Here is a 57,671-nt window from a genome sequence, read left to right as displayed (position 1 = left end):
GGTGTAGCCGGTGATACCCACAGCTCGCTCCGAGTCACGCGCGGAACTGGCTACCTCGGCAATGCGCTGGCGATCTTCCTGGTCGATTCGTGTATCGCCCGTCTCGAAATAGACCTTGGCGGAATCGGCGGCGGCAACCCGCAGGCGTCCGGAATCGGCAGGCACTTCGGCTACTTGCACCGCGCCCCCCGGCATCTCCTGGTACTCCGATGTCCGATTCACGAAGAACAGCGCCCCGAACACCGCGATGCCAGCCGCAATGGCCCAGGGCAGCCATGCCTTGTCGCGCGTCTCCCGGACAGGCGAGGCGACGGGCGGCACAGCAGCCCCCCTGGCGGGCAACGAGCGCAGCAATGCACCGAGACTGTCAAAGCCGAGCGCACCAGCGATGCGATCATCCAGACCGCTGCGTTCCAGCGAACTCTTCTGACGCGTGAGCAACGACGCCAGCGCCACTGCATCGAGATCGTTGCCGGCGACGAGCTTCTTCAGCATGCCGAGCAGCACCGGTGCACCAAGCGACAACAGGGTCATTGCAGAACTCGGCCGCATGCCACTGACTTCGGCGATCGCACTGCTGACCGCTGACGTCTGCGAACCGAACAGCATGCTGCTCAGGGAGTGGCCGCTGCCCAGCAGCGAACTCAACACGCCGCGATTCGCGAGCATACCTGCCAGCTTGCTGGCGATGCCGGGATCGACGGAGTCGCCGGTCACGAGTCGGAATACCTCGCTTACGCCGGCGGGTGATGCTGCACGTTGCACGAGTCCAGCCAGCAACGTTGGCGCCACGGCCCGGACGGCCGTGCGTGTGGTGTCCTCGGATTCGCCAAGATAGGCAGCGGCCTGACGAATCAGCGGACCGCCCAGGACGGAATGGAACATATCGAGAAGATCGGGATTCATGGCGTCCCCCTTGCGTCGATCGGCTCGCACGAGGCCCGGCGGAGAACCGGACAGGGGATTGTTCGATCAGCCCGGTTGTGGCGTCAACCGCGGAAAATTCCGATAACCCTGGCGAGCGGCGTACCGCCTCGGGGAGAACACCCCGCCGGCTGGGTGCGGCGCACATCTGCCGCCGGTCGGGACTACCAGAAGACCTCGTTGACGACCTGCAGCACGATGCCAGTGGCGATCGCCGCCAGCACGACGTCGTTGTCGACCCGCACCCAGTGATAGCCGTAGGGCGGCGGGCGCAGGCGATAGGCCGGATAGTCGTACACCACATAGCGCGGCGCGTAGTACGCCACGGGAAGGCGCGCGCCCGGATGCCAGCGATGTGAGTGATAGCCGTGAGGACGGTAGTAGGTGCCCGCATGGAAACGGTGGTCGTGACGTACTACCCGCGGATAGTCGCGTCTGGTGTCGTGTCGGGAGTACCGCGGTGCTTCACGATACACGGGGTGATGGTCGTCGTAATGACGGCGGTCGTGACGTCGGCCATCGTTACCATCACGACGACGATCGTTGTCGCGCCAACCGTCGTGACGCGCGTCGCGGCGATCCCACTGGCGCTGATCGCGCCGGGTGTCGGCGGAGCGCCGCTCACGATCGTGATCGCGCCGATTGGCCTGGCGTTGATCGTGACGTGGCTGGTGCCGTTGCTCCTGGCGAGAGCTGCCGTCGTGGCGACGCGCGTCGCGCTCGCCTGCGTTCGCCGTCATCGCGAATGCGATGAACATCGACATTGCAGCGGTCACCGTCAGCTTTCGCATCATCGAATTCTCCTCACAGCATCCGGCTGCGGGAGCACTATTACCCGCGAAGACTGATCGTTCGCTGAACAGCAGGCACGTCGCCGACCCGCGACATCAGGGATGCGCCGATGCAAGGAATTGCCGCAGCAGCGACTCGATGCGCAGCGACGCTGCCGCCGCGCGACCCGGCTCCCACGCGCCACGCGGCGACTCGTGCATGTAGGTGCGTTGCGCCAGTTCGAGCTGCACGGCCCAGACACGATCATCCGGACGGCCGTACGCCTGCGTTATGTAGCCGCCCTTGAAACGGCCGTTGAGTACGGCAGAGTAGCGACCCTCTTCCTCGAGCGAATGCAGCAGCGCCTGCGCCGCACTTTGCGGACACGAGGCATTGTCGCGAGTGCCCAGATTGAACTGCGGCAGTTCCCCCTCGAACAGCTCCGGCACCCTGCTGACGATGGAATGCGCATCCCACAACAATGCGTAGCCATGCTCGGAACGCATGCGCCACAGTTCTTCGGCGATGCACTGATGGTACGGCTGCCAGTAGCACTCCACGCGCGCGGCGATCTCCGCCTCGTCGGGCTCGGCGCCGCGAACGTAGATATCGTGTCTCGCGAATGTCTGCAGCGCGCACACCGGCGATGTCATCTGCGAGGCGTAGAGCGCCGCGGAATCGGCGGAGCGATTCAGATCGACCACGTACCTCGAATATGTCGCTGCCAGCACCGACGCCCCCAGCGCGCCAGCGAACTCATACAGCTTGTCGAGGTACCAGTCCGTGTCCGGCAGATCGCAACCTGTCTCCGTGAGACGGTTCGCGATCTCATCAGGGACCGCCGTGCCGGCGTGCGGGATGCTGATCAGCAATGGCCGCGCGCCGCGATGGAAGGTGTAGGGAAGCATGGGGTTGCGCTCAGATCCGGTTGCTCATGCGCGAGCCTGCTGCAGCTCTCTGAACAGAGGTTTTCGGTCGGATCATCGACCGACCATCGGCAGATTCAAGCCGTTGTCACGGGCGCAGGCGATGGCGTCGGCATAACCTGCGTCGGCGTGCCTGGCGACGCCCGTCGCGGGATCGTTCCAGAGCACCCGCTCGATCCGCCGCGCCGCGGCATCGCTACCGTCGCAGACGATCACCACGCCCGCGTGCTGCGAATAGCCCATACCGACGCCGCCGCCGTGGTGCAGGGACACCCAGGTTGCGCCGCTGGCCGTATTGAGCAGCGCATTGAGCAGCGGCCAGTCCGACACCGCGTCCGACCCATCCTGCATGCTTTCCGTCTCGCGATTCGGACTGGCGACCGACCCGGAGTCGAGATGATCGCGACCGATGACCACGGGGGCCCGCAACTCACCCGACGCCACCATTTCATTGAACGCCAGACCCAGTCGGTGCCGTTGGCCGAGACCGACCCAGCAGATGCGCGCAGGCAGACCCTGGAACTGGATGCGCTGGCGCGCGAGGTCGAGCCAGCGGTGCAGGTGCGGGTCGTCGGGGATCAGCTCCTTCACTTTCGCATCGGTGCGATAGATGTCCTCGGGATCGCCGGACAGCGCTACCCAACGAAACGGTCCTACTCCACGGCAGAACAGCGGGCGGATGTACGCGGGCACGAATCCTGGAAAGTCGAATGCGTTGGTCACGCCGGCATCGAGCGCGACCTGGCGGATGTTATTGCCGTAGTCGAACACCGGGATGCCCAGCTTGTGATAGCCCAGCATCGCTTTCACATGCTCGGCGGCCGAGGCGCGGGCCGCCGCGCTCACGGCGTTCGGATTGCGTGAGCGCATGTCGATCCACTGCTCGACGCTCCAGCCGAGCGGCAGGTAGCCATTCACCAGATCGTGCGCCGAAGTCTGGTCGGTCACTGCATGCGGCCGTACGCCACGGCGCAGAAGATCCGGAACGATTTCCGCGGCGTTGCCGAGCACGCCCACGGAAACCGGCTCTCCCGTCAGTTCGGTATTCGCAAGAATCTGCAGCGCCACCTCGACACTCGGCGCCTGCACGTCCAGATAACGCGTATCGAGACGTTTCTGGATGCGGCTCTGCTGGCACTCGATGCACAGCATGCCCGCACCCGCCATGGTCGCTGCCAGCGGCTGTGCGCCACCCATGCCGCCGAGACCCGCCGTGAGAATCCACTTGCCGCGCAGATTGCCGCCGAAATGACGACGCCCCATCTCGACGAATGTCTCGTGCGTGCCCTGCACGATGCCCTGGCTGCCGATGTAGATCCACGAACCCGCCGTCATCTGCCCGAACATCATCAGGCCACGACGATCGAGTTCGTTGAAGTGTTCCCACGTCGCCCACTTCGGCACCAGATTCGAATTGGCCAGCAGCACGCGCGGCGCATCTGCGTGCGTGCGAAACACGCCGACGGGTTTCCCGGACTGGATCAGCAGCGTCTCGTCGTCCTTGAGCGCGCGCAGCGACTCGACGATGCGATCGAAGCATTCCCAGTTACGGGCGGCCCGCCCGATGCCGCCATAGACGACGAGTTCGTCGGGATTCTCGGCCACCTCGGGATCGAGGTTGTTCATCAGCATGCGCAGCGGCGCTTCGGTCAGCCAGCTTCCTGCAGACCTGACCGTCCCGCGCGGCGCCTTCACCGGCCGCGCACCCGCGAACCGATCCGATGCAGACTGAGTCCGTGCATTCATGCGCCACTCCTCGACGATCAGACGTCAGTCGATGTTCCTGCCGACGGCGTTGTATGGCAAGCCCGGAAAAGCATCGAGTAACCGCAAAGAACGCAAAGAACACATAGACGGAGCGAAGATCAAAATAGCGGCAAAGAGACGTGACCCGAATCCCCGGGCGCAGAGAACGCAGGGAAGAGAGAAGGTGGATTAGCCCCAAAGAGGCGGCTGCGCAAATGACGCAAAGAATCCAAGAATCGTTCAATCCTACTTTGCAATTTCCGTCCCGTGAGAGCCCTTCCGTCACGTCTGTTGCGGCAATTTTCTTTCTTTGCGCTCTATGCGTTCTTTGCGGTTACTCCTCACTCTTGTAAAGCCCGCATCGCACGACGGTATCCAGCGGCAATGGGAATCTCGGCGAAATGTTGGCCGTCCTGTACGACCCAGCGGCCGCCGGCCATGACATCACGCACCGGGTTCGGTTGACCCGAGAAGATGAACGTGTCGAGGATCGAGTCGTTGCTGCGTCCGAGCAGCGCCGGGGATTCGAGATCGAGCACGACCACATCCGCACGCAGACCCACGCGTAGCGCACCGACACGACGACCGCTCGCTTGCGCGCCGCCTGTACATGCCAGACGCCAGAGATGGGCGCCGGTGGAACCTTCACCCGCCAGCACGTTGCGTTCGCGTCGCAGAAGGCGCGACTGGTACTCCAGCCAACGCAGCTCTTCCGGCGGCGAAATGGATATATGACTGTCAGAGCCGATGGCCATGACGCCGTTGGCAGCGATGAACGCTGGAAGATCGAAGATGCCATCGCCGAGATTGGCTTCGGTCGTCGGACACAACGCCACACTGGCGCCGCTGCGTGCAATGCCTGCCAGCTCAGTGTTCGTCGCATGGGTCGCATGCACCAGACACCAGTGCTGATCCACCGTGGCATGATCCAGCAGCCATTCGATCGGACGCTGGCCGTAGTGACGCAGGCATTCCGCGACTTCCCGTTCCTGTTCGGCAATGTGGATGTGAATCGGACCAGCGCTGCGTGCGTGCAATGACTCGAGGACTTCCCGCAGCTGCGGCTGTGGCACTGCGCGCAGGCTGTGTAACGCAGCGCCGACGCCGATCTGCTGCTGTCGCTGCGTTCTCGCACGGAGGTCATCGCACAGATCCATGAACTGCGGCACATCTGAAACGAACTGGCGTTGTCGCGCGGTCGGTGGCTGCGATCCGAAGTCGGACGTGCAGTACAGCGTGGGCAACAGTGTCAGGCCGATACCTGCAGCCACCGCGGCATCGACGACAGCGTGCGCCATGACGCCGTGTTCGCGGTACGGCGAGCCGTCGGGTTGATGATGCAGGTAGTGGAATTCGCAGACCGCTGTATACCCGGCCTTCAGCATCTCCACGTACAACTGCGCAGCAACGGCGTTGAGGAGTTCTGGCGTCGTGCGTCGCGCCAGCTCATACATGGTTTCGCGCCACGTCCAGAAGCTGTCGTGCTCGCCTGAGCGCCGCTCGGCCAGCCCCGCCATCGCACGTTGAAATGCGTGGCTGTGTACATTCGGCATCCCTGGAATTGCTGCGCCCGCCACGGCGATCGCGTCCGTTGTCGACTCGCCGGTCTGCACCGACGCGATGTTGCCGTCGTCGTCGATACCTATGACGACATTTTCGCGCCAGCCTTCGGGAAGCCACGCGGTGTCGAAGCGAAAGTGCCTTCGTAGCGACATGCGGAAAGTATATGCTCGGCGTCATGACCGCGCCCGCTGAGCGACAGACTTGGGATCGTTTGTGGATCGGCGCCGATCTGGCGACGATGGACGGCACGAACGACAGCATCGGCCCCATCGCCGACGGCGCACTTGCAGTTCGCGACGGCCGGATCGCCTGGCTGGGAACGCGCGATGAACTGCAACAGCTGCAGTGGTCCGCAACCAAGGTGACTCAGGCCGATGGACTATGGATCACTCCCGGCCTGATCGAGTGCCACACGCATCTCATCTATGCCGGCGATCGCGCACATGAATTCGAAACGCGATTACGCGGTGCTACGTATGAGGAGATTGCGCGGGCCGGCGGCGGCATCCTGTCGACCATGCGCACCACACGTGCAGCAAGCGCCGACCAGCTTCTCGCCTGCTCCCTGGCACGCGCGGCGGCCTTCGTTCGCGAGGGCGTGACGACGCTCGAAATCAAATCCGGCTACGGGCTCGACGTCGACAGCGAGCTGAAAATGCTGCGCGTCGGGCGTCTGCTGGGCGAACGCCTCGGCATTCCGGTCGTCAATACCTTCCTCGGCGCTCATGCGCTGCCTCCCGAATATTCCGGACGGCAGGAAGACTACGTGCGTCTTGTCATTGAAGAGATGCTGCCCGCGGTGGCCGAGAGCGGGCTCGCTGATGCCGTCGATGCGTATCACGAGCGCATTGCCTTCACGCGCGAGCAGATCGAGCGCATCTTCCAGCGCGCCGGGCAGTTGCCGTTACCGCTACGCCTGCACGCCGACCAGCTCAGCGATTGCGGCGGCGGCATGCTGGCCGCCGCACACGGCGCAATGTCTGCGGATCATCTGGAGTACAGCTCGATGGAGTCCATCGAACGCATGGCCGCGGCAGGTGTCGTCGCGGGCCTGCTGCCGGGAGCGTTCTATTTTCTGCGACAGAAGCAACTGCCGCCGATCGAACGCATGCGCTCGCTGGGTATGGCCATGGCCGTGTCGAGCGACTGCAATCCGGGAACATCGCCGATGGCGTCGCTGCTCATTGCCATGAACATGGCATGCGTGGTGTTTCGAATGACGCCGACGGAAGTGCTGCAAGGGGTCACCCGGCACGCGGCACGCGCGCTGGGGCTTGCACACGATCGCGGCATATTGCGCGTCGGCATGCGCGCGGACCTCGCGATCTGGCGGTTGCGGCATCCGCAGCAACTGTGTGCGGAGATTGGCGGGCATCGGCCGGTCGAAGTCCTCGTCGCAGGTGAAGGCGTCCGGCCGAGCTGAGCCTGGCGTCAGAATGTCACGGTGAAGCCAAGGCTCACCATGTCCACGTCTGCTTCGCCCCAGAGGTTCTTGTCACCCATGTCCAGCACGCGCAGATACTCCAGCCGCATGGCGTAGATCTCGGCGACCGTGAAGCTGGCGCCAACGCCCAGCAGGAAGTCCGTATCCGAATCGGTATTCGAGCCGATGCTGAAACTTCCAAATTCGTCCTCGATGGATCCGGAGATCTTGTTCGAGGACAACAGCAGGCCACCGCGCAGATAGAGCTCGGAACGATAGCTCAACGGCAGGATGCCAAGCGCGGACAGCATGATGCCCGCCTCTTTCACAGTCAGCTTCTGGCCGAGCATGACCCCGTCGATCTGATCGCCGTTCAGGTCGAAGTTGGAACCCGTGCTCTGGTCGCGATAGACGTATTTGCCCAGATCGACGTACCCGCCTTCGAGCGCCAGATTCCTCAGCCAGCGATAGCCGCCAACAAAGCCGTATCCGGAGGACTTGTTGTCCAGCGTCGATACGGAGGTCTCAGGCGTAAAACCGCCCGAGCCGTACACGCGCAGCGCAAGGTCGTCGAAACCCGCCTTGGCGAGGCTGGCATCCGTCTGGCCATAGAATCCGCCGATGTAGAAGCCGCGCTCTGCAGCCGACGCGGGCAGACACGCAAACAGCGTCGCCAGGAGGCCGAGGCCGGTCGCACCGATCGATCCGATCTTCATGTCAGTCCCCCTTACTTTGTGTGCGCCGACGGGCACCCACCCGTCCGCAATATAGCAAGCAGCCGCTTCAGTCTCGCACCCTCATTCTGAACGCCGACAGCACGAGAATCACGGTCATCAACGCGACCGCGCTCAGGGCGAGGGACAGATGGATCCCTATCACGCCACCGATCACCCCGACCGTGACCCCACTGACGGCCCGCATGCCGAGCGAGGCCATGGAGTAGACGCCGATGACCTTGCCGCGGATGTCTGCAGGCGCTTTCAGCTGTACCAGCGTCTGTGCCATGGAATTGAAGGACAGTTCGACGAAACCGGCAATGAACAACAGGATCATCGCCACCGGATAGGTGCGTGACAGCGCAAACCCGGTCAGCGCACAGCACCACACGATGGCCAGCAGGAAGGCGGTGCGGACCCGGGCCTGCAGCAGGCCGCGACTCTCCAGCAGCAGCCCCGCAAACAACGCGCCGGCCGCATCGGCCCCCAGCAGCAGACTGTAAGAAAAGTCCGCATCCATATGACCCAGCGCCTCGGCGAATCCGGGCATCTGCGCCTGGTACGCGGTCCCGACCAGCATGGACGCGCCGCCCGCCAGTAGCGTCATCGACAACAGTGTGCGATCGGCAGCCACCCGTCGCATCGCATCGACGATGTCGGTCCAGCCGCGAATGGCGCGCGGCGGCAGCTGTTCCTTGCGGAATTTCGGCCCATACGGCGCCTTCCATAACCAGAGGATGGTCGGCAGGTAGATCAGCGCATTGAAGAGGATGCCGTACGAGGGGCCCATGAGCAGCAGGATGCCGCCACCGACCGCAGGGCCTGCAAGCAGCCCGAGATAACGCGAGGTCGCATTGAGCCGGACAGCGCTCTGCAGATGCTCGCGCGGCACGATGTCGTGCAGCAGCACCTGCGACGTCGGGCTCCACAACACACCGGCGATACCGTGGAAGACCAGCAATACCGCGGCGTGCCACATCTGCAGCGTATCGGTGATGAACAGCACTCCCCACGCGATCGAGACGAGCATGAACAGCACCATCCCGATCTGAATCAACCGTCGCGGATCGAAGCGGTCGGCGAGTGCACCGACGAATACGGAAAGCCCGAGGAACGGCACCCAATGCGAAATAACGGCGAAGCCCGCCAGGTAGGGCGAGTGAAACTTCTGGAAGATCACCCAGTAGCTGATGACGTGCTCGATGCTGTCCGCCATCATCGCGCCGGCCATGCTGAAGAAGTAGGCGCGATAGCCTGGATGGTGCAGGGCTGCGAACGCTCGCGGTGCAGCCGGAACGGATGTCTGTGCGGATGACAAGATGGAAATGCCTGACCGAGTCGGCCGGCAGTGAATCAGCTTGTCCGATGCCGCGCAATCAACCGACGAAGCCGATGCCGCGCGCCATCAGCGCTGCACACAGCATGATCCCCAGCATCAAAGTCAGCTGGATGTGAATATGGCGACGGATGGCGCTGCGTTTCGCTTCATCGAAGGCAGGAGCACGCTGCTCGCGCAGGATCTTGCGCCAGGACAGAAACTCGCGTGTCGGTTTGATCGACAGCAGACCGGCAATGGCGAACAGCGAAAGCTTGATGAGGAAAGGCGCGCTGCCGAAATAATAGGCAGCGCCCTTCTCCGTATGGAACACCCTGGCGAATCCGACCACGAGCAACAGCATCGCGGATATACCGTAGGCCGCATCCATGCGCAGCAGCGAACGCGCTGACGTCAGGCTCAGTTCACTTTTCGTGAGCACCAGTTCCGCCATCAACGCCCCGAACAATACGAATGCTGCCGCATGGTGCAGGAAGGCCAGGATTGCAGACAGCATGCGTAGTGTTTCCGGGTTATCTATCGGTGTTGTCTATTTGATGATGCCGCAAGCGATGCGATTGCCGGAATCGCCAGCCGGCTGCGATTTGTAATCGTCGGCCTTCTCGTGGACCACGATGGACTTGCCGACGATATCGTCAGCCTGCCCGGTGCGCAGCGTCAAGCCAGCGACCGTTACGTCCAGCTCCGCGGAGCCCGAAGCATCCGCAGTCACGTTCGGTATGTCGCCGAGGTGATGGCTGTCCCCGGCCGGATCACCGTGCGGCTGCTGAGTCGGATTGAAGTGCGGGCCGGCGCTGCTGGCATCGGGCGCGCTGCAATCGCCTTTTTCATGGACGTGAAAACCATGCGTCGAACCAGGCGGCAGTCCCTTGATCGTCCCCGTGATGTGGACGCCATTGCCCGCGGGCGCGAGCATCAATGTGCCGGAAACTCCATTGCCCTGTGTCGCCTTCAGTTCGGCCGTGGCGCCGACCGGCGTCTGCGCTTCCGGTGGCGGCATCGGTGTTTCAGTCGTGGCCGGCACGGGCGGCGGCGCAGTGGACTGCGAGGTGACGGCATCGGGCGACTGCCGGCTGCAGGCGGCACATAGCAGGATTGAGGCGACAAGGATCGGGCGCATGGTTGTCTCCTTGGACTGTGACCTGCCCCTACAACCCCTGAACGCCCGATCCGTTCCGTTGCACCAGACTGTCGGAATCCACTCACGCCGAGACCAGAGCAGTCCGTCGCACGCCGAGATACTCGAGCTCGGCGAACACCGCGACCGCGAGCGCCTGACCGATCAGCACGGCGTATCCCAGCCCGTTCGGCTCGACCCAACCGGTGATGAGCATGAACGCACTGTCGATCACCCACAGGATATTGATCCCGATGACGACCCACACACCGACGTTCGGCGGCACGGGTCTTGAGGCCAGGAAACCGACGAACGCAGCAAACGGCAAAAGGACGATCCCGATCTGGGTCAGCAGACTGGCAGGCAGGTCCAGCAGGCCGCTGATCGGGGCGGCGAACAACAAGGCCAGCAAGCCCATGCCGCCGCTCGCCAGGGCGTCCACGAGCAGGACGCGGCGCAGGAAAACGAATGATTGAACTGGCACCATGGCAACTCCTTCGATGGGCATCGGTCTTCGCCGCGACCGGTGCGACAGAAATGGGATAGCGGCGATGGCGCAATGATTGGCGCGGGGGCGCGCAGGGTCGATTACCCAACAGGTAATGGGCACACTGACCGCAGCGAAAGGATGAAGATCATGATTGCGAACACGCAGGCACTCAGTGCAAGACCGGTTGGGGAAATGCTGCGCGAATGGCGGCAACGGCGCCGCATGAGCCAGCTGGATTTCGCACTTGAAGCCGACATTTCCACTCGCCACCTGAGCTTCGTCGAAACGGGACGCGCACAACCGAGCCGCGACATGCTGCTGCATCTCGCCGAGTTGCTCGATGTACCGCTGCGCGAGCGCAATACGCTGCTCGTCGCAGGCGGCTTTGCGCCAACGTTTGCCGCCAGAGCATTGGACGATCCCGCACTGACCGCAGCGCGTGAAGCCATCGACATGGTGCTCAAGGGTCACGAGCCCTATCCTGCGCTCGCGATCGACCGTCATTGGAATCTGGTGGCCGCAAACAGCAGCGTGAGTCCACTGCTGGCGGGCGCCAGCCCGGAGTTGCTGCAGCCGCCGATCAACGTGCTGCGACTCAGCCTGCATCCCCGCGGCCTCGCACCGCAGATAGCCAACCTCGGTCAGTGGCGCGCACATCTCATTGCGCGATTGCGCCGCCAGATCGAACTCTCTGCGGACGCGACGCTCAGCGAACTTCTCGACGAACTGCTTCCCTATCCGTCGCCACGGACCCAGGAAGCAGAGCTGCCAGGTAGTGCCGTGGCCATTCCATTGAGCCTTGCAAGTCCCGCAGGCACACTCAATTTCATCAGCACCACGACAGTCTTCGGCACACCGATCGACGTGACCTTATCGGAGCTGGCGATCGAAGCTTTCTTCCCGGCCGACGCGGCAACGGCAGGCCTGTTGCGACAACTCGCTGCATAGAACGCACCCCGCCATGAATCCGCTCTATCGACTCGACGGGATGACCGCCCACACGGATGCTTCTGCAGCCGGCCCATGGAGCCCAGACATGCAGCACGGCGGGGCTCCGGCGTCGCTGGTGGCCTGGGCCGCAGAGCAGATCCCCACGCGCGAGCCGATGCGCGTCGCGCGCATTACCATCGACCTGCTGCGACCCGTGCCGATCGCGCCGTTGACTATCAGGACCGATGTCGTGCGCGAGGGCCGCAAGATCCAGCTGTGTTCGATTGCGCTGCTCGCGGACGGTGTCGAAGTGACACGCGCCAGTGTTCTGAAGATTCGCGCAGATGCGCCGATGCTGCCGGACGACATCGGCCAGGAACGCATCGAGCTGCCGGGCCCGCAGGCGGGTGAGGCGCCGACGGAACTGCTGGGCGGCCAGTCCAATGCCTTCATTCGCGGATTGTCGTTGCGCATCGTACGTGGCGGCTTTCGTCAGCCCGGCCCGGGCGCAGTCTGGTTCCGTGCGCAACGGCCTGTCGTCGCCGGCCAGCCGCTTTCCCCGCTCATGCGTGCGGCCATGACCAGCGACTTCTGCAACGGCGTGTCGTCAGTGCTGGACTTCCATCAATGGACGTTCATCAACGCCGATCTCACCATCAGCCTGGCGCGCATGCCGGTCGGCGACTGGATCCTGCTCGACGCGCAGACATGGCTCGGCGATCAGGGCGCAGGCCTCGCGTTTGCGAAGCTGGGCGACGAACGCGGCTACTTCGGACGCGCCATCCAGAGCATGGTGATCGAGAGAAGGGAGTGAGGAACTACTTCTTGCCCTCGTCACTTTCGTGACTTTCCTGAGTTTCACTGCGCTTCTTCTCCTCTTCCCTGCGCTCGCGCCTGATCGTCAGTACCACCGAAGACATGGCCACGCCGATCACGGCGACCATCGCCGCCATGATGAACACCAGCCCGCCAGCGAGGCGATGCGCTTCGTAAAGGCCGAAAGCCAGTCCGATGGGAGTCGTGACGAGCAGCAGGGGTTTCGCGATTTTCATGCGGCAGAGGATAGGCCTCTTTCGATGGGCATTGCATCCCGCACGGCAGTACCAAGCGAAAGGGGCGCCGAGGCGCCCCTTTCGTGACTCGTCCTGAAGTCTGTGCGATCAGCGCTGGCTCGCTCCACGCAGCAGTTCGCGCTGTTTGGTGCGTGACGCGCCCAGCTTCGGCTTGGCCGACAACGAAGCCGCTTCAGCGAAGGGCTCGTAATCGTAGAAGCGCACGAGCTGTGTCGGAGCCGTGTCGTCCGCGACGGTGGTACCGATGGACGGAGCCGAGCGACGGACCTCCATCCAGTACACGCGGTTGTCGTCGGCGACGATCGGGATGATGCGACGTTCGTCGAAGACAATGCAGTTCGCACTGGCAACGGCGCAGTTGTAGCTATTGATCGCCGTGTTGTACGTCTGGCTCACGACCACCTCGACACCGACAGGACCGGTGGCTATCGCCCAGCGGAACGCCGCACTCGCGTCCAGCTGCACGTTGCCGTTACCGTCGATGTAGTCATTTTCCTGGGCGCCCATCCCGTTGGCGTCGAAGCGCAGACGAAAGCCGCCGAGACGCGCATCGCCCGACGTCTCATCACCCTTGCCGAACTGATAGAAACGGCCCACGACGTCCTGCTCGGTAAACGTGACTGCGTACTCCGGATCTGCGAAGACCGACGCCCCCGCTCCCATGTACACACCACCGTCACCATCGTTGCCGACGCGCACTTCCCAGAACAGGTCACTCGAGAGTTCATCGATGTCGCGGAAGGACAGATACTCAGCCGTCCATCCGTCGAACTGCGCGGCAATGATCTTGCCCTCTGCTTCCGGACCGCCGTCCGCGCTCAGTTCCCACGTGAAGTCCTGGCCGGTGATCAGGGCACGCCCCGTGCCGTCGGCGTAGATCTCGGCGACGTCAGCCACGACAGCGCTCTGGCCGCTATCCCAGACATAGATGGTCTGGGCATTGCCCTTGAGCTCTTCCACGTCGATGACTTTGAAGTTGTCCATCGACAGCACGGAACGCGCCACGGTGGAGGTCTTCGGACCGTCCAGCGACGGACACGAGGGATACGAGATCTGGCTGGTGGTCGTGATCGTTACGGTGCGTTCGTTCAGGAACGTCAGGTCCACGCCATTGCTGACATAGTGGGCTTCGAACTGCGCGACCGTACCGTTGCAGTTGACCGTGTCGTAGCTGATTGTACTGACCGGTGTGCTGTAAGTGACTTCGATCGTCGAGCCATCGCGCGTCCAGGTGTGCGGCTGGTCGTAGGTCTCCGAGTTCTCGAAACCAGTGCCATCCGCATACAGATCGAAATGCGCGATGCGGCCGCTGTAGTTGAACGAGAACAATCCATCCGTCGACAGCATCGCTGTCGTGAAGCCCTCGCTGTCGAGGTAGCGCTGCACGACTCCATCGTTCTGCGCCAGGTCAGGGTCCCGTGCGATCGCCACCTGCGCCGCCGCGAACGCGCTGGGGTTGTTTTCATAGACCTCGTTGATGAATGTCTGGCGGGCGGTCGCGTCGGAAGCCAGTGCAAGAATCGATGTCGTGCCCGCCGGCAGCGGGTTGTTCTGGGCATCGTCCACCGCGAGTTTGATGGCTGCGGCGAGATCGAGCACGTCCTGAGCATTCACCCCAACCGCAGCACTGCTCAATGCCGCTTCGCTCGTGATGGGCTGGCCACCGTTGGCCTGTACGAGGAAGACCGCCTGAGCCGTGCTCACATTGGTGATCTGGGTCGAGAAGCTTTCCGTGCTGGACAGGATCTCATCGGAACCGGCGGCGCTCAGCAATGACTGGAATGAACCGGCCAACGATGTGAATTCAACGAAGGACTGGGCGCCGACACCGCGTGCGCTCAGCGTCACGAAATCACCGGCGTTCGCCTCTTCAATCTCGATGTCGAGGCTGTAGGCGCCAGTGGCGTCGGCCGTCGCGCTGAACGTCTGCGAACCGACCGTCGCGGTCACTTGCGCATTGGCGATCGGCTCGTCGGTCACCTTGCCCGTCAACTTCAGGCTGACCGTCGCGGGAGGAGGAGGAGGAGGAGGAGGCGGCGGCGGAGTCACCGGAGGCTCACCACTTCCGCTCGGCGGGGGCGTAGTGTCGTTGCCATCACCACCGCCGCACGCGGCCAACTGCGTCGCCAGAATCAGCGCGCAGATCGCGCTGAGCCGCCGACTGGGACCTGTCAGACCGGACGTTTTCATCATTCACTCCTGCGAAGGTTGACATTCATACGCCGCGCTGTGCCGCGTGATGTGCCGCAAGGTAGTGAGCAGTTTTTTCCACCGCATACCCAATTTTGGGCATCGGCAGCGTTATGTATGGGATCCGTGATGGCTTTCTCACACCGCCACCTGCGATGCGTACCGATGCGCGGGGAAGTGTGAGCGTCGACTCACAAGCGGGCGGCATCCGGCATCGCGGGACCATCGGGTCTGCGCATACACGCTGCGAATGCGCGTGCGTCAGTTCACATTGAACGTCCGGGTGCTGGCGTCTTTGCAATCGATGTCAGCGCGTCGAACGTATCGACGCTGGGGATGGAGCGGCTTACAGCTCGCCAAGCCGGGCGACGAGTTCGATCTGCCGACTGACACCGATCTTTGCCAATACCGCTTTGATCTGCGCGCGCACGGTTCCGGTGGCAACGTTGCGGCTCGCAGCGATAGCCTCCGCCGTCCTGCCTTTCGTCAGCTGCATGGCTATGTCGGTCTCCGCAGCGGTCAGCGCATAGGCGGCCTGGACGATCGCCGCCCTGCGCCCGGACGTGCCCCGCATTCCCCGCGCCACGACCAGCACGCGCGGCGCGAAGCTGAACTCGTAGTCCCGGCGCGGTAGCGCCACTACATCAAGCACCAACGGTGGCGCAGTGCCGCGTCCACTGTGCATGACGACCGTGCGCAGCATCGGGACCTCCGGTTTGGTGCATCCCAACGCCGCTGCTGCAATCGCATCGGCCAGCGCGCGGTTCTCGACCAGACCCTGCGCGTGCAGACGCCCTTCTTTCATGAGCAGTCCGCGTCCGGCCGACAACAGCGACTCCGCCTCCGGTGAATGCGCTCGCACGACGCCGGCGCGGTCACAGACGAACACGGGAATGGAGAGCGCTTCCATTGCGCCGGCGACTATCGATGCGCCGTTGTCCTCCAGCATCTCGTGCGTGCGCACCGCCGCGCGTACATGCGGTGCGATCGAAGCGAAGACCTCACGCTGCTGCGGTGTGATATGGCCCTGGCGATGATTGCGCAACGCGGCGAGGCCCACGAGCATGCCTGGCGTCCTGTCCAGCGTGGCGAGGCATATATAGGGCACGTCCCAGGCACGTGCGAACTCCTGGTAGTGCGGATGCCGGTCGCATTCGTCCGGCGTGATGAAATCCGATTCGGCAACCACCTTCAGGAGGGGCGCCCTCATGCCGGCTGCGACACGCGGATTCACGCGCGGATCACCACCTCCGCACTCGATGAAGGCAGGGTGAAAGCCGGGATCGATGTCCGTCACGATGTTGATCGGCACCGACATATCGTCGCCGATGCAGATCAGCTCACCCGATTGCGATCCCGTCGCCTTGGCCAGGCCGTCTAGCGCCTCATGCCAGCCGCCACGATCGAACGCCGCGGCATGAAACGCATCGGTGACGGTCAACAAGTGTTCGTTATTCGTGATCATTGCGTTGTGCGTGGAGTTTTCACCACCGCTGCGCCACCCGGCGTGCTGTCGATCACAGCTGTTGCATGATCCCTGCGCATCGGTGACATCACGCGGTCGCGGACTAAGGGAAAGGATGAATCCGTGCCACACATGCGCGTCGCTCGTGTTACGCGAAGGGGATCGTGCAGGCACGCGACCAGGCCATTTCCCCCGGCGCTCGCGGCTGCGCATTGGTGTAGCGATTGCTACACTAATGTCCCTTCCCCTGCTCCCCCCAGCCTCCATGCGAGTCAATGCTCTTCGCGCTCTTGGCGCCTGCGTCTTTTTTTCCGGCATGGCCTCTCTGACAGGATGCGGAAACGCCGACGATGCGGGAAGCGAAGGGCCCATCCCGGTGACGACGCTGACAATCATCGAGCGCAGCGTTCCAGTTACGCTCGAAGCCGTCGGTCGGACCGAAGGCGCCAAGGAAGTCGAGATACGCGCCCGCGTGTCCGGAATCATCGAGAAGCGGCTGTACGCGGAAGGCGCGTATGTGAAGGCGGGTGCGCCGCTCTTCCAGATCGAGCGCGCGCCGTTCGAGATCGCCCTGGCCCGCGCCAGGGCGGACGCCGATCAGGCCACCGCGACGCGTGATCAGGCACGCCGTGAAACCGAGCGGGTTGCGGGTCTCTACAAAAGCTCCGCGGTGAGCCAGCGGATCGCCGAGGAATCGGAGACCGCCTATCGATCGGCGCTGGCTGCGTACGACGCAGCACAGGCGCGCGTGCGCGAAGCGCAACTCAATCTCTCCTACACGTCGGTCACAGCACCGATCAGCGGCGTCACGGGCCGCGCGCTGCACTCCGAAGGCAGCCTGGTCACGGCCAACAACGAAACCAGCCTGCTGACCACGGTCTCGCAGACGAATCCGATCTGGGTGCGCTTTGCGCTATCGGAGGCGGAACATGCGGGCTTGCGACGCAGCCAGGGCAATGGCGACGCATCCGTTGAATTGGTGCTGGCCGACGGCAAGCCTTACGAAGCGACCGGGCATCTCAACTTTGCGGGTTCCACGGTGGATCGACAGCTCGGCACGGTGCAGCTGCGTGCGGAGTTCACGAACCCGCAAATGGTGATTCTGCCGGGGCAGTTCGCCACCGTGCGGATCGGCGCAGGCAACCGGCAGGTGATCGCGGTACCGCAGTCTGCTGTCGTGCAGGGCAACCAGAGCCGCTATGTGTGGACCGTGGATGCGCAAGGCAAGGCGGCGCAGCGCCCGGTGGAAACCGGCACCTGGACCGGCAGCGACTGGATCATCCGCAGCGGTCTGGCGCCTGGCGACCGGATCATCGTCGACAACCTGATGAAGCTGAATCCCGGCTCGGAGCTGACCATCGCACCCGCGGTCGCGACGGATGCGCCGGCGCTGGGCACTGCAGCGGCGGCGCGCTGATATGTTCTCCCGCTTCTTCATCGATCGTCCGGTGCTCTCCGGTGTCGTCGCCATCGTCATCGTCATCGCCGGCCTGGTCGCAAGCTTCACGCTGCCACTGGCGCAGTTTCCGGAGATTGCTCCACCTACGGTGGTGATCAACGCCAGCTATCCGGGAGCGAGCGCAGAAACGATCGCCAAGACCGTCGCTGCCCCCATCGAAGAGAAGCTGTCAGGCGTCGAACATCTCCTGTACTTCAGCTCGTCCGCCTCCTCGACCGGCGACGTGTCGATCACCGCGACCTTCGACGTCGGCACCGATATCGACACCGCCGTATTCAACGTCAACAACCGCGTGCAGCTTGCATTGCCGCGGCTACCCGACGACGTGCGCCGCAATGGCGTCACGGTGCAGAAGCGCTCTCCGGATATTCTGCTGATCGTCTCCCTGGTGTCTCCCGACAACTCCCGCGACACCCTCTTCCTCTCGAACTTCGCCACCATTTCGCTGGTCGATGAACTCAAGCGCATCCCTGGCGTCGCCGACGTCAACATGCTCGGTGTGCGCGACTACTCGATGCGCATCTGGTTGCGTCCGGATCGGCTGGCACAGCTGGGACTGACAGTCACCGATGTCGCCAGTGCCTTGCGCGCCCAGAACGCGCAGTACGCCGCCGGCAAGATCGGCGCGGAGCCCGCGCCCAAGGGACAGGAACTGGTCTACACCGTCACGGCGCGCGGCCGCCTGGTCGAACCCGAGGAATTCGGCGAGATCGTGATTCGCGCCGATGCCGGCGGTGGTGCCCTGCGACTCAAGGATGTCGCACGCATCGAACTCGGCGCACAGACCTACGACACCATCAATACGCTCAACGGCCGGCCGGTGGTCAGCATGGCCACCTTCCTGCAATCCGGCGGCAATGCGCTCGACGTCGCCGATGCGATCCGCGCACGCATGGCGGAACTCAAGTCGACTTTTCCCCCGGGCGTGGAATTCCGTACGCCGTTCGATCCGACGCGCTACGTCGACGCATCCATCAAGGAAGTGACCAAGACGATCATCGAAGCCAGCGTGCTCGTGATCCTGGTCGTGTTCCTGTTCCTGCAGACCTGGCGTGCGACATTGATTCCCTTCATCGCCGTGCCGGTTTCGCTGATCGGCACTTTCGCCGGTCTGTGGCTGGCCGGATTTTCGATCAACACCCTGACCCTGTTCGCCATGGTGCTGGCCATCGGCATCGTGGTCGACGACGCCATCGTGGTGCTGGAGAACGTCGAACGACTGATGCGCGAGAAGAAGCTGTCGGCGCTGCAGGCCTCCATCGAGGCGATGCAGGAAGTCTCGAGCGCCATCATCGCCATCGTGCTGGTGCTGTGTGCCGTGTTCATTCCCGTCGCGTTTCTTACCGGGATCGCGGGGCAGCTCTATCGCCAGTTCGCGGTCACGATCGCCATTGCCGTGGTCATTTCCGGATTCGTGGCGCTCACCCTCACGCCGACGCTGTGCGCCTTGCTGCTGCGCGAAGCCGATCACGACTCGAAATGGTTCCGCTGGTTCAACCGCGGCTTCGACGCCACGACCCGGCGCTTCCTCTGGGGTGTCGACAAAACGCTCAGCCACCGCGGCCAGTCGCTGCTGATCTTCGGCGGCGTGCTGGCTCTGGTCGGATTCCTGTTCTGGAAAATCCCGGGCAGCTTCGTACCGCCTGAGGATCAGGGCTATCTGTTCGGCAACGTGCAGCTGCCCGATGGCGCCACGCTGCAGCGGACCAGCGAGGCGACCGCCAAGTTGCAGCGCCTGCTGGAAGACAAGGAGGCACTGGACTACACCATCATCATCAATGGCCTGGACATCATCGGCGGCGGCAACAAGACCAGCGCCGCAACGATATTCCTGCCGCTCAAACGCTGGGAAGACCGGGACATCACCGCCGACGAGCTCGCGCAGGAAGTCAGTCGCGATGCCGAGACGATTCGCGAAGCGCGTTTCAACATCATGAACCCGCCGTCGATCCGCGGGCTCGGGACCGCGGGCGGTTTCGAGGTGTACCTGCAGTCGCGCGCCGGCGCATCGTCCGCACAGCTGGCGGAAACACTGGATCTGTTCCAGGCCGGATTGGCGGCGCATCCGCAGCTGCAGGACATCAAGACCTTCTTCCGACCCAACGTGCCGCAGCTGCGCGTCGAGGTGGACCGCGAGAAAGCCCTGTCGCTCGGCGTGCCGATCAGCGACGTCTTCGACGCACTGCAGTCGACGATGGGTTCGCTGTACGTCAATGACTTCAATGTGTACGGCCGCACGTTCCGCGTGCAGATGCAGGCAGAAGCGTCCTTCCGCAACGATCCCGAAGACCTCGGCAACGTCTACGTGCGCTCGAAGAGCAGTGGCCAGATGCTGCCGCTCAAGGCGCTGATGCAGGTGACCGAGGTGAAGGGACCGGAGCAGCTCGAACGCTTCAACGGCTTCGTCGCCGCGAAAGTCGTCGGCAGCGGCAGGCCGGGCGTGAGCTCGGGCGAAGCCATTCGCGCCGTGGAGGACGTGGCCGCGACAGCCCTGCCCGATGGCTACCAGATCGCGTGGACCGGTCAGGCGTTCCAGGAGAAGCGCACCGGTTCGGCTTCCATTTTTGCGTTCGCCTTCGCCATGGTGATGGTGTTCCTGATTCTCGCCGCACTCTACGGGCGCTGGTTGCTGCCGATCTCGGTGCTGCTCGCCGTGCCATTCGCAGTGCTGGGCGCGCTGGGCTTCGTCGCCCTGCGCGCGATGGAGAACGATATCTACTTCCAGATCGGACTGGTCGTGCTCATCGGCCTGTCGGCCAAGAACGCCATCCTGATCGTGGAGTTCGCACAGCGCGCCTACCTGGATGGCAAGTCTGCGATGGATGCGGCCGTGGAAGCCGCACGCCTGCGATTCCGCCCCATCGTCATGACCTCGCTCGCATTCGTGCTCGGCGTTGCGCCGCTCGTCGTCGCCACCGGAGCCGGCGCCGCCGCGCGTCAGTCGATGGGCACTGGCGTCTTCGGCGGCATGCTGGTCGCGACGTTCATCGCACCGGTGTTCATACCGCTATTTTTCGTCATGGTGTCGCGTCATCGCAAAGCGACCAGCGCCGAACCGGCGCCAACGAGCGCCGCCGGAGAGCGGGCATGACAGGAGCGGCGCGCAATACCCGCGCGCTGCAGCTCGCCGCCCGGCGGGAGCAGTTTCTGGCAGCGGCTGAACGAATGTTCCTGAAGGACGGCTTCGCCAACACCAGCGTCAATGCCATCGTGCGCGAAGCCGGCGGTTCGCTGGCGACGCTGTATGCCGAGTTCGGCACCAAGGAAGCACTGTTCGAATCGGTGCTCAGCGAACGCGCCGTGCGCTTCTTCCCCGAGGCCCGGCCGCAGCGGGCTTCCAGCTGCAGCGGCGCCGAAGCGAAATTGAAGCGACTCGCCACGCATATGCTGCAACGCATGCTGTCGGAGGACGCGCTCGCCGTGTATCGAATCTGCGTGCACGAAGCGCCGCGATTCCCGGGCTTGCGCAAGGCCGTTCTCGAAACCGGCATCCCCGGGCTTCTGCAGGGAACGGCGCGTTACATCGCCGACCTAGCAACCACACCCGCCCTGGGCGTGGAGGACACCAACGACGCGGCCTCACAGTTCGTCGCCCTCGTTCAGGGACAGCTCGTTCTCATGGCTGCGCTTGGCGCCAACATCGACACGAGTACTCGCGAGCGACAGGTCGCCAATGCCGTGCGTGCCTTCCTGCGGCTTTATCCGGCCTGTAGCGGCAAACGAAACGAGTAACAGGGAATTTCACACGGCGAGCGTGACCAGCGGAAATCCCGCGGGACGCAGAACACGGAGTTCTGAAGGCCCTCGAGAGCAGCGACACTTTCACCGGCGCAGGCGGGATCGGAACCGGCTATTCTTACTCCTGTGCTCCGTGCCCTTCGTGTGAAATCCCGATCTCTTCATGCCCCTGCTGACCCTGAGAAACGCCGAACTCGCCTACGGCCTGCATCCCCTGCTCGATCGCGCCAATTTCGCTGTCCAGGACGGTGAGCGCATCGGCCTGATCGGCCGCAACGGCACCGGCAAGTCGACGCTGCTGAAAGTCATTACGCGCACTGCATTGCTCGATGACGGCGAACTGGCGACACAGGATGGCCTGCGGGTCGTCACGGTGGAACAGGAACCGGAACTGCCGGCCGCCGACTCGCTGCGCGAGAGTCTGGTCCTGCGCGGCGAATTCGATGCGATCCACGATGAGCGCGAGCGCTGGCGGGTGGAAGCGCGACTCGACGAATTCCTGCATCGCTTTTCCGTCATGCCGGACCGCGCGCCGCAGACGACCTCGGGCGGTGAACGCAAACGCGCCGCCCTGGCGCTCGCACTGGCACAGCAGCCCGATCTGCTGCTGCTCGACGAGCCGACCAACCATCTGGACATCGATGGCATCGCGTCCCTGGAAGATCTGTTGCTCAAGGGACCGACCACCATCGTCATTACGCACGATCGTACGTTTCTGGATCGCGTCGTGACGCGCATCGTCGAACTCGATCGCGGGCTGCTGCGTTCGTACCCCGGAAATTTTGCGGCCTACGAGATCCGCAAGAGCGAGCAGCTCGCCGCAGAGGACGTCGTCAATCGCAAGTTCGACAAATTCTGGGCGCAGGAGGAAGTCTGGATCCGTCGCGGCGTCGAAGCACGGCGCACACGCAATGAAGGACGCGTGCGCCGACTGGAAAGCCTGCGCGTCGAGCGTGCAGCGCGACGCGATCGACTCGGCGACGTCAAGCTGACGCTCGACTCCGGAGAACGCTCCGGCAAGCTGGTGGCTGAACTCGAGAACGTCAACAAGACATTCGGCGATCGCAGCATCGTGCGCGATCTGTCGCTGCGCATCATGCGCGGCGACCGCCTGGGCCTGATCGGCGCCAACGGCGCCGGCAAGTCCACGCTGATCAAACTGATCCTGGGGCGTCTGCAACCGGACTCCGGCACCGTCAAGCTCGGCACCAACCTGCTCGTCGCGTACTTCGATCAGATGCGCGAACAGCTCGATCCCGACCAATCAGTGATCGAAACCATCAGCCCGGGCTCCGACTGGATCGAGATCGGCACCGAACGCAAACACGTGATGACGTATCTCGCCGATTTTCTGTTTCCGCCGCAGCGAGCCCACTCGCCGGTGAAGGCGTTGTCGGGCGGCGAACGCAACCGATTGCTGCTCGCCCGCCAGTTCGCGCGGCCTGCGAACGTGCTGGTCATGGACGAACCGACGAACGATCTGGACATCGAATCGCTGGAACTGCTCGAGAACACGCTGCAGACCTACCCGGGCACCCTGCTGCTCGTCAGCCATGACCGTACCTTCCTCGACAACGTCGTGACCCAGACGCTGGTCGCCGAGGGCAACGGCAAGTGGCAGGAGTACGTCGGCGGCTATTCCGATTGGCTGGCGCAACGGCGCACACCCGTCGCGAGCACGTCCAGGGCGAAGACCGATGCGAAGGCAGCGGCCGCGCAGGCTGCAGCGCCTGCCAAGCTCAGCTACAAGGACGCACGCGAGCTGGAGCAACTGCCGAAGGAAATCGAACAGCTCGAACAGGAGCAGCAGGCATTGACCGCACGCATGAGCGGCGCCGACTACCACCGCCAGGGCACCGATCAGATCAAGGCCGATCGCAAGCGGGCCGAGGACATCGAAGCACTGCTGCTGAAGAAGTTCGATCGCTGGGAAGCGCTCGAGGCGCGACGGGGATAAGACACAGAACTAGAACTTCCACGGGGGACACGGGGAATCACGGGGACGAAGATTCCCGACCTGAAGTCTGATTAATTCCATATTCGTCAATCCCGCGCAGGCCGGAATGACTGATTCCGGCTTCTCACCCCGTGTTGCCCCGTGTCCCCGTGGAAATCCTCTCTCTCCCGCAACACTTGCTTACAAACTGCGTAGCTCCCTGAAAAACGCCGCTCGCCGGCTCTGATATAAGACAGGGATGACTGAGCGACCGCACATCCTGGTCGTCGATGACGACCGCGAGATCCGCAGCCTGCTGTGCGACTACCTGGAGAAGAACGGTTTTCGCACGACGGCAGTGGCGGACGGCAAGGGCCTGCGCCGTGCCATCGCGAATACACACATCGACCTGATCGTGCTCGATCTGATGCTGCCCGGCGACGACGGCCTGACGCTGTGCCGGGAGGTCCGGACCAAATCCCAGGTGCCCATCATCATGCTGACGGCACTCGGCGAGGACGTCGATCGCATCGTCGGTATGGAAGTGGGCGCGGACGACTACCTCGGCAAACCCTTTAATCCACGGGAACTGCTCGTACGCATTCGCGCGGTGCTGCGACGTGCGGCACATGCGCCACGCGACCCGCTGCCTGCCGATGTGCGGGCTTATCGCTTTGCGGATTGGCGGCTCGACATCGTCTCGCGGACGCTCTCGCGATCCGATGGCACTACAGTGCCGCTGACGGGGGCGGAATTCCGACTGCTCGGCATTCTGCTGGCACATCCGCATCGCGTTCTCAGCCGCATGCAACTGGCGGAGTTGACCCAGGGGCGCGATATCGACCCCTTCGATCGCAGCATCGACGTACGCATCAGTCGCCTGCGCCAGGCGCTTGGTGACGGCGGTCGTTCACCGCAGATCATCAAGACGATCTACGGCGAGGGATATCTGATCGGGGTCGAGGTCACGCAGGAATGAACTTGTTGCCACAGTCGTTGTTCGGTCGCCTGATGGCGGGTCTGCTCGCGGTCGTCGGCGTCGCCTTGCTGGCGGTGGTCGCACTGATCGTGCGTGAACGTCGCGATGTGGCGTTGTGGACCAGCACGGCATGGGAGGCGGCAGACAACATTGCATCGGCCAGCAGCGAGCTCACGACGCTGGATCCGGACGAACGCCTTGCACGGGTGGAGGCGTACCGCGCCCAACGTCGGCCGCTCGAGGAGCATCGACGCCAACCGCCGCCTCGCAAGGAGGTGCAGCGGATCCAGCAGGCCTTTGCAGCGAAAATCCGCGCGCAGCTCGGTCCTGGCTACAGCGTCACCGTCACCAATGCCCGTGGCCGCTGGCGCGATGTCATCCCCTTGCTCGGCAACTTGCGACCGCCGGCCGATGGGCCCGAGGGCGGCGGTCAACCCGCCTTTCGCTCGCCGGACAACTGGTACGACGTGACGGTGAAACTTCCGGACGGGGACGACATCGTCTTTCGCACCAGGGCGCCGCAACCGGGCGCGCCGCTGCCGAAACACATCTTCTTCAACCTGGCTTTATTGACACTGCTGCTCGCCAGCGTGCTGTACCTGATGACACGCAGCGTGACGCGTCCGTTGTCCGAGCTGGCGCGGGCCGCCGATGCGGTAGGTCGCGGCGAGAATCAACAACTGCCGGAACGCGGAGCCAAGGAACTGCGCGATGCCACGCGTGCATTCAACACGATGCAGGAGCGCCTGCGCCGCTATCTCGACAGCCGTACCCGCGTCGTCGCCGCCATGTCGCACGATCTGCGCACGCCGCTGACGCGGCTGCGACTGCGCGCCGAAGCGCTCGACGATGACGAAGCTCGGACCCGCTTCGTTGCCGACATCGACGAGATGAGCCGCATGGTCACGGGCGCGCTGAACATGTTCAAGGGACTCAACGACGACGAGCCTGCCAAGCAGGTCATCGTCGACGACTTGCTGGCGGCGATCCAGACGGAATTCGCCGAACTCGATGCGCACTTCGCTATCGAAGGCCATTCGAACGCGCCCATCCTCGGCAAGGAACAGAGCCTCAAGCGCTGTCTTTCCAATGTGTTGCACAACGCAGTGAAGTACGGATCGAACGTGGTGGTGCACGTCGCCGACGGCGATGATCTGGTGATTGCGATCCGCGACGACGGCCCCGGCATTCCCGCGGACGAACTCGAGCGCGTCTTCGAGCCGTTCTATCGGGTCGAAGCATCGCGCAATCGCGATACGGGTGGCACCGGACTCGGCCTCAGCATCGCTCGCGACATCGTGCAGGCGCATGGCGGCTCGATCCAGCTGCACAATCGGCCCGACGGCGGTCTGGAAGCGATCATGACGCTGCCGCGAGCACGGAACCGCAGCGCTTACAGTTAGTAACCATTAGTTACCCGGGCGGCAACGACCGGCGACTAGATTGACTGCGTGTCCCACCGGATCCCCTGGAGGATCGTTTCATGAAAACACGCATCACGATTGTCGCTATCGCCTTGCTGGCCGCAGGCAGCGCCCTGGCGCATCCCACCGGCCCGACGCACGGACGCGGCGGTCCCGATCTCGATCGCATGGCCATCCTGCTGGACCTCGACGAAGGCCAGAAGGCGGCGGTCAAGCAGGTCTTCGACGAGCAGCGTCAACAGCACCTGGCCGCGCGCGAGAAGGCGAAAGAAAGCCAGACGCGTCCGACACGCGAGGAAATGCACGCCAGGAGGGAGCAGGGACAGAAGGCAACGCTGGAGAAGCTGCGTCCCATTCTCAGCGATACCCAGATGACCAAGTTCCAGGCATTGACGGCGCCGCGAACGGACATGCCACCGCGCGATCGCAAGCAGAAATCCTGAAACCAGCGTCGACCGTCGAGGCGGCCCGCGGGGGTCGCCTCGACTTTCCTGCCCTTCCGCGAGCGCGTAGCTGCCTCAGCGCAGTGGCACTGAAACCCGAAGGAAGCAGGTACCCTCCTCAGGTCAGTGAGAAGTCGTCCGCGTCCTTGTGTGCGCCGAACTTCTCCCTGAACGACAGCAGCTTCGCGTAATCGAGCGACACCGTCTGCTCGGCCTCGCCTTCGAGATCGGGGCACAACGGTTGTCCCAGAAAATCCAGCGCCGCGCTGTCGCCCGTATGTTCGACGCCGGCTGCGTCGCTGCCGACGCGATTCACGCCGATGCAATAACTCATGTTCTCGATCGCGCGTGCGCGCAACAGCGTCTGCCAGGGATAGCGGCGGCGTTCGGGCCAGTTGGCCACAAAGATGAGAACGTCGTATCCCTCCGCGGTGCCGATGCGATTGCGGCTCCAGACCGGGAAACGCAGGTCGTAGCAGATGAGCGGACTGACCTTCCAACCATTGAGATCCACGATCAGGCGGCTGATACCCGGTGCGTAATGATTCTGTTCGGAAGCCATCCGGAACAGGTGGCGCTTGTCGTAGGTGTCGTAACGACCGTCCGGCCGCATCCAGATCAGTCGATTGAAATAGTCGTCGCCATCGCGGGTCACGAGGCTTCCGGTAACCACGGCATTCAACCGCGCAGCGGTCGCGCGCATCCATTGGGTGGTGGGTCCGTCGACCGGTTCGGCCACCTGCTCCGCCGCCATCGTGAAGCCGGTGCTGAACATTTCCGGCAGCACCACAAGATCCGTCTGGCCGTGAAGAGTCGCGGTCAATCGATCGAAGCGCAGTCGATTGGCGGCTGGATCATGCCAATCCAATGCGGTCTGGATCAGCGTCACGCGTAGATTTGCCGGCGTCATAGCTTGCGCAGCCTCTCTGCAGCTTCGATCAGCGTCGCATCCTTCTTGGCGAAACAGAATCGCACGACAGTCAGCTTCGGCGGGGACTGATAGAACGGCGATACCGGAATGGACGCCACTCCCGCCTCACGCAACACCCGGTCCGCGAAATCCGTGTCGTCTGCATCCGAGATCTCACTGAAGTCCAGCAACTGGAAATACGTTCCTTCTGCAGGGATCCAGCGAAAACGTGAGCCCTGCAGCTGCCGCAGGAACAGATCGCGTTTGCGTCGATAGAACTCGGCGAGATCGTTGCTGTGTTGCGGCTCGAGCTTCAGGAATTCCGCAATCGCGACCTGTAGCGGAGTCGCGATGCTGAAGGTGTTGAACTGATGTACGCGCCGGATTTCCCGTGTCAGCTCCGGGGGAGCAATCGCATAGCCGACCCGCCAGCCGGTGGCGTGCATCGTCTTGCCGAACGAAAAACAGACGACGGCCCGCGCGTACAACTCCGCATGGGCTGCAACGCTCGCGTGGGCGGCGCCGTCGTACACCATGTGCTCGTAGACCTCGTCCGAGAGAACCAGCGCCTCGGTGGGGCGCAGCACTTCTGCAAGCTGGTCCAGATCCCCGGATTGGAGAATCGAACCCGTCGGATTGTGTGGCGAGTTGATGATCACGAGCCGCAGCCGCGGCGTCACGTGCGCCTTGACCCGCTCCCAGTCGATCCTGAAATGCGGCTGCTGCATCGGGATATGGACAGGGCGCCCGCCGGCGAGAATCACCGCCGGCGCATACGAGTCGTATGACGGGTCGAACAGGATCACTTCGTCGCCCGGATGCACCAGCGCACTCACGGCGGAGAAAATGGCCTCGGTGGCGCCGACTGTGATCGTGACTTCCGCGTCGGGATCAGGCGCGCGACCGTAGCTGAGTCCCATCTTGCGAGAGATCTGTTCGCGCAACGCGCCTTCGCCGATCATCGGCGCGTACTGGTTGTGGCCACCGGCCACGCTGCGCGCCAGCAACTCCTTCAGCGTCTCCGGCGAATCGAAGTCGGGAAATCCCTGCGCGAGATTGATCGCGCCCAGCTCCCGGGCCCGATTGGTCATGACGGTAAAAATCGTCGTACCGACGTGCGGTAGCTTGGAGCGGATGTTCATGGAGGGGGATTCTATAACGTGATTCGCGCGGTGCATGCGACCGACGCGCGCGAAGAGCATTTCGGTCATTCTGCGATGGCGGCTTTCGCCAGCCGGCGCGCGGCTATTTTCCCGCCGCGGCCATCTGCATGTCGCGCTGGCGGCGCTTTTCCTGCCGATGCATCAGGACGCCCGCAGTGACGACACCGATCGTCACCAGCAGCACCATGATCGAAGCGAGCGCATTGATGTCCGGACTGACGCCCAGACGAACCTTGGAGAAAATCACCATCGGCAGCGTGCTCGAGCCCGGGCCTGACACGAAGCTGGCAATCACCAGGTCGTCCAGCGAGATGGTGAAGGCCAGCAGCCAACCCGATATCAGCGCGGGCGCGATGATCGGCAGCGTGATCAGGAAGAAAATCTTGGCCGGGCGTGCACCCAGATCCATTGCTGCTTCTTCCAGCGAATCGTCCAGCGTCGACAGGCGCGATTGCACGATGACCGTGACGTACGCCATCGTCAGCGTCATGTGCGCGATGGTGATCGTCGTGACGCCGCGCCCCTGCGGCCAGCCGAGCAACTGCTCCATCGCGACGAACAGCACCAGCAGGGACAGACCGGTGATCACCTCTGGCATGACCAGCGGTGCGGTCGTCATGCCGGAAAACAGTGTGCGTCCCTTGAACTTGCCGAAGCGCGCCAACGCGAGGCCCGCCAGCGTTCCGAGAACCACGGCGCCGGTGGCGTTGACGGCCGCAATCTTCAACGACAGCCAGGCAGCATTGAGGATCTGCTCATTCTTCAGGAGCTTGCCGTACCACTCGGTCGAGAAGCCGCCCCACACTGTCACCAGGCGCGACTTGTTAAACGAATAGAAGATCAGCGACAGGATCGGGATGTAGAGAAAGGCGAAGCCGAACACCATCACCGAGAACCGGAATATCGGCAGGCGCTTGTTCATCGGTGCGCTCCCTTCGCTTCGGCGTTTTGCGCCCGCTGCAACAGGACGATCGGGATGACGAGCAGCAACAGCAGTGCAATGGCCACGGCGCTTGCCACCGGCCAGTCACGGTTACTGAAGAACTCGTTCCATAACACCTTGCCGATCATCAATGAATCCGGCGCACCGAGCAGCGCGGGAATCACGAATTCACCGACGGCCGGAATGAACACCAGCATCGAGCCCGCAATCACGCCCGGCATCGACAGCGGCAGGGTAATGGTCAGGAACGACTTGAACGGCCGACTGCCCAGATCCGCCGCTGCTTCGAGCAGTGTCAGATCCATTTTCTCCAGGTTCGAGTACAGCGGCAGGATCATGAACGGCAGATACGAGTACACGATGCCGACGTAGATCGCGAAGTCGGTCTGCAGCATCACGATGGGTTCATCGATGACGCCGAGCCACAGCAGGAAATTATTGATGAGGCCGTTGTTCTTCAACAAGCCGATCCATGCGTAGACACGCAGCAGGAACGACGTCCAGAAAGGCAGGATCACCATCATCAGCAGAATGCTGCGCGACGTCGGATTGGCGCGGGCGATCGCATAGGCGAGCGGGTAGCCGACGAGCAGGCACAGCAGCGTGGATATGAATGCGACCTTGATCGAATTGACGTAGGCCTTCCAGTAAAGATCGTCCTGGAACAGGAACAGGAAGTTGCCGAAGTTGAGCTTGATATGAACGATGGTGTTGCCAGCCCATTCCAGCAGCGGCTGGTACGGCGGCGAGGCGATCTGCGTTTCCGAGAACGCGATCTTCAGCACGATGATGAACGGGACGAGGAAGAACAGCAGCAGCCAGAAGTAAGGAATGGCGACGACCGCGGTGCGGCCTCTGACTCCCCACCTCAGCAGGCGCGCCTGCGTCCATCGGTACGGTGGAAATTGCTGCAGGACGCGCAGGATGAGTTGCGCGCCGGCGCTGTGACGCTGCCCGCTGGGCTGTTGCGCTTTGGCGATCATTCGCCGAGCACCACCGGGCTCGAGGGATGCCAGTGGACATACACCGACTGATCCCAGGTGATCAGGTCATCGGCATGCCGATAAGAGTTCGGCTGCGTCACCCGCACCTGTTTTCCGGAGTCGAGCTGCACGATGTAGACGGACATGTCGCCCATGTAGGCGATCTCTTTGACGAGACCGTGCGCGACGTTGTCGGCCTGATCGGGCTTCTCGATCGAGATATTGATCTTCTCGGGCCGGACCGCCGCCCACAACAGGACATCGGGCGCGGAACTGACGCCGTGGTCGACGAAGATGGTCCCGCCGAGTTCCTGCGATTCGATGCGCACGCGATCGGGAAGGTCTTCGATCATGCGGCCCTGGAACATGTTGACGTTGCCGATGAACTCGGCGACGAACTTGCTGTTCGGGTATTCGTAGATGTCCTTGGGCGTACCGACCTGGACGATCTCGCCAAGATTCATGACGCCGATGCGCGACGACAACGTCATCGCTTCTTCCTGATCGTGCGTGACCACGACAAAGGTCACACCCAGCTGCTCCTGCAGATTGACCAGTTCGAACTGCGTGTGCTCGCGCAGCTTCTTGTCGAGTGCGCCGAGCGGCTCGTCCAGCAGCAACAGCTTGGGACGCTTGACCAGGGAACGCGCCAGCGCGACCCGTTGCCGCTGACCGCCGGAAAGCTGGTGCGGCTTACGCTTGGCGAACTGCGAGAGCTTCACCAGCGCAAGCATGTCAGCGACACGCTTGGTGACTTCCGCTGACGGTATTTTGTCCTGCTTCAGGCCGAAGGCGACGTTCTGTTCCACCGTCATGTGCGGGAACAGGGCATAGGACTGAAACATCATGTTGACCGGGCGGTCGTACGGCGGGATGCCCGTCATGTCGACGCCATCGATCAGGATCTTGCCACTGGTCGGATCTTCGAAGCCCGCCAGCATGCGCAGCAGCGTGGTCTTGCCACAGCCCGAGCCGCCGAGCAGGCAGAACAATTCCTTCTTGTAGATCCTGAGCGAGACGTCGTTGACCGCGACAAAGTCATCGAACTTCTTGGTGACGCGCTCGATACTGATATAGGGGACGGCTTGCGGGTCGTTCCAGGGCTGGATTTTGACTTCGGGGCGGCTGCTGGGTGTGGCCATGGATCACCGGGAATTGGGCACTGGACCGCTGGGCGCTGGGCTACTGGGCTGCTGGGCTGCTGGCCAGAATAAAAGGCTGTCGGGTCGGGTCCGTTCTGGTTGTTCGGTTTACTCTGGCCAGCAGCCCAGAGCCCAGTACCCGACAGCCCGGTATGCTCAGCTTCCCGTCGTGAACTTGGTCCACATGCGGGTCATCATGCGAGTGAAGTCTTCGTTGTAGGACAGCGAGGGGAACAGTTTCGCCTTCACTTCGGGCGGTGGGTAGATGCCCGGATCGTTCTTCACTGCGTCGTTGACCATCGGCAGCGATGCAGCGTTGCCGTTCGCATAGTTGACGAAGTTCGAGTTGTTGGCGGCGACCTGCGGATCCATCAGGTAGTTGATGAACGCATGGGCATTCTTCGGGTGCTTCGCGTCGGCCGGAATGGCCAGCGTGTCGAACCACACGATCGTGCCTTCCTTCGGAATGACGTATTTCACCACGGTGCCCTGCCCGGCTTCTACCGCGCGGTCACGCGATTGCAGGATGTCGCCGCTCCAGCCCACGGCCAGGCACAGATCGCCGTTGGCCAGGTCTTCGATGTACTGCGATGAGTGGATCTTGCGGATGAAGGGCCGGATGGCCATCAGCTTCTCTTCCGCCGCCCGCAGGTCCTCTTCTTTCTGACTGTTCGGATCGCGCCCCATCCAGGCCAGCGTCACTTTCAGCATTTCATCCGACGCATCGAGCACCGACACACCGCAGTCCTTGAACAGGGCGATCTTCTTGGGATCGAAAATGAAGTCCCAGCTGTCCAGCGGCGTATCGCCGAGGATCTTCTTGACCTTGGCCTCGTTGTAACCGATGCCCGTCGTACCCCAGAAATAATCGACCGAGTACTCATTGCCCGGATCGTGCAACGCGACGCGCTGCATGACATCCGGATCCATGTTGCTGAGATTCGGCAGCTGGCTCTTGTCGAGCTTCTGGAACACGCCCGCCTTGATCTGGCGTTCCAGGAACGATGCCGAGGGCACCACGACGTCGAATCCGGAATTGCCAGCCAACAGCCGGGTTTCGAGCACGTCGTTGGAATCGAAGACGTCGTAGGTCACTTTGATGCCGGTCTTCGCCTCGAAGTTCTTGATCGTGTCTTCGGCGATGTAATCGGACCAGTTGAATACGTGCAGAACCTTGGGTTCTTCGCCAGGCGCCGCAGCCTGGTCGGCGAGCTTCGCCTCATCCTTCTTGCCGCAGGCCGTCAAGGCCAGCGCCACAGCCGTTGCGATCAGGGCAACGCGCAAATTCTTATTCATCGGATAGCTACTCCCGTGTGGTGTGTACGGACCCGGACCGCACCGGCTCTGGTGGCAGGGTAGCTCAGGAGAGGCTGACTGGCCAACTGGCGAACTGGTCTGCTGCCAGGAGAATCAGAACAGAAAGCCGCGTGCACTGACGATGTTCGTTGAAGGTGCATCGCCGGTCCGATCTGCACCAGTCGCTCCCGGATTTTTCTTTCGGACCATCGCATCGGTGGACCGGCGGACCAGCGACCGTCTCAGATCTTTCCCAGCTTCCGACCTTCCTGCAGGGTCGCGTCCAGAGCCTTGCGCGCCTTGTCGATGAGTTCATCGACATGAGCACGGGTCATGACCAGCGGCGGCGCAACGATCATCGTGTCGCGGACCGCACGCATCACCAGGCCGTTGCTGATACAGGCATCGCGACACAGCGTCCCGACTTCCCCCTGCTCGGCAAACCTCTGCCGCCGGGCTTTGTCGGCTGTGAGTTCCAGCGCACCGATCATTCCGACCATGCGCGCCTCGCCGACGAGCGGATGGTCCGCCAGCTCGCGCCAACGCCCCTGCAAATACGGACCGATATCATCGCGCACTCGCTCGACGATGCCCTCGTTGCGCAGGATATTGATCGTGGCGCAGGCCACGGCACACGCCGCCGGGTGACCGGAATAGGTAAAGCCGTGGGCGAATTCGCCGCCCTTCTCGGTCAGAACCTCGGCGACGCGATCGGCGATCATGACGCCACCGATGGGCAGGTATCCCGAGGACATGCCCTTGGCGATCGGCATCAGATCCGGCTTGATACCGAAGTACTGCGACCCGAACCATTCGCCGGTACGACCAAACCCGCAGATGACCTCATCGGCGATGAGCAGTATCCCGAAGCGATCGACGATCTTCTGTATCTCGGGCCAGTATGTTGCGGGCGGGATGATGACGCCGCCGGCGCCCTGGATCGGTTCACCGATGAATGCAGCGATGCGTTCGGGACCGATCTCGAGAATCTTCTCCTCCAACGCGCGTGCTGCGACCCGGCCGAATTCCTCCGGAGACAGGTCGCCGCCCTCGGCATACCAGTACGGCTGACGGATATGGACGATTCCGGGAATCGGCAACCCGCCCTGCGCATGCATCGGCGCCATGCCGCCGAGGCTGGCTCCGGCCATGGTGCTGCCGTGATAGGCATTGGTGCGACTGATGATGACCGTGCGCTGCGGCTGGCCCATCAATTCCCAATAGCGACGCACCGAACGCACGACGGTGTCGTTGGCCTCGGATCCCGAGCCCGTGAAAAACACGTGCTTGAACTGCGGCGGCGTGACCTCGGCCAGCAGGCGCGACAGCTCGATCGCCGGCGGATGAGCCACCTGGAAGAAGCTGTTGTAGTACGGCAGTTCGAGCAGTTGCCGGTAGGCCGCATCGGCCAGTTCACGCCGGCCGTAGCCCAGATTGACGCACCACAGACCCGACATGCCATCGAGAATCTGTCGGCCGTCGGAATCGTACAGATACACGCCTTCGGCACGGGAGATGACCCGTGTGCCCTTGCGCCCGAGCGCGGCGTGATCCGTGAATGGATGAATGTAGTGCGACGCATCCAGCGCCTGCCATTCGGCCGTGGAACGGGAGGGAAGGAAGGAACTGGACGACATCGTTGTGACCTTGTCAGCGGAAGCGGCGGGAGTCGATCGACAGGGCCAACTGGCCAACTGGCCAACTGGCAGAATTGGCCGGAGCAGACCAGGCACTGAAACTTGAATCGTAGAGATTGCAGAGCATCTGCGAATCACTCATCTGGATCGTTACCATCATTGAATCTCGCGTGGTCTTCGGTTCGTCACTGTCTTCTTCTGGCCAGCCGGCCGGTGAGCCAGCTGGCCGGTTAGCCGCTCGTCACACGTTGAGCAGCAGATGCTCCCGTTCCCAGGAGCTGATCACCTGCAGGAACGTTTCGTACTCGCTTTCCTTCACCGCGGCATAGGCCAGCACGAAGCGCTCGCTGAGAATATCCAGCAGCGGACGGCAATCGCGCAGCAGCCGCAGCGACTCCTCGATATTGCGCGGCAGCCCGAATGGCAGATCGTAGGCACTGCCGGTGACCGGTTCGGTCGGCTTCAGCCCTTCCACCATCCCCAGGTAACCGCAGGTCAGGGACGCCGCGATGGCGAGATAGGGATTCGCATCGGCGCCGCCCACACGATTCTCGACGCGGCGATTCGCCGGACTCGATACCGGTACGCGCAGCCCTGCCGTGCGATTGTCGTAACCCCATTGCGTATTGATCGGCGCCGAATGATGGCGAGTGATCCGCCGATAGGAATTGACGTTCGGTGCGAACAGCGACATCGCCGCAGGCAGGTACTTCTGCAATCCGGCGATGTGCGAGAAGAACAGCTGCGATGGTCGGCCTTCGTCGTCGCTGAAAATATTCTTGCCCGTGCGCCGATCGACGATGCTCTGGTGAATATGCATCGCACTGCCGGGCTCGCGCGCCATCGGCTTCGCCATGAACGTCGCGTACATCTTGTGACGCAGCGCCGCTTCGCGCGCCGTGCGCTTGAAAAGAAACACCTGGTCCGCCAGCGACATCGCATTGCCGTGCAGCAGGTTGATCTCCATCTGCGCCGCGCCGTCTTCGTGGATCAGCGTATCGATCGCGATGTCCTGCGCTTCGCAGAAGGCGTAGACATCGTCGAACAGCGGATCGAACTCATTCACTGCGGCGATCGAGTACGCCTGGCGACCGATCTCCGGACGGCCCGAGCGCCCCATCGGCGGCTTGAGCGGATAGTCCGCGTCGATATTCGGTTCGACCAGGAAGAACTCGAGTTCGGGCGCCACCACCGGCTCCCAGCCATGCTGGGCATAGAGTTCGAGGATGTGCTGCAACACGTAGCGCGGCGCCATCGTCACGGGCCGGCCGTCCGAATAGAAGCTGTCGTGGATCACCTGCGCGGTGGGCTCGGCAGTCCACGGCACGACGCGAATCGTGCTCGGGTCCGCCTTCAGAACGATGTCGATTTCGGACGGGTTGATCGCCCGATCGTCATCGGGGTACTCGCCGGTGACGGTCTGCAGAAAGATGCTTTCCGGCAGGCGCATGCCCTCGTCTTCGGCGAATTTCGCCGCAGGCATGATCTTGCCGCGCGGCACACCCGCCATGTCCGGAATGATTGCCTCGACCTCGGAGATGCCACGTTCTTTGAAGAACTGCTGAATGACGCTCATACATGATCCTTGCGCGCGAACTCACGTGCTGCCCGACCGAAGGCAGCGAACAAGGCGCGCGAAAATGCGTTGTTTTGAAATTTCCACTCGGGATGCCACTGCACGGCGTGGGCAAATCCCGGCGCACTCCGGACGCGGAATGCTTCGATGACGCCGTCTGGCGAGCGCGCTTCGACTTCGAGATCGCTACCCAGCGTCTGCACTCCTTGCGAGTGCAATGAATTCACCTGCAGCCGACCCTGTCCCGCCAGTGCGTGCAGCGCGGTGCCAGGAATCAACTCGACTTCGTGCGCCGGTCCGTACTGCTCATCGAGCGGTGCATTCGTGTCTTCACGGTGATCGGCAAGCCCCTCGACCTCGTGCAGCTTCTGCCAGAGCGTCCCGCCGAAGGCGACGTTCATTTCCTGGAATCCGCGACAGATAGCCAGCAGCGGCATACCCGCCTGCAGCACACGGGGAATCAACGGCAGGGTCGTATCGTCGCGAAGGGCATCGTGCAGCGTTCCTGCGGCACTCGCCGGGCCGCCATACCGATGCGGCTCGACGTTCGACGGACTTCCTGTCAGTAAAATGCCGTCGAAGCGGCGCAGCAGATCCTCGAACCCGATCCCCTCGCCCAGGGACGGAATCAGGACTGGAATGGCATCCGCGCCCTGTGCAATGGCATTGATGTACTTCTCACCCACACAGTGGAAGTAGTGATGCCCGAGCAAACGGCGGTCTGCTGGGATTCCGATTAGCGGCTTGCCCGACATAAACGTTTAATATCTTTAACGACCGACTGAGGTGCCGGCGTCTAATCGACGAGCCATTTAACCACAGTCCCGGTGCTTCCGCCCTCCCGAGATTTTCCGAGGGGGGCCATTTTCAGGCCGCACAAGGGCTTGCGGGTCGATTTAGCCGGCGTCCGGACTTGCCGTTTCTCGGAGCCCGCCGGTATTCTCCCGGCGGCGAATCGAGATCTATTCGCCATCAAATCTTAAACAGGGTCCGCCTCAATGGCAGTTGAAACCTCGATCGCAGAGATCGCTGCCCTGCGGCGCGATCATCCCGATATCCGCTTTGTCGACGTGCTGCTCGCCGATCTGTGCGGCATACCGCGCGGCAAGCGCGTAACGATTGAAGAGCTCGCGCAGGTCTACGACGGGGGCTTTCTGCTGCCCGGCTCGATGTTCGCGCTCGACGTCCATGGCGGAACGATCGAGGCGACCCACCTCGGCTTCGACGAAGGCGATGCGGATCGTGCGTGCATCCCGGTGCCGGGCACGCTGTTGCCCGTTCCCTGGACGAATGAAGGAGTGGCGCAGGTACAGGTCTCCATGCGAGACAAGGACGGCAGCCCCTTCTTCGGCGATCCGCGCCATGTGTTGAGCAACGTCCTGGAGCGATTCCGCAAGCTCGGACTCACGCCCGTCATCGCCGTCGAACTCGAGTTCTATTTCGTCGACCGCGAGCGAACCGTCGCCGGACGGATTCAACCGCCGCGACTGCCGCAGACGGGACGCCGCGAGTACCGCACGCAGATCAACTCCATGGCGGATCTGAACGAGTACTCCGCCGTGCTCGCAGATATCAGCGCAGGATGCGCAGCACAGCGCATCCCGTCAGGCACGGCGCTCGCCGAGTACGGGCCCGGTCAGTTCGAAGTGAACCTGCATCATTCGGCAGATGCGCTGGCCGCCTGCGACGAAGCCATTCGCTTCAAGCGACTGGTTCGCGGCGTAGCGGCGCGCCAGGGCATGGAAGCGACGTTCATGCCCAAGCCCTATGCCGAGTTCGCCGGCAGCGGCGCCCATCTGCATGTCAGCCTGCTCGATGCGTCCGGCGCCAATGTCTTCGCGTCGGAAGGCATCTGTGGCAACGAAACACTGCACCACGCGATCGGCGGGCTCGCGGCGACGATGGCCGATGCGATGCTCGTATTCGCTCCGACCATCAACTCCTATCGTCGCTATCGACCGGAAGCCTATGTTCCCCTGAACCCGACCTGGGCCTGCAACAATCGCGGCGTGGCCCTGCGCATTCCCGTGAGCTCTGCGGAAAATCGCCGGGTCGAACATCGGGTCGCGGGCGCGGATACGAACCCATATCTGTTCACCGCGGCGATTCTTGCCGGCATCCATCACGGCATCACACAGAAGATCGACCCCGGCGCTCCACTGGCGGGCAATGCATACCGCGACAGCAATGCCACGCTGCCTATCACCTGGCCGGAAGCCGCCCTCGCCTTCGAGCGCAGCACGTTCATACGCGAGTACTTCGGCAGCGGGTTCCAGAATCTGTTTCTGACGACGCGCCGTGGCGAATTGCGCGCCTTCGAGCTGAACGTGTCGACGCTCGAATACGACTGGTACGTCACGACGAGCTGACACGATTCCATGCGCAGCGCACACATCGATTCCTACTACGCCGCGTCGGCCAATCCCGCGCCGGCGCATCCAGCGCTTTCAGGCACCCTCGATGTCGATGTCTGCGTCGTCGGCGGCGGCATCGCCGGCTGTTCGACGGCCCTGCATCTCGCCGAGCGCGGCTACCGGGTCGCACTGGTCGAATCGAAGCGCATCGCCTGGGGCGCATCGGGACGCAGCGGCGGACAGGCCATCGCCGGCTATGCCTGCGGACAGCAGAAGCTCATCAATGCGCTCGGCATCGATGACGCGCGCAAGCTCTGGGACATTTCTGTCGAGTCGATGGCACTGCTGCGTGATCGCGTCGCCCGGCATTCGATCGACTGCGATCTTCAGTGGGGACAGATGAATGTCGCCATCAAGCCGCGCCAGCGCGAGGCGCTGCAGGCGGAACAGCACGATCTTGAAGAGAAATTCGGCTACCGCCAGCTGCGTTTTCTCGAAGGGCCTGAAGTCCAGGCATTGCTCGCAACTCAGCGTTACTGCGCAGGCCTCTTCGACAGCGGCAGCGCGCACCTGCATCCGCTGAACTACACGCTCGGGCTGGCCGCGGCAGCGCAGGCCGCGGGCGTGCAGATCTTCGAAGGAACCACAGTGACCCAGCTGCAGCATGGCGAGCCGGTCACCGTGAAGTGCAGCACCGGCAGCATCCGGGCACGCTTCGTCGCCTTGTGCTGCAACGCCTATATCGATGGACTCGCACCGCAGCTCGATGCGCGCATCATGCCCGTGGGTACGTACATCGTGGCGACCGAACCGCTCGGCGAAGCGCGCATGACTGCGCTGATGCGGGAGAACATCGCCGTCACCGATATCAACTTCGTCCTCGATTACTTCCGTCGCTCGGCCGATCACCGGCTGCTGTTCGGCGGCCGCGTCAGCTATTCGGGCCTGGATGCCTTCGACACGAAGAGCGCCACACGCAAACGCATGCTGAAGGTCTTTCCGCAATTGTCCGACGTGCAGATCGAATACGCGTGGGGTGGTTACGTCGATATCACCATGAGCCGCGCCCCTGACTTCGGCCGCATCGCACCGAATGTGTACTACCTGCAGGGATTCTCAGGCCACGGGATCGCGCTGACGGGAATTGCCGGCAAGCTTGTCGCCGACGCCATCGCAGGTCAGGCAGAACGCTTCGATCTGTTCACGAAAATCCAGCATCGGAAGTTTCCGGGCGGGACTTTATTGAGAACGCCAGCGCTGGTACTGGCGATGCTCTGGTATCGGATGCGAGACCTGCTCTAGCCCGGCGCCGGGCTAGAGGGCTGCTGGCTCTAGCCGACGACTTCCTCAGTCCCCGGCATACATCGATCCGCTAGTGCATGTCTCATGCACGACCACCTTGCTCAGCAACGGCAGCACGCGTTTCGTTTCTTCCCAGACCCAGCGCGCCAGATTCTCGCTGGTCGGATTCTCGAGTCCGGGGATCTCGTTCAGGTAGTGATGATCGAGCCGGTCGTAGATGGGTTGAAACGCCGCTTTCACATCGGCGAAGTCCATGACCCAGCCAGTGCGCGGATCGACAGCGCCGCTCAGGTGCAGTTCGATACGAAAGGAATGACCATGCAGCCGCGAACACTTGTGGCCGACCGGTACGTTCGGCAGTCGATGCGCAGCTTCGATCGTAAAGGCACGAAATATGTCCATCGAATTCCCGACGCTCCAGACGACGACGCCGCGCTCGAGGCGCGGCGTCAGGGCGAATCAAAGTCAGCGGCGACGATCAGGCGGCTTTGCGCCGGCGCGAACTCTTTACACAACTGCAGGTACCGCAGGTACAGCGAATCGTAATGCAATCACTGCATACGGCAAAATCGACCGAACCGAAGTGGCGACGACAGTGTTCGCAATACGGTTTGCGGCGTCCACCGCGCGCAATGCGATAGGAATCGACTCCCGCTGCGTTCTCTGTGCCCTGCGCGTCGGGGCACTGCACGATATCCTTGCTGACGATCGAGCGCAGGAAGGTCGTCGCTGACATCGAGCCCAGCTTGAACAGCCGCATCTGTTCCTTGGCCAGACCCATCTGCGCGACCGGATCGTAAATAACGACACCCAGCTTGGGATGGAACTGAACCTGGAACGGATCGGCGCTCATTAGCGTGCACTCTATGGTTGCCCGGCCAAGCGGCCGGACGAAATCTCAAAATCTCGCGCTGGGGGTGACTACGGGAACCCGTAATGCAGCGGCAATTGTGCTGCAACGCAAGAGTAATAATCAATCGGAGACTGCGCTCTGCGTATACAAAAGTACGCCTAAGAACGGTCTCTTGTCCGTTCGTAGCTACCGAAGTGCGGCTGGGAACGCGGTGATTCGAACGAATTGGCGCTGAATTGCGGCGGAACCACAATTTTCGCCGGGTCCGTCAAAGTCAGCAGGTAACACTGGTGAATCTTCGGACTGCGCTTGAAATCCCATGGCAATGTCGCAGCCGTTATATTTTCGACGGTGAACGCCGCCAGCGCACTGAGGTCCAGCCTGAAACGCGTGAAGTTATTTGAGAACACGATCACACCGCCAGGCGCCAGCAGGCCCGCCGCGAGCATCAGCAATGTCACGTGATCGCGCTGCACATCGAAATCGTCTTCCATGCGCTTCGAGCGTGAGTGGGTGGGCGGGTCGATGAACATGAGATCGAAGCGACGCGACATGCCCTGCTGCTCCCGCAGCCACGCCATGCAGTCTTCCTGCACGAACTCATGCTGCGTCTGAGCCAGATCATTGAGCGCCAGGTTGCGCTTCGCCCATTCGAGATAGGTGCGCGACATATCCACGGTGGTCGATGAACTTGCGCCGCCGCCGACGGCATGGACCGTTGCCGTACCCGTGTAGGCGAAGAGATTGAGAAACTTCTTGCCGCGCGCCATCTCGCCGATACGCTGCCGCGTCAGGCGATGATCGAGAAACAGTCCCGTATCGAGATAGTCGTGAAAGTTCACGAAGAAGCGATACGCGCCTTCGCGCACTTCCTCGAACTCACGCTCGTCTCCGACCTTCTCGTACTGCGCGACACCTTTCTGCTGCCGACGTCTGCGTAAATGAATCCGCTCAGTGGGCAGAGCAAGTACACCCGGAATCACGGCGAGCGCTTCACGACGCCGCGCTTTTACGCGCTCTGGCTCGATCGTCTTCGGCGCCTCGTATTCCTGCACGCACGCCCATTGATGGCCGGCGCCGTCGCCATACAGATCGATGGCGAAGGCGTACTCGGGCATGTCCGCGTCATAGGCGCGGTAGCAATACACACCTTCGCGCTGCGCCCAATCGCTGGCTGCCTTGAGATTCTTGCGCAGGCGATTCGCGAACATCTGCGCGCCCGGCTGATTGCGAATTTCCTCTTCCTGCTCGGCGGTTCGCGGCGGACGTGCGGCGCCGCGATACTCTGCCGGCTGGATGTCGAACCGCAGCAGGCGACATTCGATGCGACCGTTGAACAACGTGTGGCTGCGCTTGGCATTGATCCCCAGCGACTTGGCCAGCGGTGGGTTGCCCGTGAAGACAGCGCCCTTCCAGCCTTCGAAATTTTCGCGCAGCTTCTCGCCCAGTAATTCATAGAGCGACTGCAACCGTTCCTGATCGCCGATGCGCTCGCCATACGGCGGGTTCACGACCACCAATCCGGTGGAACCGCTTTCCCGCACCAGCTGATCGAGGTCGCGACGCTCGACGTGAATGAAACTACGCAGGCGTGCGCGCTCGATGTTCTCGATGGCAGCACGTATCGCGCCGGGATCCTGATCGTAGCCACGCAGCACGACGCGTTGATCCAGCGTCGCATCACGTCGCTCGCGCGCCTCTTCCAGCAAACGCTGCCACAACTCGCGATCGTGGCCGAGCCAGCCGATGAAACCGAAATAACTGCGCATCGATCCCGGGGCGATATCGAGCGCCATCAGGGCCGCTTCGATCGGCAGCGTGCCTGAACCACACATCGGATCGACCAACTCGCCACCGGCTTTCGCGATCGCCGGCCAGCCGCAGCGAAGCAGGATCGCCGCAGCAAGATTCTCCTTGAGCGGCGCTGCGACGCCGCGCGCGCGATACGCGCGACGATGCAGACTGTCGCCCGAGAGATCCAGGCTCAGGGTCGCGCGATCGCGATCCAGCCTGACGTCGATGCGGATGTCCGGCTGTTCGAGTTCGACCGAAGGCCGCTCGCCCGTACGTTCGCGCATGAAGTCGACGATGGCATCCTTGGTCTTCAGCGCACCGAAGTGCGTGTGCGTGATGCCGCTGGTCGCACCCCCCAGATCCACCGCCAACGTTCCCGTCGGTTTGATGTGCTGCGACCAGTCGATCGCCTTGACGCCTGCATACAGCGCTTCCGGCGTCGGCGCCTCGAACGTCCCGAGCGGCATGAGGATCCGGCTCGCCGTGCGCGACCACAGACAGGCGCGATAGGCCGTTTCCAGCGAACCTTCGAACTGCACGCCCAGTTTGAACTCACGGCATTGAGTCGCGCCGCAATCGCGCAACTCAGCCGCGGTCAGGTCGGCAACACCCAGGGGACAGGAAGCAAAGAACTGCATTTAGGGTTTCACAGAAGCAGGATTTCAGACGGAGTTCACGGAGGGCACGGAGCAGGGAGAATCAAGAGGAACTTCTTTCCTCCGTGCTCTCCGTGAACTCCGTGTGAGATGCCTTATCTCTTCGTATGGCCATCGAGGGTCATGATGGGTCCATACAGCTCGGGGCGGCGGTCGCGGAACACTCCCCAGGCATTGCGATAACTGCGGATCGCTTCGAGATCCAGCGTGGCGGTGAGAATCGTTTCGCTGGATCGGTCTGCCTGTTGCAGCAGGGCGCCGGTCTGATCGGTGATGAATGACGAACCGTAGTACGTCACCGTCCAATGTTTGCCCTTCTCGGTGCCGATTCGATTGGACGCCACGAGCGGCATGATGTTCGACGCCGCGTGTCCCTGCATGGCGCGCTGCCAGTGATCACGCGAGTCGATGCTCGGATCCTGCGGCTCCGCACCGATGGCGGTGGGATAGAAAAGAATTTCGGCGCCGAGCAGGGCCATGGCGCGTGCGCTTTCCGGGAACCACTGATCCCAGCAGATTGCGACGCCGATGGTGCCGAAGCGCGTCTTCCACACCTGGAACCCCGTATCACCCGGCGAGAAGTAGAACTTCTCGTGATAGCCGGGGCTCTCTGGAATGTGCGCCTTGCGATAGGTTCCGAGCACGCTGCCGTCCGCATCGACGATCGCGACCGTGTTGTAGAACGCATTACCCTCGCGCTCGAACACGCTCGCGGGCAGTACGACGTTCAGTTCACGCGCCAGCGCCTGGAATTTGCGCACCGCCGGATTGTCCGCGATGGGCTGCGCCAGATCGAAGTACGACGGATCGTGCTCCTTGCAGAAGTAGGGCGTCTCGAACAACTCCTGGATCAGGATGATGTTGGCGCCCTGCTTTGCCGCCGCACGGATCACGCGCTCCGCCGTCGCGAGATTCTCTTCGCGATCTTCGGTGCAGACGAACTGGGTGGCGGCGACGGTGACGAGCATGGTGACGGGAATGACGAAGGTGACGAGGGTGACAAGGGTAAGAGAGACGGAGCCACCCCGTCACTCTCGTGACTCACGTCACTGTCGTCACTCTCAGAACGTCGGCGGCGTGCTTGCGCTGATGATCTCACACGGTTCCGTGCCCGCGTTACGGAATCTATGCGGCACCGCGCTGGAAAAGTAGTACGCATCTCCCGGACCGAGAACGCGACTCTGTCCGCCGACCGTCACTTCGAGCCGACCCGTGAGCACGATGCCACCCTCCTCGCCCTTGTGACTCAGCATGTCACCGCCCGTATCCGCATCGACCCCATAGGTCTCATGCATGATGGCCAGGGCACGATTCGGGCGCTTGGCGGCGACGAGCCGGAAAGCGATGTTGCCATCGCCGATGTCCGTCATTTCGTCACGGCCATAGAACACCTGCGGTTCCGTCTGCAGGTCGAGGGTGAAGAATTCGGCCAGCGACATGGGAATGCCATCCAGCACCTTCTTGAGGGAACTGATCGACGGGCTGACGCGATTCTGCTCGATCAGCGAGATCGTCCCGTTGGTCACGCCGGCCCGTTTCGCCAGTTCGCGCTGGGACAGGCCGTACATCATCCGCACGTTCTTCAGGTGGGTTCCCACATCGATCGTCATACCGCATCCTCTCAGCCGAAGTGTTTAGGATAATTGACAGCCGAGGACCCTGGCCAGCTGATTTCCTGCCGTAATTGAGCGTGCTGTCGAATTTTCTTATCATCCCCACCCCTTCCCCGGAGTACCGCCTCATGTCCGCACAGCCATCTCGCGCCGATCTCGAGGCGCTGTGGATGCCGTTCACGGCCAATCGTCAGTTCAAGGCCAGTCCTCGCCTGCTCGCGCGTGCGGAGGGCATGCATTACTGGACCGCGGACGGCCGCAAGATTCTCGATGGGGTGGCCGGGCTGTGGTGCGTGAACGCCGGACACGGGCGCCGCGAGATCACCGATGCGGTCAGTCAGCAGATCGCGGAGCTGGATTACGCGCCGCCCTTTCAGATGGGGCATCCCACAGCGTTCGAACTCGCCAATACACTGGTGAAGCTCACGCCGGGCGATCTCGATCATGTGTTCTTCACCAACTCCGGCTCCGAATCGGTCGACACAGCACTCAAGATCGCCATTGCCTATCAACGCCTGCGCGGCGAAGGCACTCGTCAGCGATTGATCGGCCGCGAGAAGGGCTATCACGGCGTCGGCTTCGGCGGTATTTCGGTTGGCGGCATGGTCAACAACCGCAAATTCTTCGGCAGCATGCTGCCGGGCGTCGATCACCTGCGGCATACACTGGATCTCGAGCACAACGCCTTCTCGCGCGGCGTTCCGCAATGGGGCGCGCATCTCGCGGACGATCTGGAACGCCTGGTCGCGCTGCACGATGCGTCCACCATCGCCGCCGTGATCGTCGAACCGGTGGCCGGCTCGGCCGGCGTCGTGCTGCCGCCAAAGCACTACCTGCAACGTCTGCGCGCCATCTGCGACAAGCACGGCATCCTGCTGATCTTCGATGAAGTCATCACCGGTTTCGGTCGGTTGGGTGCGCCGTTCGGTGCGCAGTATTTCGGTGTCGTCCCCGACATCATCACCTCGGCCAAAGGACTCACGAACGGCGCGATTCCCATGGGCGCGGTGTTCGTACGCAAGCAGATCTACGACACCTTCATGAATGGCCCTGAGAACGCGATCGAACTGTTCCATGGCTACACGTATTCGGCGCATCCAGTCGCCTGCGCCGCAGCACTGGCGACGCAGAAGATTTACGCACGCGAAGGCCTGTTGACGCGCGGTGCCGAACTGGCGAAGCAGTGGGAGGACGCAGTGCATTCACTACGCGGCCTGCCGCATGTGATCGACGTGCGCAACCTGGGACTCGTGGCAGGCATCGAACTCGAAGCGCGCAGCGGCGCGCCGGGAACCAGGGGCTACGACGCATTCCTCAAAGCGTACGAGAAGGGAATTCTGGTGCGTTTCACCGGCGACATCCTGGCGCTGTCGCCGCCGCTGATCATCGAACCCGCCCAGATCGATGAGTTGATCGGCGTGCTGAGCGCTGTATTGAAAGAAATCGCCTGACAAAAAAAGGCCCGACCGCCAGGTCGGGCCTTTCTTGAGATCGCTGCGCTGCCGTCTTACCAGGGCAGCGTGGTGGAGACCGAGAAGATCACGCGGTCGTCTGTATCCGCGTTGTCGATGTCGGTATCGACATACCTCAATGACAGATCGAACTTGTTGAGGGTGTAGCTGACGCCGACCGAATAGTCCACGTAGTTCGAGACGCCGTACGCCGATTCCACACCGTCGCCATCGCTGTAGCCCGCGTGCAGATCGAGCGTGAAGTTCGCCGGCAGCGGGATCGCGGCATTACCTTCCAGGTAGATCGCACTGTCATTCGTATTGCCGAAGTCGTTGGAATACCAGAGCTTGCCCGAGAACATCCCGTAGCTCAGGCCACCGTAGATTTCCGGATAGTTGAAATCCGACTCTTGCGGATAGGCGTAGTAGACGATGCCCACGTCCCAACCCAGACCATCTTCCTCGCCACCCGAGAAGCCGGTGTACAAGTCGACTTCATAGTTCGGGTCGCCAGGTCCGAAATCCACATTGCTGGCCCACGCGCCCACATACCAGCCACTGTCGTCGGCCCAGTCGATGCTCGCCTGCAGCGCCGGATTCTCATCCGTCTGCGTGAAGCCACGGAAGTCGTAGTCGCTGGTTGCCGTGATCGTTGAGGAAATCTCAGCAGCGGCTGTTCCTACCCCCAGCAGTCCAGCCAGGCCCAGCACCATGTGCGGAGCAAGCATTGTTCGGTATCCCATACTGATTCCTCTTGTAGCGAGAAAGAAACACATCACTTGCGTGACGAAAGCGGCCGAAGGTTAACCCATTCGGAGTCCACCGGAGAAATCAGATGCGGGCAAACAACAGTCAGCATTGCATTGGGCAATAAAAAAGGCCCCGACCAATGGTCGGAGCCCTTTTTCGCCGGGACGAATGGGGCTTATTGACCCCAGGGCAGTGCGGTGCCGATCGAGAGGATGACGCGGTCATCCGAGCCCGAAGCGAAATCCGCCGTCACCCACTTGAGACCCAGGGTGATGTTGCTGGCGCTGTACGACACGCCGATGGAGTAGTCCTTGTACGAGTTGTCGCCGAACAACGCCTCGATTGCATCGCCATCGCTCAGACCCGCATGCAGGCCGATGGTGACCGGGCCGGCGGGAATGCCGAGATCGGCGTAGACATAGGTACCCGCTTCATCCGTCGCACCAAAGTCGCTGCTGTAGTACACGCCGCCGCTCAGGATGCTCCAGGAAGCCTTGCCGTACACTTCCCAGAAATTGAGATCCGAGGCGCTCGGGTACGCGTAGTACACGCCACCGACATCGAATCCAACATCTCCCGCCGCAAACTTGAAGCCCGTGTAGAGATCGACTTCGGTGGAGGGGTCAGGCGTGCCGAAATCGACATTGCTGCCCCAGGTGCCGGCATAGAAACCACTCTCATGGGCGTAGTCGATCGAGAGCTGAACCGCAGGATCTTTCTGCGTCTGCGAGATGCCTCGATAGTCGTAGTCACTGACGATGGCGGCCGTGCCAGTGACTTCGGCGTGAGCGGCACCCGCCATCGCAACCAGACCCAGTGCTGCCAGTAGCCTCACATTTCGCATACAACTCCCCTTGTGTGGTGAAAATGAAACGCGCCACGCCATCGCGACACCTGTTGCTGAGCTTCTGCGGCTGCGATGCGAGTCGTTTGGTGTTTGAACGCAACAATTACCGCTGCTGTATACCTATGCAGCAAGCGTGCCACGCACCCGGGAGCGGAGCTGATCACGCAAATGCGCGATGCACTGAAGGAATCCTCATGCGTAGCACGCGCGTTAAAACACACAGGGATGGGATTTCGGACCCGCCAATGCAGCGACCCGCTGAATGCAGGCGCCCGCCGGGGACACGACTGGACACCAGAACGGAGCACTTTGTGCGCGGTACCAGTGCGGCGATGCATGGGAAATGCACCGCTACGATGCGCAGGCGTCAGGCGCGTTACGGCTCGTAGATCACATAGAGCTTGCGGGCCGCCTCCAGCACCTCCCAGGTGCCTTCAAAGCCCGCTGGAATGACGAAAGTGTCGCCTGCACTGAACTCGCGCACAGTGCCATTCACCTGAGTGATACGCACGCGGCCCGCGGTCATGTGACAGAACTCGTTCTCGCTGTAGCGGATCCGCCATTTGCCGGGCGTGCTTTCCCAGATGCCGCTGAAGAACTTGCCGCCCTCGTCGGAAAACACATTGCTGGTCCTGTGCTGCGGCGAACCTGCCAGCAATCGATCGTCCGCCGGTGCCGAGAGCGTCACCTCTGCGGCGGCGGTCGCGAAATCAACGATGCCGGACTGGCTGGTCAGATTGACGTCGGTCATGACGATGTCCGCAAGACACACGATAGGGATCTCGACTTTAGGAGGGCTGCTGGCCGCTGGCTACCGGGACCGGCGCTGATGCGCCGGTCCCATTGCCCGTTGTCGTCAGGCGTTATTGATTCGTCTGCGCCACTGCCGTGGGGGACGCGGTGGTCACCGGGCGAATCGCGAGACTCACCCGCCGTTCCCAGGCATAGGCTTCGACGTCGTTCGCGGCTGCCGTAGTGAGATCCTCGCCGTGCGCGGTCAGACGAATCTGCTCGGGCGCGGCGCCACCGCGGACCAAGGCTTCGCGAACGGCATCAGCACGTCGCAGTGACAACTCCAGGTTCTGTTCCGGGGTTCCGCGCGGATCGGCAAATCCATTCACCTGGATCTCGAGCTGTGAGTACGCAGCCACCAGCTTGCCGAGACTCGCCAGTTTCTCCGCCACGTCGGCATTGATGTCCGCGCTCGCCGTGCGAAACATCACGTCGGCATGCAGCTTCCCGGCGAGCTGATCCAGCATTTCATCGCCACCCCTGCGCTCGCTCGCCTTCGCCAGCGCGATGCGCGTGTCGATCAACTCACGCTCGAGGAGCGCAGCATGCTGCGCGACCTGCTGCGCATGCAGATCAGCCCGCTTCGCCACACCGATGCTGTCACCCATGATGCCGCCGACGAACAGGCCCACCGCCGCGCCGATCGGACCACCCACGACCGCTCCGATCGCAGCACCCGTTCCCATGCCGACACCCTCTTCCTTCGTGAACTTGTTCTCGCCCGCGTTCGCCACGCCCGAAGTCAACGCGATGGCCACCGCACCGATCAGTACTTTGTTGAACATGACTTGTCTCCCACACCGTTCGTCGTTGCAGCAGGTGACGATTTACCCGTGGGATCTATTCAAGGCCCGGATGCGGACGCAAAGCCGCAGGCCGAATGGCGGGGCAACGATGCTTGATGGCAAATTGTGGCGGGAGAATCAGAAGAAGAAGCGAAGATCTCCACGGGGGACACGGGGCAACACGGGGTCGGAGTTTTAAATCTTCTTACCCTGCGCTGTCCCGTGATCCCCGTGGAGATTCTTTTCCTGGATCTACAAGGTACTGCAGAGATGCCCGCCATCGACCACGAGCGTCGATCCGTTCATGTAGCGCGAGGCATCGGATGCCAGGAGCAGCAATGGTCCGTCGAGATCTTCGTAGTTGCCGACGCGCCTCTGCGGAATGCGTCCGATGAGCGCGCGACCCGGCTCGGTGTCGAAGAAGCCCTGGTTGATCTCTGTGGCGAAATAGCCAGGCGCGATGCCATTCACGCGAATGCCGTAGCGTGCGAGCTCCAGCGCCATGCTGCGCGTCAGTTGCGTGAGACCCGCTTTCGACGCCGCGTAAGGCGCGATATGACCGGCCTGACGGAAACTCAGGATCGATTCGATATTGATGATGCTGCCGCCGCGTTTGTGATCCCGCATCTGCCGTGCGACTTCCGTTGCCACGAGGAATGCGCCCTTGAGGTTCACATCGACGACGTCGTCCCAGTCACGCTCGGTCTGTTCGAGCACGCTCTTTGCGACGGACGTACCCGAGTTGTTCACCAGGATGTCGATGGGACCGAGATCGCGGGCAATCGCTGCAACGGCCGCGGTGACCGAAGCTGCGTCCGTGACATCGAGCTTCGATAGCGCAGCGACACCACCTAGCGCATCGATTTCTTCCGCCAGCGTCGCGAGCGCGTCAGTGCGCCGGGCGGCCAACCCGACCTTCGCACCCGCCCCAGCAAGCACGCGCGCGAAATGCCGACCCAGGCCACTCGATGCCCCCGTCACCAGCGCAACCTTGCCCTCGAGCGTTCGATGAGAAGTCATCCGCTACCCCTGTATTTAAAGGACGTGCAGCATAAGACGGAAGCCACGACATTCCCAACAAGACCGACGTTATCGCGACCCAACGAAGCGTTAGGAACCCAGTCTGTTTTCTTATGCAGCCTTCATCCGCCGGTCGCTAGACTGCGCCGTTCTTCATTCGTCTTTCCGTCACGACATCGCCATGCAACTCAGAGCCCTTCTTTGCGCCATCCTCGGCATCGCATTCGCTCCGGGCATTCCCGCCGCAGAGATCCTCAATGCGTCCTACGATGTCTCGCGCGATCTGTTCGATGAAATCAATCCGGCATTCGTAGCGCAGTGGCAGGCCCAGACGGGCGAGTCAATCCGGGTGCGCCAGTCGCACGGCGGCTCGTCCAAGCAGGCCCGCGCCGTGGCGGAAGGCCTGCGCGCAGATGTCGTCACCTTCAATCAGGTCACCGACATCGACCTGCTGCAACAGCGCGGACTCATCGGCGCCGGCTGGCGCCCGCGCCTGCCGCACGGCGCATCGCCCTACTATTCGCTGCCCGTGATACTCGTGCGGGAAGGCAACCCAAAGAAGATCCGCGACTGGTCGGATCTCGCGCGACCTGGCGTGCAGGTGGTCTTCCCGAATCCCAAGACCTCGGGCAATGGCCGCTACACCTATCTCGCCGCATACGCCTTCGCACTGGACCAGCACAAAGGCGATCGACAGCAGGCGGCCGTCTTCGTCAGCAAGCTGCTCGCGAATGTACCTGTGTTCGATACCGGAGGACGCGGCGCCACGACGACGTTCATCGAGCGTGGCATCGGCGATGCCCTGGTGACGTTCGAATCCGAGATCACCACGATCCGCAGGGAATACGGCAAGAGCCATCTCGACGCCGTGATCCCTTCAATGAGTCTGCGCGCTGATTTTCCGGTCGCCGTAGTCGACAAGGTCGTGGACAGAAAAGGCACCCGCAAGGTCGCGTCCGCGTACCTGCAGTTTCTGTTCTCCCCCGCCGGTCAGGAGATCATCGCGAAGCATTACAACCGCGTCGACGATGCGGCGATCAGCAGGAAATACGCACAGCAGTTCCCGCCCGTGAAACTGGTGACGGTCGAACAGGTGTTCGGCAGCTGGGATGCCGTCACGAAGGAACACTTCGCGAATGGCGGGATTCTGGATCGCGCCCTGGTGAAGGCGCCTGCGCGATAGCGCACAAAGCACCACGCGGATTGCCACGCGTCAGGGACAGAGTGCCTGCAGGGCCTCTGTGAAATCCGGCGGCTTCACGATCAACGCATCGCAGGGAAGGTGTTCCAGAACGTCTTCGGCCGTGCTGCCGAGGAAAGCGCGCCTCAGACCGTGACGCGACAGCGCGCCCATCACCAGGATGTCCGCGTGCAGATCGCGCGCGGCTTGCGGCAGCAGCTGGGCCGGTCCACCGGTCCGCACATGAGTCCGGTCCGGATCGATACCGAAGCGCGCAGTCAGCTGCTCCACAGCGTGCGTTTTCTCCGCATGTTCGCGCCCGAGATCCTCTGGCGACACCGCCAACGCCCCGACCGGCTCCTTGCCCACGGCCGCGGCAATGATCGCCATCGGGATCGTGGCGTGGAGAGCATGCAATTCCCCACCGAGTTGCTGCGCCAGACCTTGCGATAGCTCGAGGATTTGCTGATCGAGCAGCGCTGGTTTGTCATTCGCGTGACCAGGATCGATTGCGGCCACGATCCTGGGCTTCTGCCCCCACGGCGCCGGCTTGGCAAGAAGCAATGGCACCGGGCAGGCACGGATGAGCCGCCAATCGGTGTTGGTGAGGAACGTGCGCCGCGCGAGCGAATGGTGGTGCGTGTCCTTCACGACCAGATCGGCATTGCTGCTGCGGATCTTTTCGATCAATCGCTCTGCGAGCGGATCACCCACATCGACCTCGACATCCGCATCGATACCCTGATCACGTAGCGGCTGTGCCAGACGCTGCAGCAGTTCGCGAACATCCGCAATGATCGCACCTCCCGGATCGCGCATCCGGGCTGCCAACCGGGCTTCGCGCGCCGCGCGCGTATCGCAGACGAAGAGCTCCACCCTTGCATTCATGCGGCTCGCGAGCAGCGCCGCCTTGCTCAGGGCAGGATGCTCCGTCGCCGTGGGATCGACGATCACGAGAATGTTGTGGATCCGGCTCATGGTAGGCCCCTTCAGTTTCCGGCGGTCCCGTCATCATCCAGGCGCGTGCGATCACGCACCGGTCCGCGCATGCGCGAAAGGTAGTCGGCGACTGCAGTAAGCTCATCGAGCGCCAGGCTGTCGAGGAACCTCACGAGATCCGGCTCGACGTTGTGCCGATGCCAGCTCGCCAGACCACGCGTCTGCCGCAACAGGTAGGTGTAGTGCTGGTTGCGCAATGACGGCACGAAGCCATCATCGTCGCCGCGCGCATCTTCTTCATGGCACGACGCACACTGCTCCTGGAAAATAGCCTCACCCAGCTCCACGCCTTCACCATCGCCAGTCTCGGGAAACGCCGCGACCGGCAGGGAGTTCACGTAGGCCGCGATGTCGACCCACTGCTGAGGCTCACGGATTGCCGCGCGCGCCACGACAGCATGCATGTCAGCGCTTTCCCGTTCCATTTCCGTGAAGTCGGCAAGCTGCTTGATGAGGTAAGCGCGGCGTTGACCAGCCAGCGCCGGGATGACGCGCGCCGAGTCACCCAACGCCTCGGAACCGTGACAACTGCGGCACTGCTGCGCATAGAGCCGGCCACCACGTACCGGATTGCTGTCGAGCCGCAGCGCCCTCTGCACCAACTCGTCCACGCGCACAGGCGACGCGGCTGCAGGCAGCACTCCCGCGACCGCGCACATCATTGCAAGCGGCGATACCCACCCCAGTACGTAACCCGTCATCTGCTTGCCCTTCACCATCGAACCCTGCGACCCCCTTGCCTGTGGAATGCCGCGGTCTATCGAGCATCCTTCCAAACCCGCGGCGTGTTTCGCGGTGGGTCGCCGCGACGAACAAGAACCGTTGATTGCTCAGGCGCTTTCCGACACGTCACGAACCAGCAGCAGCGGCACGGTCGAGGTACGCAACACCATCTCGGCATCGCTGCCAAGCACTGCGCGCCTGGCGCCGCGACGACCATGCGTCCCCATCACGATCAGATCTGCAGGCCAGCTGCGCACGGCCTCCAGAATCAGCTTCGAGACACTGCCACCCACGGTTTCGATCAATTCAGGCTCGACCTCGACACCTGCTGCGCGTACGACTGCGGCGGCCTCGTCGAGAATTTTCCGCCCGTTGGCGCACATCGATTCCAGTACCGGCTCGTAGAGCTGCACCGGCGCATAGACCGGATCGAAGATGAACTCGTTGACGACGTGAATCAATTTCAAGCGGGCGCCCGTGACCTGCGCCAGCCGTACGGCTTCCTGCAAGCCACGCATCGAAGGCCCGCTGCCATCCACCGGAACGAGGATTCGCCGATACATGTGGAATCTCCACGACCGCTCATTGCGCATCAATGATGCACGGCGGCCGGCCACGCACGCAGCGTGGGTTCCACGGAATGGTTACGTACTCCCGGAACGCTGCAACCGCTGCGCCGCGGTTCAAAGCGCCTGCCCAGCCGGAAAGGCTTAAAAGCGGTAAGGGGCCACGGCGCAATGCCTTGCGGATGCGGGGCGGAATGGAATGGTGGCTAGGGTGGGACTCACATTCCGTAAAAGAGGGCTTATTTTTCAGAGGTTTGGAGCGCCCTGGTCGCGACGTACCCCTGGGTGATACCCCTGCTCAAAAAATGTGATCCTGGGTTCGAGTCCCTACTCAAAGATTCCCCCGTGCGAACGCACTCGCGAATATGAGCTAACTCTTGATCCAAGTTCAAGATTTTGGCGCGAAGGGAACTCGTCCTTCGGCGAGACGTCACAGTAATGGTTACTACTTGGCTAAAACTTGGGCGAATTCTGTACACTGATCGCTCGCCACGGAACCGACCATGCCCACCGCCAATGCCGCTTTGTTCAAGACCGTCGCAAAAGATGACGCCCTAGAGTTTTGGAAGGGCAATGCCCTCGACTACGGACGCCTGCGCGAATTCACCGGTTTTGGCACCGAAGATATTGCGCGCATGACCGGGCTTTCCAAGAATTCAGTGCGCTTCGATGAGCGAGCACCGCCCGAGGTGCAAGAGCACATGGCGGCCATCGCCAATATCTGTAATTTAGTGTTTGAATTCTTCGATAGCGATCTGAAGACGAAACTGTGGCTGCAAACGCCCAACCCAATGCTGGGTTACTCGCGTCCGCTCGATCTCATTCGATTGGGACGTCACCGTAAGCTGCTGCGATTCGTAACCGAGGCGCTCAAGGACGAGGCCGCCGCGCGTGCCGTCAAAGCGAAGCAGAAAGCTTAACTTCCGCATCGGTCGAGGCGACCCGGCGTTGGCACCGGGCGAGTTGCTGCTCGAGATGATCACTCCGACGCAGCTGCGCGCCTCGCGACTTCGCGGAGAGCAGATCAGCGAATACCAGTCGCGGCAGTTCTATGAACTCGAAGCGCAGCGTGTCACGCATCAGGACAAGATCCGGAGCGCGCTGCAAAGTGTGGCAGGAATCAGCGTGCCGTTGGACGGTTGGTGTCGTTCGATCAAGCTTTGCTACTCACATGTACCGCTATCTTGCGTGGGCAGCCTTAAGCAAAGTGGGCGCTTTCACTATGGCGCTGATTTGGGCGAACGCTTCCCCGCATTTCCCGCGCTCTACCTCGCCGCCGATCGACCGACCGCTCATTGCGAAATGGTGGGGTATACGCGCAAGGGCGAAACAACCAACGGGTTCACTGCTGAAGAGCTGGCCATGCAAAGCGCGACCAGTATCGCGTGGCTTGCCATCAGCGGCGTCGTGAATAATGTTTTTGATCTGACGCAGCCAAAGAATCTAAAGCCATTTGTCGAAACTACTAAAGGCTTCAAATTCACAAGCGACTTTCGCAAGTTCGAACGCGCCTGCAAGATCCGGCCAGTGCGCTTGGCGAATACCACCGCCGTACTGGTGATTACCTTTATGGATCCGGCGTGGCGCGCAGTCCTGCAGTACGCCGATGTACCAGCCAATGGTCAAGTGTTCGGACAGCTCGTCGCTTCGGCGGGCTTTGATGGAATCAAATATCGATCCACACGAACCCGCGCGGATGCCTTGGTGGTATTCCCCCGCAATCTGTCGAACGGCGGATCGGTTGTGCGCGTAACGGACTCAGCACCAGGCTCTCAGTGCACGGAATTGAATGCAGACACTCATGCAGATGCAGAGCGCGAACAGCGGTGAGGGCTGATGCAGCACAACCGCTGCGCTTTTGTCAGCGAGCAACCTTAAACGTACCGCTAATTCGCAACGGCATGATGGTGCAAGAGTCGGTCACAACCGCTTGGTTCGTAGTCACAAGGTCGGGCCGGAGCGCCAAGAACGAAATTTTTAAGTTATTGATCTTATTAGCATCTGCTCGCGGGCGTCCGTTGCCGATTCATCCGAAGAGCAGAATAGAGCACCAGAAAGCAGCACCGGGTCCCGCAAAAGTCCCGCAACCTCCTGGCTAAATGGTTCGTAGAACGAACTATCGTTGGATCGGGCCGGCACGTTCGCCCTGCTCAGGCGTTCGCACGTCACCTGCACTCTCTTTTTGATAGGGCTGGCCCCTCTTAAAAGGAATTGGGTCTGTTGAAGCACTATTAAAATTAAGGCTACTAGGCTTTAATAACGACCGCGCGGCTAAAAATCATTGTTGTAGGTGTTCCGATGAACCGCAGTCCTTTTGGTGAGTATCAGGAGTCCACCACTCTGGGCGAGACCGTGCGCGCGTTTGTGCCGCCCAACCTACCCCCGCTTCCCACCCTCGATTTCTCCCCAAGCACGCAGGCCGCACTGGATCGGGCACTTCTCACCCTGGGTCGCCTGGATGGCGTCGCGACGACGCTGCCGGATGCAGACCTGCTGCTCTACACGTTCGTGCGCAAGGAGGCAGTGCTGTCCTCGCAAATCGAGGGAACGCAGTCCACCCTGGACGACCTGCTGCAGCATGAGGTGGATGCCGTTCCGAATGCGCTCACCGAAGATGTTCGCGAGGTATCCCGTTATGTCGATGCCTTGGGGCATGGACTGGACCGCATTCGTGGTGGGTTCCCGCTATCCAACCGTCTGCTGCGCGAAATGCACGCGATCCTACTCACCGGGGGACGCGGAGCGCAGAAGCAACCTGGGGAGTTTCGTCGAACCCAGAATTGGATCGGTGGCACACGACCTGGGAATGCCTCGTTCGTGCCCCCTCCCCCACTGCGCCTCGACGACTGCCTGAGCAACCTTGAGTTCTATCTGCACTCGCCAGGCAATCCAATTGTTAAGGCGGCCATCGGGCACGTTCAGTTCGAGACGATCCACCCATTCCTGGACGGCAACGGACGCGTCGGCCGCCTGCTCATCACACTCTTGCTTTGCTCCGAGGGCATTCTGTCGAAGCCGCTGCTCTACCCGAGCCTCTACTTCAAAGAGCATCGCCCAGCCTACTACGATGAACTCAATCAAGTGCGCAGCAGTGGGGACTACGAGCGATGGATCGACTTCTTCGCCGAGGCGATCCGCCACAGTGCTCAAGTGGCCATTACGACCGGGCAGCGTATTTCCAGAGTATTCGCCGAAGACCGAGCGCAACTTAAAACCGTGCCCAGAACCGCGGGCAACCTACTGCTCGTTCAAGAGGTCCTGCAAGCGAAGCCGGTTACCACCATCGCCGCGGTAACTAAGGCGACGAAGCTCACCACACCGACGGTCACGGCGGTGTTGAAGGAACTCGAAAGCCGCGGAATCGTCAAGGAGACGACCGGTCGGGCGCGCGATCGCATCTTTGTGTATTCGCGCTACATGGATGCGATGGCAGCGAATGAAGAAGTTACTTCGGAGTCGCAGACCGAGTAGCCTGCTCCCTCGCCGTAGCTCCCCGTCATGATCATCATCATGATGACGATCATGATGAATGAACAACTTCTGCTTTCGACCCAATATAGATATTCCGTCTCGCTTTCCGTGATAGTGAATACGGCTGGCAGGTAACTGTCAGTGAGGGCGGGACTGCACCGGCGAATTACGAATATTTCGACCCAAACATTCGATGTTCACCGCTTTGGCTTCGAA

52 protein-coding genes (1 of these 52 running past the window's edge) are annotated in these 57,671 nt (G+C 62.3%); 17 read left to right on the top strand and 35 right to left on the bottom strand.

All coding sequences use genetic code 11. The annotated features are described in order from the left end of the window. The 5 genes from VIZ63_RS10380 to VIZ63_RS10360 all read right to left on the bottom strand — a co-directional run. Nucleotides 1–906 carry the 5' portion of an OmpA family protein gene (locus VIZ63_RS10380; RefSeq protein ID WP_331609518.1) on the bottom strand. The gene continues 180 nt to the left of window position 1, outside the view, so 906 of the gene's 1,086 nt are visible here — the first part of the coding sequence; its start codon is at nt 904–906; its stop codon lies beyond the left edge, outside the window. Nucleotides 907–1,088: 182 nt separating this feature from the next. Then, a complete protein-coding gene (locus VIZ63_RS10375; RefSeq protein ID WP_331609517.1) occupies nt 1,089–1,718 on the bottom strand; it encodes an RcnB family protein in 630 nt (209 codons plus the stop codon). A 93-nt stretch (nt 1,719–1,811) separates the two neighbouring features. Then, a complete protein-coding gene (gene hutG / locus VIZ63_RS10370) occupies nt 1,812–2,603 on the bottom strand; it encodes an N-formylglutamate deformylase (RefSeq protein ID WP_331609516.1) in 792 nt (263 codons plus the stop codon). Between the two features lie 72 nt (nt 2,604–2,675). After that, the gene (gene hutU, locus VIZ63_RS10365; protein ID WP_331609515.1) at nt 2,676–4,367 is read right to left on the bottom strand and encodes a urocanate hydratase; all 1,692 of its coding nucleotides are present in this window, start codon (nt 4,365–4,367) and stop codon (nt 2,676–2,678) included. 341 nt (nt 4,368–4,708) lie between these two features. Next, complete coding sequence (locus VIZ63_RS10360; protein WP_331609514.1) at nt 4,709–6,082, bottom strand: formimidoylglutamate deiminase; 1,374 nt, start codon at nt 6,080–6,082, stop codon at nt 4,709–4,711. 23 nt (nt 6,083–6,105) lie between these two features. Here VIZ63_RS10360 and hutI point away from each other — a divergent pair, with 23 nt between their 5' ends. Then, the gene (gene hutI, locus VIZ63_RS10355) at nt 6,106–7,353 is read left to right on the top strand and encodes an imidazolonepropionase (RefSeq protein ID WP_331609513.1); all 1,248 of its coding nucleotides are present in this window, start codon (nt 6,106–6,108) and stop codon (nt 7,351–7,353) included. Nucleotides 7,354–7,361: 8 nt separating this feature from the next. Here the strand turns inward: hutI and VIZ63_RS10350 are convergent, their stop codons facing one another. From VIZ63_RS10350 to VIZ63_RS10330, 5 genes are all read right to left on the bottom strand, one after another. Beyond that, on the bottom strand, nt 7,362–8,069 hold the full coding sequence (locus VIZ63_RS10350) for an outer membrane beta-barrel protein (protein WP_331609512.1): 708 nt from the start codon (nt 8,067–8,069) through the stop codon (nt 7,362–7,364). A 67-nt stretch (nt 8,070–8,136) separates the two neighbouring features. Continuing rightward, entirely contained in the window at nt 8,137–9,387 is a 1,251-nt protein-coding gene (locus VIZ63_RS10345) for an MFS transporter (RefSeq protein WP_331609511.1), read from the bottom strand. Between the two features lie 58 nt (nt 9,388–9,445). Beyond that, entirely contained in the window at nt 9,446–9,901 is a 456-nt protein-coding gene (locus VIZ63_RS10340) for a DUF2214 family protein (RefSeq protein ID WP_331609510.1), read from the bottom strand. Between the two features lie 33 nt (nt 9,902–9,934). Then, a complete protein-coding gene (locus tag VIZ63_RS10335; protein WP_331609509.1) occupies nt 9,935–10,525 on the bottom strand; it encodes a superoxide dismutase family protein in 591 nt (196 codons plus the stop codon). Nucleotides 10,526–10,607: 82 nt separating this feature from the next. After that, nucleotides 10,608–11,009: a hypothetical protein gene (locus VIZ63_RS10330; protein WP_331609508.1), complete on the bottom strand. Its 402-nt coding sequence runs from the start codon at nt 11,007–11,009 to the stop codon at nt 10,608–10,610. 150 nt (nt 11,010–11,159) lie between these two features. On the opposite strand from VIZ63_RS10330, the gene VIZ63_RS10325 reads away from it, so the two are divergent. Beyond that, a complete protein-coding gene (locus tag VIZ63_RS10325; protein ID WP_331609507.1) occupies nt 11,160–11,960 on the top strand; it encodes a helix-turn-helix transcriptional regulator in 801 nt (266 codons plus the stop codon). A gap of 13 nt (nt 11,961–11,973) precedes the next feature. Beyond that, complete coding sequence (locus VIZ63_RS10320; protein WP_331609506.1) at nt 11,974–12,756, top strand: thioesterase family protein; 783 nt, start codon at nt 11,974–11,976, stop codon at nt 12,754–12,756. A gap of 4 nt (nt 12,757–12,760) precedes the next feature. On the opposite strand, the gene VIZ63_RS10315 is transcribed toward VIZ63_RS10320, so the two are convergent. The 3 genes from VIZ63_RS10315 to VIZ63_RS10305 form a co-directional block, all read right to left on the bottom strand. Continuing rightward, a complete protein-coding gene (locus tag VIZ63_RS10315; protein ID WP_331609505.1) occupies nt 12,761–12,994 on the bottom strand; it encodes a hypothetical protein in 234 nt (77 codons plus the stop codon). Nucleotides 12,995–13,102: 108 nt separating this feature from the next. Beyond that, nucleotides 13,103–15,205, bottom strand: a complete 2,103-nt coding sequence (locus VIZ63_RS10310; RefSeq protein WP_331609504.1) for a hypothetical protein — start codon at nt 15,203–15,205, stop codon at nt 13,103–13,105. Nucleotides 15,206–15,551: 346 nt separating this feature from the next. Continuing rightward, complete coding sequence (locus VIZ63_RS10305; protein WP_331609503.1) at nt 15,552–16,670, bottom strand: helix-turn-helix transcriptional regulator; 1,119 nt, start codon at nt 16,668–16,670, stop codon at nt 15,552–15,554. A 376-nt stretch (nt 16,671–17,046) separates the two neighbouring features. Here VIZ63_RS10305 and VIZ63_RS10300 point away from each other — a divergent pair, with 376 nt between their 5' ends. From VIZ63_RS10300 to VIZ63_RS10270, 7 genes are all read left to right on the top strand, one after another. Beyond that, nucleotides 17,047–18,087: an efflux RND transporter periplasmic adaptor subunit gene (locus VIZ63_RS10300; protein WP_331609502.1), complete on the top strand. Its 1,041-nt coding sequence runs from the start codon at nt 17,047–17,049 to the stop codon at nt 18,085–18,087. Between the two features lies 1 nt (nt 18,088). Further along, a complete protein-coding gene (locus VIZ63_RS10295) occupies nt 18,089–21,220 on the top strand; it encodes a multidrug efflux RND transporter permease subunit (RefSeq protein ID WP_331609501.1) in 3,132 nt (1,043 codons plus the stop codon). Further along, entirely contained in the window at nt 21,217–21,861 is a 645-nt protein-coding gene (locus tag VIZ63_RS10290) for a TetR/AcrR family transcriptional regulator (RefSeq protein ID WP_331609500.1), read from the top strand. The genes VIZ63_RS10295 and VIZ63_RS10290 overlap by 4 nt, the downstream gene beginning before the upstream one ends. A 169-nt stretch (nt 21,862–22,030) precedes the next feature. Beyond that, complete coding sequence (locus VIZ63_RS10285; RefSeq protein ID WP_331609499.1) at nt 22,031–23,824, top strand: ATP-binding cassette domain-containing protein; 1,794 nt, start codon at nt 22,031–22,033, stop codon at nt 23,822–23,824. A 238-nt stretch (nt 23,825–24,062) separates the two neighbouring features. Next, nucleotides 24,063–24,782, top strand: a complete 720-nt coding sequence (locus VIZ63_RS10280) for a response regulator (RefSeq protein ID WP_331609498.1) — start codon at nt 24,063–24,065, stop codon at nt 24,780–24,782. Next, nucleotides 24,779–26,185, top strand: a complete 1,407-nt coding sequence (locus VIZ63_RS10275) for a sensor histidine kinase (protein ID WP_331609497.1) — start codon at nt 24,779–24,781, stop codon at nt 26,183–26,185. The genes VIZ63_RS10280 and VIZ63_RS10275 overlap by 4 nt, the downstream gene beginning before the upstream one ends. A gap of 80 nt (nt 26,186–26,265) precedes the next feature. After that, nucleotides 26,266–26,649, top strand: a complete 384-nt coding sequence (locus tag VIZ63_RS10270; protein ID WP_331609496.1) for a hypothetical protein — start codon at nt 26,266–26,268, stop codon at nt 26,647–26,649. Between the two features lie 118 nt (nt 26,650–26,767). On the opposite strand, the gene VIZ63_RS10265 is transcribed toward VIZ63_RS10270, so the two are convergent. From VIZ63_RS10265 to VIZ63_RS10225, 9 genes are all read right to left on the bottom strand, one after another. Continuing rightward, on the bottom strand, nt 26,768–27,559 hold the full coding sequence (locus VIZ63_RS10265) for an amidohydrolase (protein ID WP_331609495.1): 792 nt from the start codon (nt 27,557–27,559) through the stop codon (nt 26,768–26,770). Then, nucleotides 27,556–28,701: a methionine aminotransferase gene (locus tag VIZ63_RS10260; protein WP_331609494.1), complete on the bottom strand. Its 1,146-nt coding sequence runs from the start codon at nt 28,699–28,701 to the stop codon at nt 27,556–27,558. Before VIZ63_RS10260 ends, VIZ63_RS10265 begins: the two co-directional genes overlap by 4 nt. A 103-nt stretch (nt 28,702–28,804) precedes the next feature. Further along, nucleotides 28,805–29,644, bottom strand: coding sequence for an ABC transporter permease subunit (locus tag VIZ63_RS10255; RefSeq protein ID WP_331609493.1), 840 nt, complete (start codon nt 29,642–29,644; stop codon nt 28,805–28,807). Next, on the bottom strand, nt 29,641–30,648 hold the full coding sequence (locus VIZ63_RS10250) for an ABC transporter permease subunit (protein WP_331609492.1): 1,008 nt from the start codon (nt 30,646–30,648) through the stop codon (nt 29,641–29,643). Before VIZ63_RS10250 ends, VIZ63_RS10255 begins: the two co-directional genes overlap by 4 nt. After that, nucleotides 30,645–31,790: an ABC transporter ATP-binding protein gene (locus tag VIZ63_RS10245; protein ID WP_331609490.1), complete on the bottom strand. Its 1,146-nt coding sequence runs from the start codon at nt 31,788–31,790 to the stop codon at nt 30,645–30,647. The genes VIZ63_RS10250 and VIZ63_RS10245 overlap by 4 nt, the downstream gene beginning before the upstream one ends. A gap of 156 nt (nt 31,791–31,946) precedes the next feature. Beyond that, a complete protein-coding gene (locus tag VIZ63_RS10240) occupies nt 31,947–33,086 on the bottom strand; it encodes a polyamine ABC transporter substrate-binding protein (RefSeq protein ID WP_331609488.1) in 1,140 nt (379 codons plus the stop codon). A gap of 242 nt (nt 33,087–33,328) precedes the next feature. Next, nucleotides 33,329–34,723 carry an aspartate aminotransferase family protein gene (locus VIZ63_RS10235; protein WP_331609487.1) on the bottom strand — a complete coding sequence of 465 codons (1,395 nt, stop codon included), beginning with the start codon at nt 34,721–34,723 and terminating at the stop codon, nt 33,329–33,331. Nucleotides 34,724–34,964: 241 nt separating this feature from the next. After that, the gene (locus tag VIZ63_RS10230; protein WP_331609486.1) at nt 34,965–36,299 is read right to left on the bottom strand and encodes a glutamine synthetase family protein; all 1,335 of its coding nucleotides are present in this window, start codon (nt 36,297–36,299) and stop codon (nt 34,965–34,967) included. Further along, nucleotides 36,296–37,054: a gamma-glutamyl-gamma-aminobutyrate hydrolase family protein gene (locus tag VIZ63_RS10225; protein ID WP_331609485.1), complete on the bottom strand. Its 759-nt coding sequence runs from the start codon at nt 37,052–37,054 to the stop codon at nt 36,296–36,298. Before VIZ63_RS10225 ends, VIZ63_RS10230 begins: the two co-directional genes overlap by 4 nt. Nucleotides 37,055–37,297: 243 nt before the next feature. Between VIZ63_RS10225 and VIZ63_RS10220 the strand changes: the two genes are divergently transcribed. Together VIZ63_RS10220 and VIZ63_RS10215 are read left to right on the top strand one after the other, a co-directional pair. Then, on the top strand, nt 37,298–38,668 hold the full coding sequence (locus VIZ63_RS10220; RefSeq protein WP_331609484.1) for a glutamine synthetase family protein: 1,371 nt from the start codon (nt 37,298–37,300) through the stop codon (nt 38,666–38,668). A gap of 9 nt (nt 38,669–38,677) precedes the next feature. Then, nucleotides 38,678–39,955 carry an FAD-binding oxidoreductase gene (locus VIZ63_RS10215; RefSeq protein WP_331609483.1) on the top strand — a complete coding sequence of 426 codons (1,278 nt, stop codon included), beginning with the start codon at nt 38,678–38,680 and terminating at the stop codon, nt 39,953–39,955. Nucleotides 39,956–40,000: 45 nt separating this feature from the next. Here the strand turns inward: VIZ63_RS10215 and queD are convergent, their stop codons facing one another. From queD to VIZ63_RS10190, 5 genes are all read right to left on the bottom strand, one after another. Further along, nucleotides 40,001–40,357: a 6-carboxytetrahydropterin synthase QueD gene (queD, locus tag VIZ63_RS10210; RefSeq protein WP_331609482.1), complete on the bottom strand. Its 357-nt coding sequence runs from the start codon at nt 40,355–40,357 to the stop codon at nt 40,001–40,003. A gap of 76 nt (nt 40,358–40,433) precedes the next feature. Next, nucleotides 40,434–40,808 (bottom strand): hypothetical protein, encoded by a 375-nt coding sequence (locus tag VIZ63_RS10205; RefSeq protein WP_331609481.1) that lies wholly within the window; start codon nt 40,806–40,808, stop codon nt 40,434–40,436. 158 nt (nt 40,809–40,966) lie between these two features. Then, nucleotides 40,967–43,240 carry a bifunctional 23S rRNA (guanine(2069)-N(7))-methyltransferase RlmK/23S rRNA (guanine(2445)-N(2))-methyltransferase RlmL gene (gene rlmKL, locus VIZ63_RS10200; protein ID WP_331609480.1) on the bottom strand — a complete coding sequence of 758 codons (2,274 nt, stop codon included), beginning with the start codon at nt 43,238–43,240 and terminating at the stop codon, nt 40,967–40,969. A gap of 113 nt (nt 43,241–43,353) precedes the next feature. Beyond that, on the bottom strand, nt 43,354–44,226 hold the full coding sequence (gene aguB / locus VIZ63_RS10195; protein WP_331609478.1) for an N-carbamoylputrescine amidase: 873 nt from the start codon (nt 44,224–44,226) through the stop codon (nt 43,354–43,356). Nucleotides 44,227–44,319: 93 nt separating this feature from the next. Beyond that, nucleotides 44,320–44,868 carry a cupin domain-containing protein gene (locus VIZ63_RS10190; RefSeq protein WP_349261164.1) on the bottom strand — a complete coding sequence of 183 codons (549 nt, stop codon included), beginning with the start codon at nt 44,866–44,868 and terminating at the stop codon, nt 44,320–44,322. A 131-nt stretch (nt 44,869–44,999) separates the two neighbouring features. Here VIZ63_RS10190 and VIZ63_RS10185 point away from each other — a divergent pair, with 131 nt between their 5' ends. Further along, a complete protein-coding gene (locus tag VIZ63_RS10185) occupies nt 45,000–46,322 on the top strand; it encodes an aspartate aminotransferase family protein (protein ID WP_331609477.1) in 1,323 nt (440 codons plus the stop codon). Nucleotides 46,323–46,378: 56 nt separating this feature from the next. Here VIZ63_RS10185 and VIZ63_RS10180 read toward each other — a convergent pair whose 3' ends face one another. The 5 genes from VIZ63_RS10180 to VIZ63_RS10160 form a co-directional block, all read right to left on the bottom strand. Beyond that, nucleotides 46,379–47,065 carry a TorF family putative porin gene (locus VIZ63_RS10180; protein ID WP_331609475.1) on the bottom strand — a complete coding sequence of 229 codons (687 nt, stop codon included), beginning with the start codon at nt 47,063–47,065 and terminating at the stop codon, nt 46,379–46,381. A 182-nt stretch (nt 47,066–47,247) separates the two neighbouring features. Beyond that, complete coding sequence (locus VIZ63_RS10175) at nt 47,248–47,916, bottom strand: TorF family putative porin (RefSeq protein WP_331609474.1); 669 nt, start codon at nt 47,914–47,916, stop codon at nt 47,248–47,250. Nucleotides 47,917–48,295: 379 nt separating this feature from the next. Continuing rightward, a complete protein-coding gene (locus VIZ63_RS10170; RefSeq protein ID WP_331609473.1) occupies nt 48,296–48,670 on the bottom strand; it encodes a cupin domain-containing protein in 375 nt (124 codons plus the stop codon). Between the two features lie 112 nt (nt 48,671–48,782). Beyond that, on the bottom strand, nt 48,783–49,496 hold the full coding sequence (locus VIZ63_RS10165; protein ID WP_331609472.1) for an OmpA family protein: 714 nt from the start codon (nt 49,494–49,496) through the stop codon (nt 48,783–48,785). A gap of 252 nt (nt 49,497–49,748) precedes the next feature. Beyond that, on the bottom strand, nt 49,749–50,516 hold the full coding sequence (locus VIZ63_RS10160) for a glucose 1-dehydrogenase (RefSeq protein ID WP_331609471.1): 768 nt from the start codon (nt 50,514–50,516) through the stop codon (nt 49,749–49,751). Between the two features lie 181 nt (nt 50,517–50,697). On the opposite strand from VIZ63_RS10160, the gene VIZ63_RS10155 reads away from it, so the two are divergent. Continuing rightward, nucleotides 50,698–51,699 (top strand): sulfate ABC transporter substrate-binding protein, encoded by a 1,002-nt coding sequence (locus tag VIZ63_RS10155; protein ID WP_331609470.1) that lies wholly within the window; start codon nt 50,698–50,700, stop codon nt 51,697–51,699. A 30-nt stretch (nt 51,700–51,729) separates the two neighbouring features. Here VIZ63_RS10155 and VIZ63_RS10150 read toward each other — a convergent pair whose 3' ends face one another. The 3 genes from VIZ63_RS10150 to VIZ63_RS10140 all read right to left on the bottom strand — a co-directional run bounded on the left by VIZ63_RS10150 (nt 51,730) and on the right by VIZ63_RS10140 (nt 53,981). Continuing rightward, on the bottom strand, nt 51,730–52,674 hold the full coding sequence (locus tag VIZ63_RS10150) for a universal stress protein (RefSeq protein ID WP_331609469.1): 945 nt from the start codon (nt 52,672–52,674) through the stop codon (nt 51,730–51,732). Between the two features lie 11 nt (nt 52,675–52,685). Further along, a complete protein-coding gene (locus tag VIZ63_RS10145) occupies nt 52,686–53,414 on the bottom strand; it encodes a c-type cytochrome (protein WP_331609467.1) in 729 nt (242 codons plus the stop codon). Between the two features lie 111 nt (nt 53,415–53,525). Then, nucleotides 53,526–53,981 (bottom strand): universal stress protein, encoded by a 456-nt coding sequence (locus tag VIZ63_RS10140; protein WP_331609466.1) that lies wholly within the window; start codon nt 53,979–53,981, stop codon nt 53,526–53,528. Nucleotides 53,982–54,487: 506 nt separating this feature from the next. On the opposite strand from VIZ63_RS10140, the gene VIZ63_RS10135 reads away from it, so the two are divergent. The 3 genes from VIZ63_RS10135 to VIZ63_RS10125 all read left to right on the top strand — a co-directional run bounded on the left by VIZ63_RS10135 (nt 54,488) and on the right by VIZ63_RS10125 (nt 57,455). Continuing rightward, the gene (locus VIZ63_RS10135; protein WP_331609465.1) at nt 54,488–54,904 is read left to right on the top strand and encodes an antitoxin Xre/MbcA/ParS toxin-binding domain-containing protein; all 417 of its coding nucleotides are present in this window, start codon (nt 54,488–54,490) and stop codon (nt 54,902–54,904) included. After that, on the top strand, nt 54,876–55,814 hold the full coding sequence (locus tag VIZ63_RS10130; protein WP_331609464.1) for an RES family NAD+ phosphorylase: 939 nt from the start codon (nt 54,876–54,878) through the stop codon (nt 55,812–55,814). Before VIZ63_RS10135 ends, VIZ63_RS10130 begins: the two co-directional genes overlap by 29 nt. Before the next feature lie 468 nt (nt 55,815–56,282). Then, nucleotides 56,283–57,455: a Fic family protein gene (locus VIZ63_RS10125; RefSeq protein ID WP_331609463.1), complete on the top strand. Its 1,173-nt coding sequence runs from the start codon at nt 56,283–56,285 to the stop codon at nt 57,453–57,455. Nucleotides 57,456–57,671: the final 216 nt, after the last annotated feature.

Source organism: Povalibacter sp. (assembly GCF_036520495.1).
Classification (GTDB): Bacteria; Pseudomonadota; Gammaproteobacteria; order Steroidobacterales; family Steroidobacteraceae; genus Steroidobacter.
This window is presented reverse-complemented; position numbering and strand designations above follow the sequence as displayed.

Coding starts and splice junctions, on each gene's coding strand:
- VIZ63_RS10375 (WP_331609517.1), bottom strand. CDS start 1,718: ATGATGCGAAAGCTGACGGTGACCGCTGCAATGTCGATGTTCATCGCA.
- hutG (WP_331609516.1), bottom strand. CDS start 2,603: ATGCTTCCCTACACCTTCCATCGCGGCGCGCGGCCATTGCTGATCAGC.
- hutU (WP_331609515.1), bottom strand. CDS start 4,367: ATGAATGCACGGACTCAGTCTGCATCGGATCGGTTCGCGGGTGCGCGG.
- VIZ63_RS10360 (WP_331609514.1), bottom strand. CDS start 6,082: ATGTCGCTACGAAGGCACTTTCGCTTCGACACCGCGTGGCTTCCCGAA.
- hutI (WP_331609513.1), top strand. CDS start 6,106: ATGACCGCGCCCGCTGAGCGACAGACTTGGGATCGTTTGTGGATCGGC.
- VIZ63_RS10350 (WP_331609512.1), bottom strand. CDS start 8,069: ATGAAGATCGGATCGATCGGTGCGACCGGCCTCGGCCTCCTGGCGACG.
- VIZ63_RS10340 (WP_331609510.1), bottom strand. CDS start 9,901: ATGCTGTCTGCAATCCTGGCCTTCCTGCACCATGCGGCAGCATTCGTA.
- VIZ63_RS10335 (WP_331609509.1), bottom strand. CDS start 10,525: ATGCGCCCGATCCTTGTCGCCTCAATCCTGCTATGTGCCGCCTGCAGC.
- VIZ63_RS10330 (WP_331609508.1), bottom strand. CDS start 11,009: ATGGTGCCAGTTCAATCATTCGTTTTCCTGCGCCGCGTCCTGCTCGTG.
- VIZ63_RS10325 (WP_331609507.1), top strand. CDS start 11,160: ATGATTGCGAACACGCAGGCACTCAGTGCAAGACCGGTTGGGGAAATG.
- VIZ63_RS10320 (WP_331609506.1), top strand. CDS start 11,974: ATGAATCCGCTCTATCGACTCGACGGGATGACCGCCCACACGGATGCT.
- VIZ63_RS10315 (WP_331609505.1), bottom strand. CDS start 12,994: ATGAAAATCGCGAAACCCCTGCTGCTCGTCACGACTCCCATCGGACTG.
- VIZ63_RS10310 (WP_331609504.1), bottom strand. CDS start 15,205: ATGAAAACGTCCGGTCTGACAGGTCCCAGTCGGCGGCTCAGCGCGATC.
- VIZ63_RS10305 (WP_331609503.1), bottom strand. CDS start 16,670: ATGATCACGAATAACGAACACTTGTTGACCGTCACCGATGCGTTTCAT.
- VIZ63_RS10295 (WP_331609501.1), top strand. CDS start 18,089: ATGTTCTCCCGCTTCTTCATCGATCGTCCGGTGCTCTCCGGTGTCGTC.
- VIZ63_RS10290 (WP_331609500.1), top strand. CDS start 21,217: ATGACAGGAGCGGCGCGCAATACCCGCGCGCTGCAGCTCGCCGCCCGG.
- VIZ63_RS10285 (WP_331609499.1), top strand. CDS start 22,031: ATGCCCCTGCTGACCCTGAGAAACGCCGAACTCGCCTACGGCCTGCAT.
- VIZ63_RS10280 (WP_331609498.1), top strand. CDS start 24,063: ATGACTGAGCGACCGCACATCCTGGTCGTCGATGACGACCGCGAGATC.
- VIZ63_RS10275 (WP_331609497.1), top strand. CDS start 24,779: ATGAACTTGTTGCCACAGTCGTTGTTCGGTCGCCTGATGGCGGGTCTG.
- VIZ63_RS10270 (WP_331609496.1), top strand. CDS start 26,266: ATGAAAACACGCATCACGATTGTCGCTATCGCCTTGCTGGCCGCAGGC.
- VIZ63_RS10265 (WP_331609495.1), bottom strand. CDS start 27,559: ATGACGCCGGCAAATCTACGCGTGACGCTGATCCAGACCGCATTGGAT.
- VIZ63_RS10260 (WP_331609494.1), bottom strand. CDS start 28,701: ATGAACATCCGCTCCAAGCTACCGCACGTCGGTACGACGATTTTTACC.
- VIZ63_RS10255 (WP_331609493.1), bottom strand. CDS start 29,644: ATGAACAAGCGCCTGCCGATATTCCGGTTCTCGGTGATGGTGTTCGGC.
- VIZ63_RS10250 (WP_331609492.1), bottom strand. CDS start 30,648: ATGATCGCCAAAGCGCAACAGCCCAGCGGGCAGCGTCACAGCGCCGGC.
- VIZ63_RS10245 (WP_331609490.1), bottom strand. CDS start 31,790: ATGGCCACACCCAGCAGCCGCCCCGAAGTCAAAATCCAGCCCTGGAAC.
- VIZ63_RS10240 (WP_331609488.1), bottom strand. CDS start 33,086: ATGAATAAGAATTTGCGCGTTGCCCTGATCGCAACGGCTGTGGCGCTG.
- VIZ63_RS10235 (WP_331609487.1), bottom strand. CDS start 34,723: ATGTCGTCCAGTTCCTTCCTTCCCTCCCGTTCCACGGCCGAATGGCAG.
- VIZ63_RS10230 (WP_331609486.1), bottom strand. CDS start 36,299: ATGAGCGTCATTCAGCAGTTCTTCAAAGAACGTGGCATCTCCGAGGTC.
- VIZ63_RS10225 (WP_331609485.1), bottom strand. CDS start 37,054: ATGTCGGGCAAGCCGCTAATCGGAATCCCAGCAGACCGCCGTTTGCTC.
- VIZ63_RS10220 (WP_331609484.1), top strand. CDS start 37,298: ATGGCAGTTGAAACCTCGATCGCAGAGATCGCTGCCCTGCGGCGCGAT.
- VIZ63_RS10215 (WP_331609483.1), top strand. CDS start 38,678: ATGCGCAGCGCACACATCGATTCCTACTACGCCGCGTCGGCCAATCCC.
- queD (WP_331609482.1), bottom strand. CDS start 40,357: ATGGACATATTTCGTGCCTTTACGATCGAAGCTGCGCATCGACTGCCG.
- VIZ63_RS10205 (WP_331609481.1), bottom strand. CDS start 40,808: ATGAGCGCCGATCCGTTCCAGGTTCAGTTCCATCCCAAGCTGGGTGTC.
- rlmKL (WP_331609480.1), bottom strand. CDS start 43,240: ATGCAGTTCTTTGCTTCCTGTCCCCTGGGTGTTGCCGACCTGACCGCG.
- aguB (WP_331609478.1), bottom strand. CDS start 44,226: ATGCTCGTCACCGTCGCCGCCACCCAGTTCGTCTGCACCGAAGATCGC.
- VIZ63_RS10190 (WP_349261164.1), bottom strand. CDS start 44,868: ATGACGATCGATGTGGGAACCCACCTGAAGAACGTGCGGATGATGTAC.
- VIZ63_RS10185 (WP_331609477.1), top strand. CDS start 45,000: ATGTCCGCACAGCCATCTCGCGCCGATCTCGAGGCGCTGTGGATGCCG.
- VIZ63_RS10180 (WP_331609475.1), bottom strand. CDS start 47,065: ATGGGATACCGAACAATGCTTGCTCCGCACATGGTGCTGGGCCTGGCT.
- VIZ63_RS10175 (WP_331609474.1), bottom strand. CDS start 47,916: ATGCGAAATGTGAGGCTACTGGCAGCACTGGGTCTGGTTGCGATGGCG.
- VIZ63_RS10170 (WP_331609473.1), bottom strand. CDS start 48,670: ATGACCGACGTCAATCTGACCAGCCAGTCCGGCATCGTTGATTTCGCG.
- VIZ63_RS10165 (WP_331609472.1), bottom strand. CDS start 49,496: ATGTTCAACAAAGTACTGATCGGTGCGGTGGCCATCGCGTTGACTTCG.
- VIZ63_RS10160 (WP_331609471.1), bottom strand. CDS start 50,516: ATGACTTCTCATCGAACGCTCGAGGGCAAGGTTGCGCTGGTGACGGGG.
- VIZ63_RS10155 (WP_331609470.1), top strand. CDS start 50,698: ATGCAACTCAGAGCCCTTCTTTGCGCCATCCTCGGCATCGCATTCGCT.
- VIZ63_RS10150 (WP_331609469.1), bottom strand. CDS start 52,674: ATGAGCCGGATCCACAACATTCTCGTGATCGTCGATCCCACGGCGACG.
- VIZ63_RS10145 (WP_331609467.1), bottom strand. CDS start 53,414: ATGGTGAAGGGCAAGCAGATGACGGGTTACGTACTGGGGTGGGTATCG.
- VIZ63_RS10140 (WP_331609466.1), bottom strand. CDS start 53,981: ATGTATCGGCGAATCCTCGTTCCGGTGGATGGCAGCGGGCCTTCGATG.
- VIZ63_RS10135 (WP_331609465.1), top strand. CDS start 54,488: ATGCCCACCGCCAATGCCGCTTTGTTCAAGACCGTCGCAAAAGATGAC.
- VIZ63_RS10125 (WP_331609463.1), top strand. CDS start 56,283: ATGAACCGCAGTCCTTTTGGTGAGTATCAGGAGTCCACCACTCTGGGC.